Below are 57,671 nucleotides of genomic sequence, written 5' to 3' on the forward strand. Positions count from 1 at the left end.
TGTAAGATTTCCATCACATCTTGAGGAAATTGATCTTCTGTTTCTTTACGTCCACGACGTAATGCACGCATAGTGAGCGGATCTGTTCCAGGTGCACGCCCCAATCCAAGTTCAAAACGATTTGGGTAAAGCGTCGCTAATGTTCCAAACTGTTCCGCCACAACCAATGGTGCATGATTGGGAAGCATGATGCCACCTGAGCCTAAACGAATATGCTGAGTATTCGCTGCGATGAAACCTAATAGCACTGCGGTTGCAGAACTGGCGATACCATCCATGTTGTGGTGTTCTGCTAACCAAAATCGTTCATAGCCTAAATTTTCAGCATGTTGTGCGAGTTCAAGTGCATGGCGCAGTGAGAACTCAATACTTTGATCGTCTCGAACGGGCGCTAACTCTAAAATGGAAAACTTAATATCTTGCAATGATTTCATCATCGATTCTCATAACTATATATCGACATAATACGATATATACTTGAGTCTGTATATCTATTTTATTCGATATAATGTTTCGAACCTATACAACAAAAAAAGCACCCGAAGGTGCTAAAGAGGTAACGCATATGCTTTTATTAACGGTTCTTGTACCAACCGCGATGTAGTCCATTGTCGTGACGAGCGTTTTTACGTGAATTATAATGACGACGATCATCATAGCGACGGTTGTCATAAGCGCGACGATTATCATAACGACGATTATCGGCATCACGATCTTGTCCGACTTTATTGCCTAAGGCTGCACCACCAGCCGCACCGACTGCTGCGCCAATATATCCACCATTGGTACCACCCATGTTATTACCAACAGTATAGCCACCGACACCACCTAAACCGCCACCAATTGCAGCTTCAGTACGATTACGTTTATTGCTAGATGCTGCGGCTCCACCAGCGCCACCGATTGCAGACCCAATCATTGCACCAGTATGCCCACCGAGCTCTTTACCAACTGCTGTACCAACCACACTGCCTAAAGCCGATGTTGCAGCAACACGTGTTGTATTATTTGCATGAGCAACAGACATCATTGAAGCGCTTGCTAATAGAAGGCTACATAACCAAATATTCGATTTCATGGTGAAACTCCTTGTCCTTTATTTGTGGGACAATATTCTTGATAACTTGAGATAAATGTAACAAGACTTTCGAGTAGAAATATGGAGTGCAACCTCTAGATTGATAGAGTTTAACGAGGGTTTTGTAGGGGTTGTATTACATATGGAGAAATTGTGAATAAAATATAAAGATAAAGAATGATGAGAAAGCAAACAACAGCAGCAGACACAATCAAGTACAATAGGCTGAGTTTTGATTTAGGGTTTGGTTATGCTGTTGGAAAAAATATTGCAATCTCAAGGTTTTGGTTCACGTAAGTATTGCCAACAGTTAATTAAAAATGGTGCTGTATGCATTGAAAACCAAGTATGTGATAATCCAAAACAGAACTTTAATCTTGACCAGCTGCATTTTCAGGTTTTTGGTGAAGACTATTTATATCGAGAACATGTTTATCTTGCATTAAACAAACCGCAAGGTTATGAGTGTTCACATCAAGCAACCCATCATAAAAGTGTATTTAGTTTATTGCCTGAGATACTTATTCATCGTGGTATTCAGTGTGTAGGACGTTTAGATCAAGATACAACGGGTCTTTTATTGTTGACAGATGATGGTCAGTATCTACAGTCGCTTACTCATCCACGTAAACATGTACCTAAGGTCTATCATGTGACTACGGCAGATCCAGTAACAACTGAACAAAAACACCAATTAGAGTTGGGCGTGGAACTACGTAATGAAAAAGGTATTTATGCGGCAACTGATGTTCAGTTAATCTCAGAAAATCAGCTTTCAATGACCATTCATCAAGGCGTCTATCATCAAGTCAAACGCATGTTGGCAGCCGTGGGTAATAAAGTTGAATCTTTACATAGGCATCAAATCGGATTGCTCGAACTTCCTCAGCTCGACGAAAGCGAGTATATCTATTTAACACCTTCGCAAAAGCAGTTGAGTCAGAATATTCAATTGGATGAGTAATTATTTTAAAAAGCAGTGAAAGGTTTTAAATTCATCATCATGGATAAATCCCATTTTTTCATAGAGCTGATGGGATTGGTAATTATTCTTTTGCGTTTCAAGGCTAATGCGTTGTGCATTTTCATGACGAGCAAACAGGATAGCGGTATCGATCAATTGTTTTGCAGAACCTTGTTTCCGATAAGTCGGGGTAACGTAGACATCATCTAATACATAGTAGGTTTCACAAGCAACGGATGAAAAGGCGAGATAAAGTAAAACGAAGCCGGTAAAAATTTCATCTTTTACATGAATAAAAATGACACTGTCTTTGTTGTCAAATCGATGATTTAAAAATTGAAAAGACTGCACAACATTGGATGAAGCACCGTAGAACTGACGATATTCATCAAATAAGACTGCCAATTGATGCAGGTCTTCTTTGGTTGCTCGCTTTACAATCATCCTTAATTCATCCTATAGCTTATCGTTTTATTTGGACTGTCAGGATAGCGAAAAAAATTCAGCTTAAAAATTAAAAACTTGTGTATAAATGCGACATTGTTAAGTTTTGTCACTTTCACCTAAAAGCGCATTCAGCTCTTCAAATAAATCCTCGTGATCATCTTCAATATTCACATCTGATGGATTTTCTGTTGTTGCAGTCGCTTTTGATTTCCGCAGTTTGAGCAATTGTTCCATATTGATATTTTGGTTTTCAATTGCAAAGGGAATAGATTTGGTAAGCACCACCTGTTTAAAGAAAAGGCGGACTGCTTGAGCAGGGGAGATACCAAGCTGTTTAAAAACGGCAAAGGCTTGTTTCTTTTCCTGTGAATCAAGTCGAACCTGATAAACTTCTGTTTTTCGCATGAAGAATAAGACCAAATATTTTTAGTTATGGTCATGTATTTTAAACGATCACAATGTAATTTCAATATTTTTGCAGTGAAAAAATAGAATTTTTGTCATTACGTTGTGTTTACAGTGTTAGTTCATAGTTAGAACTAAAGCTCATTTGTATATCCAAAATGGGATCTATGAAGTGAATTGCTTTTGCAAGTAATTGTAAAGGATGACTAAAGTCTTCATCTACTTTGTGCACAATGGCTGGATAAAATGAATCATTTAGGATTGGAATACCGAGATAATTGAGATGTACACGCAACTGATGTTGTTTACCAGTTTTGGGTTTGAGTAAATATTTTGCGTATTGTTGCTGATATTCTAATAATTCAATCAGTGTCTCGCTGTTACTGGGTTTGTCAGCATTGACTTGCATGGTGTAAAAAGGATCACTTTTTTCTAAATGCAACTGCAAGGTCTGTGGGAATTTGAGTTCAGGACGATAAGCAGCGATGGCGTGATAGGTTTTTTGAACCTTTCGTTCAGCGAACAATTGTTGATAAATACCACGTGATTCTGCTCGTTTACAGAATAAAACCACACCTGCTGTTTCTCGGTCAAGCCGATGGATTGGGGTTAAATCGAAATAGCCAGTCCGTTTTTTTAACCGAACCAATAAGGTTTCCTGAACGTATTGACCCGTTGGGCTCATCGTTAAAAAATGCGGTTTGTCGACGACGAGCAAGTCTTCATTTTCAAACAGAATTTCGTGTTGAAAGGGCACGTGGATTTCATACGCCAAAAAACGATAATAAAAAATGTGAGTGTTAGGTGTATACAAACTGTCTATTTTTAAAATAGAACCATCGGCTGCATAGATGAGTTCGTCTTTAAATCGTTGCTGCCATTCTGATGCTTGAATATGTGGAAAATGCTGACACAAATACTCAAAAATAGTAGGTGTAGAAATATCATTGGGTAAAAAAACTTTACTGGCACTCACGCCATTGATGAGTGGTGGTGTGAATTCAATGAGGGGTTTCATGCAACAATACTAACCTAGAGTGAACGCTGTAAAATAAGCCAGTTTAAAAGCTGTTTATTAGGCTTTAAAGCAGCGCAATGTTATCATAGCCACCATCCCAATTTTGTTTTATTTGCCATGTCATATTCAGTGAAATTTACCTTAAATCATGAACAAGACACTCAACATTTTGCACAAGTGCTTTCTCAACATGTGCATTCAGGCGTTATTTATTTAATTGGGGATCTTGGTGCAGGCAAAACTACATTTACACGCTATTTTCTACAACATTTAGGGCATCAGGGTTCGGTCAAAAGTCCAACGTATACGTTGGTAGAACCGTATACGATTCAGGGGAAAGAAATTTTCCATTTTGATCTATATCGCTTAGATGATCCTTATGAATTGGAGCTGATGGGAATCCGTGATTATTTGGAAATAGAGGATGCATTATTCTTATTTGAATGGCCATCTAAAGGCGGTGATGAAATTCCCAAAGCGGATGTTGTTGTTGATATCCAAAAATCGAACGATGAATTAACCCGATTTGTAACTTTAACCGTTAACTCCGAATTGTTATCCCAAACTTTGCAGGAACAATTGAATGGTGCATGATTCAACCCGTCGTATTCATACACTCAATGCCGCTTTAGCCAACCAGATTGCTGCGGGTGAGGTGATTGAACGCCCATCCTCAGTGGTGAAAGAGTTATTAGAAAACTCGATTGATGCGGGTTCAACTGAGCTGATTATTCGTATTGCTCAAGGTGGTTCGACCCTGATCGAAATCATTGATAATGGCAACGGCATTCACGCTGAAGATTTACCATTGGCGGTGATGCGTCATGCCACCAGTAAAATTCAAACAGCTGAAGATTTACATGCCATTGTAAGCTTAGGTTTTCGGGGGGAGGCATTAGCTTCTATTGCTGCGGTTTCAAGGTTGACATTGACCAGTAGCCAAGATGAAGACGGGGTTGGTTATCAAGTTGAAGTCAATGGTACGGCTTTTGATCACCAACAAGTACAAGCTGTCGCAGCACAAAAAGGCACACATATTCGCGTGCAGGATTTATTTTTTAATGTGCCTGCTCGCCGTAAATTTTTAAAAAAACCAAGCACAGAATTTGGCCACATTGAAGAAATTGTACGCCGTTTGGCTTTAACCCATTTCGATATTCGTTTTGTACTGGAGCATAACGATCATATCCGTTTGAATTTACCGATTGCGGATAGTGGCGAGCTGCGTTACCAACGGGTACAACAATTACTAGGTCAACAATTTATTCAAAATGCCTATTGGATTGATGCCGAAAGTATCAATATGCGATTGTCGGGTTGGTTAGGTCATCCTTCAGATGCCAGAGCACAGGCCGATATGCAATATGTTTATGTGAATGGTCGTATTGTTAAAGACAAAACCATTTCCCATGCGTTGCGTATGGCCTATGAAGGGATTTTGCATGGACATCAACATTCTTCTTATTTGTTGTTTCTAGAAGTAGATCCTGAAAATATTGATGTCAATGTCCATCCGACTAAGCATGAAATCCGTTTTTTGAATCAGCGTGAAGTACATGAGTTCGTACGTCACTATGCCAAAGCAACTTTATCTCAGTTTCAAACCGCCAGTGCAGATTTAGCACAAGCGATGAAAGTGGATGAACTGGTAACTGAGAATGCCCAATACCAGCCGCAGCCTAAGTATCAAGAACAGTTTCCTTTGCATCGCGTAAATGATGCGATTGAGCCACAGTCGCATGCTCAAAATCAAACTGATGTATCGACAGATTTACTTACTGAGTTTAATCAAAGTCGACCTCAGGCAGTGCAATACAATTCATCTCATTCGCAACAACCAAGATATAATGGCTCTACGCAACTGAATAATGCATTAAAGAGCTATTTATCGCCGTTACGTGATGATGCGGAACTGGATTCGGAACAACAAATACCATCTCGAGTAGATGAATTTCCACTGGGTATTGCGATTGCACAACTGCACGGCATTTATGTTTTGGCACAAAATACCGAAGGCTTAATCATTGTTGATATGCATGCAGCCCATGAACGAATTTTATTACAGCAGATGAAAGCCGCATGGGATAAACCTGAATTTTGGACATCACAACAATTACTGATCCCTAAAATAGTTTCGATTACCCGAATGCAAGCAACACGTATTGACGAGTTGCAATCACAATTGCAACGTTTGGGCTTGGAGGTCGATCAGTATGGTGATGAACAAGTCATTGTTCGTGGCGTACCTGCGATTTTACACAAAGCAAATTTTGAAAAACTTATTCCTGAACTACTCAATGATCTTGACCCAAATGACGAAGCGAGAGGGTTGTTGCAAAAGCGTGATGAGTTATTGGCAGGTATGGCGTGTCATGGGGCAGTGCGAGCGCATCGGCAACTGAGTTTGTCAGAGATGAATGCGTTGTTACGTCAAATGGAACAAACTGAATTTGCCAGCCAATGTAATCATGGTCGCCCAACCTGGCGCGCTTTTCCATTGCACCAATTAGATAAATTATTTGCTCGAGGAGAGTAGTTTTACATGTCAAATCAATTGCCCGTGATTAATTTAATGGGGCCTACCGCAAGTGGTAAAACAGCATTGGCATGTGAGCTATATGAGCGTGGTAATTTTGAGTTAATTTCTGTTGATTCCGCTTTGGTGTATAAAGATATGGATATTGGCACTGCGAAACCGACCAAGGAAGAACAAGCGCAATATCCACATCATTTGATTGATATTATTACACCGTTAGAGGTGTATTCGGCGGCTCAATTTGTTGAAGATGTTTGTCCTTTAATTGATGATATGCATGCGCGTGGCAAAACACCGATTTTAGTCGGTGGAACCATGCTGTATTTCAAAGCTTTGCTTGAAGGTCTTGCAGACAATCTGCCAAATGCAGATCAGGCAATACGTGATGCGATTGTTGCAAAAGCCGAGGCGGAAGGCTGGCAGGCAGTTTACGATGAGCTGGTAGCAGTTGATCCTGTTGCAGGTGAAAAATTTAAAGTATCTGATAAACAAAGAATTATTCGAGCATTAGAGGTCTATCGGATTACAGGTGAGCCCATTACAAAATTACAAGCGCAGCAGCCTAAAAATCAACCCTATCGTTACATATTTCATAACTACGCACTGATGCCTGATCGGTTAGAATTACATCAACGCATAGAGCAAAGATTGAGCAAAATGTGGAGCATTGGTTTTTTAAATGAAGTAGAGGAATTAATTAGAAAATACGATTTAAATGATAATTTACCCTCCATGCGGTCTGTGGGTTATCGCCAAGCTTTAGATTTTTTATTAAAAAGTGACCTAAGTCTCAAAAATAAAGTAGAAATGGAGAACAAAGCGTTATTCGCGACACGGCAACTCGCCAAACGTCAATACACTTGGTTACGTTCTTTGCAAGAAATACACGATTTTAAAACTTACGTGACGATAAAGCAGGCGAAAGAAGACTTGCGAAACTTCTTGGGATAAAGCAAAATTCGCAGGCTGTCTTTTTATAATTTTTAGTTGAAAAATAAAGATAGTTTTTTTGCGCTGATTTAAAAATTTTTGGAGTTAAAAATGTCTAAAGGTCAAACTTTACAAGATCCGTTCTTAAATTCTCTCCGTAAAGAACGTATTCCAGTTTCTATTTTCCTTGTGAACGGTATTAAATTGCAGGGTCATATTGAGTCTTTTGATCAATATGTTGTTTTATTAAAGAATACTGTAAGCCAAATGGTTTATAAGCACGCGATTTCTACAGTCGTTCCTGCACGTAATCCACGTCCAGCTGGCGCTCAAGCTACTGGCGGCTTCCCAGCACAAGCTGGCACTACTGGCGGTTTCGGTGGTGGTCAAGGCGGTGCTGCAGGTGGCTTCGGCGGTCAAGGCGGCGGCTTCGGCGGTCAAGGCGGTTTTGGTGGTCAAGGCGGCGGCTTTGGTGGTCAAGGTGGCTTCGGTAGTCAAGGCGGTTTTGGTGGTCAAGGCGGCGGTTTTGGTGGTCAAGGCGGCGGCTTTGGTGGTCAAGGTGGCTTCGGCGGTCAAGGTGGTTTTGACAGCGAAACTAAATTTGAAGATGGTCAAGAAGACGAAAATAATCGTTAATTGATGGATGATCTTTAAAAAAATGCCAGTCTTAAAATAGACTGGCATTTTTATTTGTGCTTTAAGGGTCTGTTGACATTTCAGCCATGCATTGCGTTATAGGCTAAAACAACGCAAACAAGGCATGAAACGTAGGCAATGGCTACTCCCTTGTCAAGTTTCATAACGGAGTTTGAGGAAGTTTTAGCCATAACCCTTCGGGACAGGGATATTTTTTGCCGCTACTGTGTTATGTCTTGCGCATTTAGAATGATTAAATTTTGCAAAACATGCCTTGTATCGACTAAAAATCTTGCGCCAAAAATGGCTCATGTCGCAAGCATCTGTGAAATGTCTACAGCCCCTTATATAAGTTCAAGAATTGCTATGGAAATCATTTTTGCTGCGGCATGTTGTAGCGTTATCGTTTCAATTTTGCTGAAATTTCTAAAAACTAAAGGTTTTGATGTTTTACAAATGATTGCATGGAACTATTTCAGTGCAAGCATTCTATGTTTCTATTGGTTTAAAACCGATATTACCCATATCTCATGGGCGCATACACCTTGGTGGTTAATTTTAATCCTTGCTGTGTTATTGCCTAGTATTTTCTTGTGTTTAGCAAAGTCATTACAATACGCTGGGATTTTAAAGACAGAAATAGCTCAACGGCTAGCAGTAATACTTTCTTTGTTAGCCGCCTATTTTATTTTTGCGGAACAGTTTAGCCAATTAAAATTAATCGGTGTTGTTTTAGGTGTGATTGCGATATTGGCGATTATTTTTGGTCAAGCAACTGAAAACACCAATAAAAGTTTAAATCTAAAATCGGCACTATTTTTATTTTTTGTATGGGCGGGCTACGCTGCGATTGATGTATTGCTCAAATATAGTAGCAGTCTGGGTTTACAGTTTGCTGTCACGTTAAATTTAACTTTTATTGGCGCATTTATTCTGTCGATCGCTTATCTTGCAGTGACTCAGCCACATTGGCAGCCAAAGAATATTTTCTTAGGTTTAGTTCTGGGTGGACTTAATTTTGCCAATATTGCTTTATATGTTAAAGCACATATGATTTTTAAAGATACACCAGCCATAGTATTTGCAGGGATGAATATTCTTGTGGTGGTGCTCGGGGTATTGAGTGGTGTGGTCTTATTTAAAGAACGATTAAAAGTCTATACTTGGGTGGGACTGATCTGTGGAATTGTTGCGGTACTGTGTTTAGCCAAAGCGATGATGTAGAAATTGTATATTGTAAAAGCAGGTCTTTTAAATTTTGATTCAAAGAATTTTAATAAAAGATAAGACTTCTTTCTTGAACCACTTGTATCCCTTTCCATGAGAGATGCAAAGTGGGTGTACATAATGATGAAAGCGGTCTATGGGGGTGATACATAGGCATGCATGTAATTATTACTGAAGATAACTGAGTTTAAAGTTGTATTCTAAGTAAAATATACAATGCGAATGATGAGGAGATCGTATATATGACTGGTAAAAGACTAAGCAAAGATGACCGTAGACAGCAGCTTTTACATGTCGCTCGATCGATTATTCGTGAACAGGGTGTTGAAGCGCTAACATTGGGTTACTTAGCGGAACAGGCTGGGATTAGCAAACCAATTGCGTATCGGCATTTTAAAGATAAAGAAGGTTTATTAATCGCCATCTATAAAGAATTTAGTGACAAACAAAAACAGGATTTATCCAGCGCATTAGTACAGCATGCAAATAGCTTAGACCAAACCATTCATATTTTTTGTAGCGCGTGTTTGAAATTTCATATTGCAATGGGTCCTGAGGTGGGTTTGGTTGTTGCTGCACTTTCTGGCACTGATATTCTGCAAACTTATTTACAACAATGCCAACAAGAGTTTATCGATATTTTTAAAGAGAGTGTTCATCCCTTTATTCAACTCGAAGCTCAAGATGGTGAAGCAATCATTATCGCAATAACAGGACTGATGGAAGCAGTTTGTGTGGCGGCAAGTAATAATGTAATCGACGCTTCGGCTGCACAAAAGGTGATGGAAAATTCTATTCTTCTTATACTCCATGATTTTTTAAACAAAGTGAATGTTTGACAGAGACTATTGATCACATAAGTTACTAATGGTAACTTATGTATTATAATATCTCTGGAATAATATTTATGTCGATTTTAGAACAAAACAAAAATGCATTGGTTGTCATTGCTCACCCGGACATGAAGTCTTTATCGCATCAAATCTCACACCATATCGCGAGGCATTTGACTCAGCAGGGAATGAATGTCGAAATTGCTGACTTGTATAAAGAGGACTTTAAACCAGCTATCACCATTCCTGATCTCAAGGCCTATCGTGGTCAGCAAACATTGGGCAATGATATTTTGTTGGAACAAGCACGTTTTGACCGTGCCGATATCGTTTATTTTGTTTTCCCTATCTATTGGTGGTCTATTCCTGCTGTTTTAAAAGGTTGGTTTGAACGTGTATTTACCCACGGTTGGGCTTTTAAAGTAGATGATCAGGCTGTGTTGACTGGCGAGCTTAAAAAGATACCTATAAAACTGATTGCAACGGGTACGGGAGATCAGGCTGGATATGATAAGCATGGCTATACTCAAGCAATACGCACACAGGTTGTAGAAGGAATTTTTGGTTTTTGTGGCATAGAAGATGTGCAAACATCGATTCTCTATAATTCTGATTTTATTCAGGCTGAAGATCTACAGACATTTTTAAAAGAACTTGATACGACGGTTTTAGATATAAATCAGCAAAGTGTGAGTTGTTAGATAAATACTTTTAGATAGATCAAGTAAAAAGCGGCTTTAACAAGTACGTACTTGATCTATCTATCGCTAATGTTGAGAATTAAACGAGCGCGGTTTTCCGCTACAAATTCGAAAATTATAAACGAGTAAAAATAACTTCCTCTGGAAGTCGTGATTTTGGCAAAACCGCATTGAAATCTTGTTCACTACGATAACCCAAAGCGACGATGACAGAGGCTTTTAAACCTTTTTCGGTTAAACCAAATTCTTGATCAATGGTATTCCGATCAAAACCTTCCATCGGTGTCGCATCAATCCCTTCAAGCCCCGCAGCAAAAAGGAGTTGCCCCAGTGCTAAGTAAGTTTGATTTTCCATCCACGCAGAAAGATTTTTCAATTCGTTGCGATAAAACTCAACGTAACCTTGACGTGTATCTCGTTGACCTTGTTTAGCTGCCTCATCTTTAAAGCGACCACTGGCGGCATCTTGTTGAAGTAGTTGTTCTAAGTATTCAGGTGTGATGTCGGTACGGGTACAAAAGACCAAAGTATGTGAAGAGTTTAATACTTTAGCTGCATTATAAATGTAATTGCCTGTCAGACCTGCTGCAATACGTTGTTTGGCTTCGTCTGTCTCTGCGACAAGGAAATGCCAAGGTTGAATATTTACAGAAGATGGGCTAAAGCGTAAAACTTCTAAGAGTTTTTCGAATTGTTGCTTTGGGATTTTTTTATTTGCATCGTAAGCTTTAGTTGCATAACGTGTTTTTGCAGTAAGTAGTGTATCCATGTTTTTGAATCCAATTAAAACTCGCTTTATTCTACTGGATATATATTTCCCTGAAAGTAGCTAAATGTGATTTCTATATAGATTTAAGTCGTATAGGAGTGAGCCGTAGCAGTGATTTTTCAAGTGAATAAGCGTAAGTGTAAAATAAGGGCAATGATTGATGATTTAAATATCAACTGGTCCTAATATGACCACTGTTTAAAATCGAATTGATCATTTTCTTGCTCATTGATTTCTAAAATCCAAGCCGAATTTGCGCGCCAGTCACCCAATACGATACGTCGTTTATTGCCTAGTTGATGGATGTTAGGACGGTGTGTATGCCCATGGACTAAAAGATCGACGTATGTAATCACATTTTCTACAGCTTGTGCATTTACATCCATGATGTCATAGCTTTTCAGTTGTTTGGTTTCACTGCTTTTTTTGCGGAACCCATTGGCGAGTTTTTGTCTAAAACTTAATGGTGTGCGCTTTAAAAAACCGAGTAAAACTGGATTACGAATTATTTTACGGAAACGTTGGTATGCAACATCATCGGTACATAGGGCATCGCCATGTTCGAGGCGAATTTTTTTGTGGTTGATTTCTAGGCTATAGACATCAGGTAATAAAATTCCGTCGAATTGATCTAAGAATTTTTGACCTAAGGCAAAATCACGATTACCCACTTGGAAGTAAACTTGGTTGCCAGCAGAAGTAAATGTTTGTAATGCACTGATAATTTCATTTAACCACGGTGCAGTATAGTCATCACCGATCCATGCGTTAAACCAATCGCCTAAAATGTAGAGTTGGGTATTTTTATTTTTATATTCGTTCAGTAAGTCTAAAAACCCTCGAACGAGTCGAGGGTGATCAGGTGACAAATGTAAATCTGAGATAAATAGGTAAGTCACACTTTTATCCTTTTAATCTCCCTAAATCCCTCTTTAAAAAGAGGGATTTTCCTCCCTTTATAAAGGGACTTGCGTAGCAATGCTACTCAGGAGGGATTATTATTCAGAGATAATTTTAGCAGATTCGATCACAACATTCTCTAAAGGAACGTCTGCATGATAACCACGGTTACCTGTACGTACGCCTTTGATTGCATCTACAACGTCCATACCTTCAACAACTTTACCAAATACGGCATAACCCCAACCTTGAGCTGTTTTGCCTGTGTGGTTTAAGAAAGAGTTATTTTTAACGTTGATGAAGAATTGAGCAGAAGCAGAGTGCGGTGCTTGAGTACGTGCCATTGCAACAGTACCTTCATCGTTACTTAAGCCGGTGTCAGCTTCGTTTTCGATTGAATCACGCGTTGCTTTTTCTTTAAAGTTTTCGTCCATGCCGCCGCCTTGGATCATAAAACCTTCAATCACACGGTGGAAAATTACGCCATCATAGAAACCGTCACGTACATATTCTAAGAAATTTGCAACCGTTTTTGGTGCTTTTTCAGCATTAAGCTCAAGAACAATACGGCCTTTATTGGTGTTTAATTCGACTTGAGGAAAACTCATTACATTAATCTCCTAAACATGGGCAAATTGACCATGGGTTTTTGGTTGAGAGAAGCATAAGCAAACTGTAAACTACAAGGCAAGTAAAAAACGTTAAAATCTTTGAGAAAAAGTAAAGATTGCGTTTTTATTCCCTATTTTTTAACTGTAAGAAGTGATTTACACACTATGAAGCCAAATGATGTTGTTTCAGAACTGCCAAAGACCCCGACACCGAATACTCATGCCTCTGTCGATGCAGCGCAGCAAGAACAACAGGCCGGCTTAGATTTTGTACGCCAAGTAATTAGTGATGATTTAAGCGATGGACGTACCCAAAAAGTTGTTACTCGTTTTCCACCTGAGCCAAATGGTTATTTGCATATTGGTCACGTAAAAGCGATTTGTTTAAACTTTGGTATCGCCGAAGAGTTTGACGGTTTATGTAATTTGCGTTTTGACGATACCAACCCTGACGCTGAAGAACAAGAATATGTGGATGGCATTGCCAATGATGTGAAATGGTTAGGCTTTAACTGGAATGGCGAGCCACGCTATGCTTCGAGTTATTTTGACCAGCTCTATGCATGGGCAGTGCAATTGATTGAACAGGGTGATGCGTATGTTGATTTGCAAACACCTGAAGAAATTAAATTAAATCGCGGTAACTTTGTAGAGCCCGGGAAAAACTCGCCGTATCGTGATGCGACTATTGAAGAGAACTTAGCGCGTTTTGAGCAAATGCGTAATGGTGAAATCCAAGAGGGTGGTGCTGTGTTGCGTGCCAAAATTGATATGGCAAGCCCAAATGTCCATATGCGTGATCCGATTCTTTATCGTGTGTTGCATTCAGAGCATCACCAAACGGGTGATAAATGGAAAATGTATCCAATGTATGACTATGCGCATCCATTGTCTGATGCGATTGAAGGCATTACCCATTCACTTTGTACATTAGAGTTTCAAGATCACCGTCCATTTTATGATTGGATCGTTGCAAAGGTTCATTCTCAAGCTGTACCACGCCAATATGAATCATCACGTTTAAATATTGATTACACCATCACCTCTAAACGTAAGCTGCGTAAGCTCGTTGAAGGTGGTCATGTCAATGGTTGGGATGATCCACGTATGCCAACCGTAGTCGGTATGCGTCGTCGTGGTTTTACCGCTGAGGGTTTACGCGATTTCTGCAAACGAGTAGGCGTGTCAAAAACCGATGGTATCGTTGATGTTGCAATGCTTGAATTTTGTATTCGCCAATCTTTGGAAAATACGGCTGCGCGCGGTATGGCGGTATTGAATCCATTAAAAGTGACATTGACCAATTTGCCTGAAGAATTGGACTTAACCCATGCACGTCATCCAAACGTCGATATGGGTGAACGTATCATTCCTCTAACACGTGAAATTTATATTGATCGTAAAGATTTTGAAGAAGTGCCGCCGAAAGGCTTTAAGCGTTTAATTCCTGAAAGTGAAGTGCGTTTACGTCATGCCTATGTGATTAAATGTGATGAAGTGATTAAAGATACCAACGGTGAGGTGATCGAACTGAAATGTTCAATTGATCCAAATACCTTAGGTAAAAATCCTGAAGGGCGCAAAGTCAAAGGGGTAGTGCATTGGGTATCAGCGAGTAAAGGCGTTCCAGCGGAAGTGCGTATTTATGATCGCTTATTCACAGAGTCGGATCCTGAAACAGGCGATGATTTCTTGGCAAATCTGAATACAAACTCACTGCAAATCGTGCAAGCGGTGGTTGAACCTGCTTTAGCGCAAGCGAAACCTGAAGATCGATTCCAATTTGAACGTGAAGGTTATTTTGTTGCTGATCAATATGATCATGATATCGAAAAACCAGTGTTTAACCGTATTCTTGATTTAAAAGATAGTTTTAAAGTTGAGAAAAAGTAAAAGCCGAGTGGGTTTTCTTCTATTTAAATGATATTTGAAAACCTGAAATAAAAAAGCCTCTGATAACAGAGGCTTTTTTTAATCTCAACGAATTATTGTTGAGCTTTTTCTTTCACATCAGCAGCTGTAGATTCAATAGCACCTGCAGCATTTGCAGCAGCTTCACGTGCAGCAGCTTCGGTATCCGCAGCAGCTTCAGCGGTAGCAGTTGCGGTGTGATCAGCAGCAGCATCGATTTGATCACCAGCAGTGTCAATAGCTGTTGCAACATCATGGCCCGCTTGGTCAGCAGCATGCTCTAAGTGTTCGCCAGTTGTAGCCCCTGTTTCAGGTGCTTTATCTTTATTACAGCCTACAAGAGCAACAGTAGCAGCGAGACCTAAAGCAACAAGTAATTTATTCATTTTCATATTTCCTTTTCATTGTGGCATCCAAAAACAATGGATAGCAAAAATATAAACACAAAGCGGATAGAGAATAAAGTTGAATATTTGTTGATAACTTGTAAAAACACGCACTTACATTTGAAAATGTAAATGCGTGCACATGTTTTTAAGCTGTGTTAATTACCCGAACGAATCATATAATCAAAGGCAGAGAGTGATGCTTTGGCGCCTTCACCCGTCGCAATGATGATTTGTTTGTAAGGCACAGTGGTACAGTCACCCGCAGCAAACACACCTTTGACATTGGTTTCATTACGATCATTTACCATGATCTCACCACGATTGCTGAGTTCAACTGCACTGTCTTTTAGGAAATCGGTGTTGGGTAATAAACCAATTTGAACAAAGATCCCTGCAAGCTCAACCACATGTTCTTCATCAGTGGCACGATCTTTATACTTCAAGCCAGTGACTTGAGAACCATCACCCAACACTTCAGTACTTAATGCATTCAGAATCACGGTGGTATTTGGCAAACTATTTAATTTGTTCTGCAACACTTGATCGGCACGAAGTTTGGTATCAAATTCCACCAACGTGACATGCTCAACGATGCCAGCAAGGTCAATTGCAGCTTCCACACCAGAGTTACCGCCACCAATCACTGCAACACGCTTACCTTTGAAGAGTGGACCGTCACAGTGCGGACAATACGCCACACCACGAGTACGGTATTCTGCTTCACCCGGTACATTCATTTCTCTCCAACGCGCACCTGTAGAAAGAATGATGGTTTTTGATTCAAGCTTGGCACCATTTTCAAGTTCAACTTCAACCAAGCCAGTTGCTGTTTGATCTGCACCGATGATTTTGCTGACACGTTGCAAGTTCATGATATCGACATCATATTCACGCACATGCGCTTCCATCTCGGCAGCAAACTTAGGACCGACAGTTTTTTGTACAGAGGTAAAGTTCTCGATATCCATGGTATCCATCACCTGACCGCCAAAGCGCTCTGCCACGATACCGGTATTGATCCCTTTACGAGCCGCATAGATCGCTGCGGTTGCCCCAGCAGGACCTCCACCGATCACCAAGACATCAAAGGCATCTTTGGCATTGATCGCTGCTGCATCTATCTCAGCTGAGTTTGTGTCTAACTTGGCAAGGATTTCTTCCAAAGTCATACGACCTTGACCAATGTGTTGATCATCTTGGAATACCATTGGTACAGCCAAGATTTTGCGTTGTTCCACTTCGTCTTGGAAGAATGCACCATCAATCATGGTGGTGGTGGTATTTGGATTGTTGATCGCAATCAAGTTCAATGCTTGAACCACATCTGGACAGTTATGACAGCTCAATGAAATAAACACATCAAAGTTTGCCGCGAGATTTAAGCCTTTAATTTGAGTTAAAACTTCATCAGAGACTTTAGGCGCATAACCAGACACTTGTAACAATGCCAAGATCAAAGAGGTAAACTCATGTCCCATCGGCAAGCCAGCAAAGAACACACGTGGCTGTTCACCTACTTTCGCTACCCCAAAACTTGGACGACGAGTATTTGAACCATCAAAACGCGCGGTCACCTGATCAGATAACTCAGCAATTTCAGTGACAAGTTCTTTGATTTTTGCAGCTTTGTCGGAATCATCTAAAGCAGCAACCAACTCGATCGGACTTTCTAAACGTTCTAAATAAGCTTTTAATTGAGTTTTAATATTTTGATCTAACATCGATGTCTCCAAATTCTCAACAATTCAAGTCGGCTAAATTCATTCAATGAGGCTATAGTACGCAAAAGCACTAAATAGGTAAAACAGTATGTTTTTATTGGTTTGATCGGTTTTTTGGATTGATGGTGTGACTGTTGTATTTTTGATCATTGATATCTTTAAAAGTTTGATCAGCATTGATCTTGTTATATAACTGCAATCATTTCATGGCATAACTAAAAAGGTAAGCGAGATGGCGTTACAACGTGGTATCTATCAACATTATAAAGGGCAGCTTTATCAGGTGTTTAACGTGGCTCGACATAGTGAAACAGAAGAAGAATTGGTGGTTTATCAATGCTTATATGGTGATTACTCGATGTGGGTGCGTCCACTCACCATGTTTACTGAAACTGTTCAGCTTGAAGGGCAAGTTATTCCAAGATTTAAGCTGATACAAGCGACCTAAACGCGATATTTTTCTAGTTTGAGCATCATGGAGAATCAGATATGACCAACACTGTTTTCTTGCAACGTATTGCTGATTTATACGATGAATTTAAACAACATGATGCTCGACAGTCTGATCGTCTAAGGCGTTATCGCAATATTGAAGCAGAATCAGCTAAATTACTGGCGATGCTCGTACGTACACAGCAATCAAAACGCATTCTCGAGATTGGAACGTCCACAGGATATTCCACCTTATGGTTGGCAGAAGCAGCCAAAACTGTTCAAGGGAGAGTGCTCACTTTAGAAATCAATGCATTTCGGAGTGCGCAAGCTAAAAAATATGCAGAAGATTTTGAGTTAGAAGGGTTTATTGATTTTTGGGTGGGCGATGCCGCTGACTATTTGAAACAAGCAATTGAACCCTTCGATCTTATCCTATTAGATGCTGAACGTGGCAGCTACGTGAGTTATTGGGAGGATTTGAAACGCTTATTAAAATCCTCTGGCAGCACATTGATTATCGATAATGTTATTTCACATCCGGCAGAAGTTAAACCAATGCTAGATCTCATTAAACAAGATGAACACTATATGAGTAGTATTTTACCGGTGGGAGCTGGTTTATGTATGGTGGTTGTTAAATAGCGAATCTTTGCTCTGATGCTCTAAACGGTAGGCTTGTGGACTACACCCTTGTATTTTATTAAAAGCGCGGGTGAAGTTGGCGGGGGTTGAGTACCCTAATTCATAGGCAATATGGGTAATGGTAAACTTAGAGTTTTCTAATAGATCAATGGCTCGTTCGGTACTAATCTTTTGCTTTAGTTGGTGGAATTCGACACCGTACTTTTGCAGATAACGTTGCAATGTTTTGGTCGAAATATTTAAGACTTTTGCACATTCATTTAATGTCGGGATTTGATTGGCTTGACGAAGCATCATACTAACCCATTCGACAATTTCTCCCTGATGATAAATTCTTTGAATTTGCTCCTGACAACGTTGTTCGACCACTTTTAAACTATGGGCATCGGCTAAAGGCAAGGGAAGTGAGAGCTGCTGTTGATCCATAATCACGCGAACGCCTGTAATCCAATGATCGTTAAAATGAAAATTAGCTTTGATTAAATGGATATACTGTTCTTTATATTTTGGTTCGGGTACACTGAGATAAACCTGATATCGTTGTAATTGGTTCCCAGCTAATTCTAATAAACTGTAATAAAAAGCCACTGCAATCGCTTCGATATGGAAGGCAAGACATTGTTTATTCATTTGTAATATCGGTTCAAATAATAACTCAACTTTTTGCTGATCGTGTTGAAACTGAATCGTGAGTTTAAAGCTTGGCATAATCAGTCTGAAGTATTGAGCGATCAGTCGTAAAGCATGTTCAAGATGTGGGCTGGTCATGAGGGCATAACCCACCAGACTATGTGAGCTTAGCTTGATATTTTTGCCTAATTGGAATGCGAGGTCTTCGGTGTTGGGGAGGTTCAAACCCATTTCAATAAATTGTTCAATCTGTTGAATCGTAAGGAGTTCAGTCGTAGAAAGTTGATCACGCAGTAATGTTAATGAGTTGTTATCATATTGATTTGTTTGGATTAAAATATCAATCAATCGTATATAGTAACGCGAAGGAATAACTGGAATTTGTTGGTTTTGCACAATTAATAGTCCATGTAGTCTTAAAATGATAATACCAAGTCTTAAAATGATAATAAAGACTCACTTTAAAAGAACACAATTGATGGAAGCAAGAAGAGTAATTGATTGAGGAGTTTCTAATGAATATGCATACTCAACTAGATGTAGCGCATGCAACAACACGGTTCAAAGATAAAAAACGTCATTGGTGGTTATTAGGTTTGGCTGTACCTGCAATTGCCATGAGTGGCTTAGCTGGTTATCAATTTGGTCCTAAAAAAACGAAAAAGTTTTTTGCTTCATTTGGTCCTTTATTTTTGCATGGTGTCATTCCAAGTTTGGATAAATTGATTGGTGAAGACACTGAAAATCCACCGATTGATGCAATCGCAGGTCTGGAAGCTGATCCATATTATGCGCGTATTGTTAAACTGTATATTCCCTTGCAATATGCTGTAAATATCTACGGCACGTATCTCGCAAGTCGAAGCAATACGCCTGTCGCTGATCAAGTTTTATTGGGAACATTAATCGGCATGGTGAATGGTGTCGCGATTAATACTGCACATGAGCTGAGTCATAAAAGTGGCAAGCTAGAACATTATTTATCGCATTTGGCATTGGCACCCTCAGGATATAATCATTTCCGTATAGAACATCCTTATGGTCACCATCGTCGTGTTGCTACCCCAGAAGATCCCGCTTCATCACAATTTGGCGAAACTTTTTGGAAATTTTTACCACGTACTGTCATTGGTAGTTTTAAGTCTGCGATTGAAATCGAAAAGAGCCGTTTAGCTCGTAAAAAATTACCATTTCTATGTAAAGAAAATGAGCTTTTACATGGTTGGGCAATGTCAGCCATTTATCATGCAGCGATGTTTAGCAAATTTGGTGTACGTTCAATACCGTTTCAAGTGACTCAGGCGGCGTATGCAGTAACCCTATTTGAATCAGTGAATTATATCGAACATTATGGTTTGAAACGGGAAAAGCAAGCCAATGGAAAATATGAAAGAACATTGCCTGAGCATAGTTGGAACAATAATAATGTGGTGACCAATTTGTTTTTGTACCAATTACAACGACATTCGGACCATCACGCCAATCCAGCGAGAAGTTTTCAAACCTTACGTCATTTTGAAGATGCACCTCAATTACCCGCGGGTTATGGTGCAATGATTCTCCCTGCATTTGTTCCTGCATGGTGGTCAAAAATTATGGATGATCGAGTCATGCAGCACTACAACGGTGATTTAGCTAAAATCAACATGCATCCGAGTGCCAAAGAAAAAATGTTTGAGAAATATGCAGAGCAAGCAGATGGTGCGTGATTAGGGACTATAGATATCCTCATTTTAGCAACAGAAATCAGCCCAAATCGGGCTGATTTTTTATGAGGAAGCTGAAATAGAGAGTCGTTTAAAATGTAGGTCAAATTCAAGATACTTGTGTACAAATGCAGCTTTGTCGGTAGAGCGGAGTAAGTTGTCGTAAATAAATTTTGGTACAGGATGGTACAGTTCACCTGAACCATTGTTATAAAATATTTTTAAATAACGTGAAGAAACGTCATATTTCCAAGAAGTTACAATAACAGTTTTTTCCATACATTTGCCCCCATATCAATAGTAGACCCATGTCCATATAAAAAACGCTTTACTTCATCATTTGACAGTACTCCAAGTCTCAGAAGCTGACAATTAATAAATGAACTTTGCGATGAAGATATAAGTATAAGAATTGTAAAAAATTTGCAATTAAAACGAAGCACAGGCTAGCAGGAATTTATAAATATTTTAGACAAAAAGAAACCACCCAAAAAAGGGTGGTTTCTGACGTATTAGTTGAATCTAATGAATTAGATTTTACCAACTAAGTCGATAGATGGAGCGAGGGTAGCTTCACCTTCTTTCCATTTCGCTGGGCAAACTTCACCTGGGTGGCTAGCTACGAATTGAGCAGCTTTAAGTTTACGTAAAGTTTCTGATACATCACGAGCAATTGAGTTGTCATGAATTTCAGCAGTTTTGATTACGCCTTCAGGGTTAATGATGAACGTACCACGAAGTGCTAAACCAGCTTCTTCAATATGAACATCAAAAGCGCGTGTTAATTGATGAGTAGGATCACCAATTAATGGGAATTGAGCTTTACCAACAGCAGGAGAAGTTTCATGCCATACTTTGTGAGAGAAATGAGTATCAGTCGTTACGATATAAACTTCCGCACCAGCTTTTTTGAATTCTTCATAGTTGTCAGCAGCATCTTCAACTTCTGTTGGACAGTTGAATGTAAATGCAGCTGGCATGAAAATAAGAACAGACCATTTACCTTTAAGATCTGCTTCAGTTACTTGAATGAATTCACCGTTACGGAATGCATCAGCTTTAAATGGTTTAACTTCAGTATTAATCAAGCTCATCATTGTCTCCATGATTGCGGTATATCTTTAAACTACGAAAGTGTTTACGAGATATAGAATAGTTAATTTTTCATTATTGGGGAAATAGTATTTTTACATGATTAGAATCGGAAAAATGAATTGATCGATTTAAATCCACATTTTCACCCAATCTATCCTGATTTGACTTCAAGTTGATGACGTCAAGATGACAGGAGATTTTAAAATTAATGCGTTAGACAACATGCAGTCTATATCATTAAAATTCAAGGGTAGAATGGAAAAATATATAAAAAATGTTTAATTTCTGGACTATAATTTAATTTGTGAGCTTTTTGCTCGAGTAGATAGTGAATTAACACCAACAATGACTGATCATTTAAGAACAAGATTCGAAAACTTAGAACTGAATATGGGTTTGGGGAAAATTAGCGCTTTTATTTCAATGTCCTTAGGTCTGCTAAGTATATTCGGCGCTTTGTGTTTTTTATTTCCCACAGTATTAACGACACCAGAACTTCGCCCATTTTATGTGCAATATTATGATGTCTTTTATTTTAGTTTAATATTGGCTATTGTTCTGAGTGTCGGTTTTGGCGCATATAGCTCAATCATTCGTCAAAATCGATATGGGTTTTACGGATTATGTTTTGCTTTAGTTGCAGCAGTTCTCGGCTGTGGCTTGATCAAAGCACCGATACTTCCAAGTCTTCCTTTCTATGCTGGGATTGATTATTTCGTTCTGACGCTTGTGATTTTGGCTGTTATTTTTATTCCGCTTGAGGGTTTTTTTGCCAAAAATCCTGAGCAAAAAATTCTTAGGGTTGGCTGGGTGACAGATATGAAATATTTCATGTTTAGTCATATCGGTATTCAGTTATTCACCTTTTTAACAGTCATGCCAATTCAATATTGGATCACTCATTTACCAAATAATCCAATTGTGCCTTATGTACAGGCGCAACCGATTTGGTTACAGTTCATCGAGTTGCTTATTGTTGTGGATTTTGTGGTGTATTGGCTGCATCGAGCGATGCATGAAGTGAATTTCCTTTGGCGTTTTCATGCCATTCATCATTCTACTGAATATATGGATTGGCTGGCATCTTCACGTTTGCATGCTGTTGAAGTGTTAATGACACGTTTTTTAGCAACTTTACCTATTTTTCTTTTGGGTTTTCACACTTCAGCCGTGTTTGCGTACCTGATCTTTATTTCCTTTCACGCCATATTTATTCATTCTAATGTACGTTTTCGCTTTCCTTATTTGCGTTGGATTATTGCCACTCCTGAGTTTCATCATTGGCATCATTCTTCTGAAAAGCCTGCAATTGATAAAAATTATGCCGCATTTATCCCTGTGTATGATGTCGTTTTTAAAAGCGTGTATATGCCAAATCATTTGGCGAGTGTGTATGGCACGGTAGGCTATAAAATTCCAAATAGTTTTGTGAAGCAGTTTACTTGGCCTTTTAAAAAATACGTAAAGCGTTTTCTTCAGCGTTTTGATTCGTCATCTAAATCTTGAAGATATTGATCAATATGCATCAATTTCCCAACGGGATTGGTGTAGTTGCTTTGCATAGCAACACTTTAAAGCGTAAAATAGCCGATTATTTTATTTTCAGGAAAGCTGTTCAGTGCAGAGTCATTTAAATGTAGATCAATGGGTTATGGCACGTGACCGCCACCGTTTAAATCGACTGCGCAGAGATAAAAAAACCGAAACAGCAGAAATTGAAAAACTATTTGCACAATCGAATCATAAAGTTAAACAGCGATTGGCGCGTCTCCCAAAGATCAAGCTTAACCAAGACCTACCTGTTACGCGCTATGCAGATCGTTTGATTGAAGCGATTCAAAAGCATCAAGTGATCATTGTGGCGGGGGAAACTGGCTCAGGTAAAACTACACAGCTTCCTCAAATTGCAATGCTGGCAGGTCGTGGTTTGACAGGCATGATCGGGCATACTCAGCCACGTCGTTTGGCGGCGCGAAGTGTATCGCAACGTATCGCGGAAGAAGTGGGCGAAAAACTCGGTGAATCCATTGGTTTTAAAATTCGATTTAATGAACAAGGGTCACAAGACTCTATTGTTCGTTTAATGACGGATGGTATTCTGCTTGCTGAACTGACCAATGACCGATTCTTATCAAAATATGACACGATTATTATAGATGAAGCACATGAGCGTTCGCTCAATATTGATTTTATCATGGGCTATTTAAAGCAGCTTTTGCCGAAGCGCCCAGATTTAAAAGTGATCGTGACCTCAGCCACGCTTGATGTAAATCGTTTTAGTCAGTATTTTTACAATGCACCCGTATTTGAAGTTGAAGGGCGGAGTTTCCCCGTTGAACTTCGTTACCGCCCAATTTCTGAACTGAACATTGTCGGTAGTGATGATGACGAGTTTGATGATTTTGAGGAAAATTTACCGCGTGCAGTCGTACAAGCGGTAGAGGAATGTTTTGCTGATGCGGATAGCAAAGGTCATCCAGAACATGCTGATATTTTAATTTTTGCCAGCACTGAGCAAGAGATTCGGGAATTACAAGAAACCCTACAAAAACATGGCCCTCGTCATACTGAAGTGTTGCCTTTATATGCACGTCTAGCGATTGCAGAACAACAAAAGATTTTTAGTCCGAGTGGAAAAGGGCGACGGATTATTATTGCCACTAACGTTGCTGAAACGGCACTTACTGTACCGAATATACGTTATGTGATTGATAGTGGTTTTGCGCGTCTTTCACGCTATAACTATCGTTCACGAGTACAACGGTTACCGATAGAGGCGATTTCACAAGCTGCGGCGAACCAACGTAAAGGACGTTGTGGTCGTATCGCTGCGGGTGTGTGTATTCGTCTTTATAGCGAAGATGACTTCCTTAGCCGCCCAGAGTTTACTGAACCAGAAATTAAGCGAACCAATCTTGCCTCTGTAATTTTACAAATGCAAAGTTTGGGATTGGGCGATTTGGAAGATTTCGATTTTATCGAGCCACCTGATTTCCGTTTAGTCAATGATGGACGTAAGTTGTTGGTTGAGTTGGGCGCTTATAATGAGCACACTCAATCCGCTCATAAGAAGAAAGGTGGATTAACCAAAATCGGTCAAATGATGGCGCGGATGCCGATTGATCCTCGTTTGGCGCGTATGATTATTGGTGGTGCGCATTTTGGTGTGCTGAAAGAAATTTTGGTGATTGTGAGTGCTTTGGCTGTTCAAGACCCACGAGAACGTCCTGCCGATAAACAAATGCAGGCGGATCAAAAGCATGCTTTATTTAAAGAAACCGATTCTGACTTTTTATTCTATTTAAAGCTATGGGATACCTTACAAATCAGCCCAGAGACACAATCAGAAAGTAAGCGTCGTCAATTTGCGCGAAATCACTTTTTAAGTTGGTTGCGTTTACGCGAATGGAAACAAACTTATCAACAATTGGTTGAATTGGCTGAAGGTTTGAAACTTAGCTTTAATGAAAAACCAGCCAATTATGAGAATTTACACCGTGCTTTGTTAACAGGTTTACTTTCCTTTATCGCCAACAAAACGGATGAACGAAATACCTTTATGGCGGTGCGCCAACAAAAAGCGAAGGTGTTTCCAGCCAGCACTTTACATAAGACCAATACCGCTTGGGTGATGGCATTTGAGATGGTGGAAACGTCTCAAGTCTATTTGAGGACGTTGGCGAAAATTGATCCTGAATGGATTTTATTGGCTGCTGGCGATTTATTGAAACATCACTATTTTGAACCGCACTGGTCGAAAAAAGCGGGTATCGTCAATGCCTATGATCAGATTTCATTGTTTGGTTTGATTATTGAACCTAAGCGGCTGATCAATTTTGAAAAAGTGGATCAAGCTGCTGCACATGAAATCTTTTTACGAGATGCTTTAACGACAGGGCATTTGGGGATTACTCCACCATTTCTAAAGCACAACTTATTAAAGCTTGAAGAAGTTGAGCGCGTTGAAGACAAATTACGTCGTCGTGACTTGGTGGTCGATGAAGAAACGATTTACCAGTTTTATGCCAATAAAGTTCCGACCGAAATCGCCAGCCGTCGTAGTTTTGAAGATTGGCGAGCAACGGTAGAGCCTGAACATCCACGTTATTTATTTGTTGATGATGACGCGTTGTGGATGAATGATCGCCCAACCACGCAGCAGTTTCCTGATTATTTGCATAATGGACAATTACGCTTGGCGGCCAGCTATCGTTTTGACCCAAGTCATGATGAAGATGGCGCGACTGTGAAGATTCCAGTGCAAGCCTTAGCACAAGTTGATGAAAATCAATGGTCATGGGGCATTCCAGGTTGGCGACAAAATTTAATTGAGGCGCTGTTAAAAGCATTGCCAAAAGATAAACGTCGAAATATTGTTCCTATTCCAGATACAGCACGAAAGTTGATACAAGGGATCGATGCAGTTCATTTGCGTGAACATTTATTTAGTTATTTGGCTTTTGCCTTACGCGGTGAGCAAATCACTGAAAAAGATTTTTCTTTTGAACGAATTGATCAATACCTTATTCCTTTTATTAAAGTTCTCGATGAAAAAGGTAAATTAATCGCGCAAGGTCGTGACTTGGATGAGTTAAAAGCGCGTTGTCGTGTAGAAACGCATCGCGCTGTAAAGCAACATGAGGGTGAGTTTAAAACTTTTCCTGAGCATTTTGTTTTTGAAGCTTCACAAAAAGTGACGGGTGTATTGGTGAAACAATATCAAGCACTCGTACCAAGTAAAGCATTTGCTGATTTAGATGCAAAAGATGAATCTGGTGTTGTGATTCAGACGTTTAATGATCAAGAAGAAGCAATTAAACAGCATAGAGAAGGGATAATTCGCCTTGTTCACATGCAACTTGGTGATTTGATTCGTCAATTGAAGAAGCAAATTTCTAAACCATTGGCATTGGCTTATTCACCATTAGGTGATAAAGCAAAGTTGGAACAAATGTTGGTTTACGCGACTTTACAAGTTTCGATTCAAACGCTTCCTATTGATGCTGCTGAGTTTGAAAGCTTATTGGCGAATACCAAAAAGCATTTTTTATCTTTGGGTCAGCAGACATTGACTGATTTGACTGAAATATTTACGCAATGGCAGCAAGTTCGCCGTGAATTGCTTGTCCTCGATCAAACCATTTTCACTCGCAGCGTAGATGACATCGAAGATCAACTAGATCTTATGTCCCTCGCAAACTTTGTTTATAGTCGTCCCGCTGATCTTTGGCAGGAATACCCGCGTTATTTAAAAGCTTTGCTATTGCGTTTAGATAGATTGCCCAATAATCTACAAAGAGACCTTGCGGCAATTGATGAAGTCGATCCTTGGATGGACAAGCTATTTAAATTTAAAAATGATCCTAAAATCAAAGAATTGTACTTGATGATGGAGGAGTTGCGAATTTCCTTGTTTTCTCAACCGATGAAAACAAAGATGCCAATTTCACCAAATAGATTACAAAAACTATGGGATCGATTATCAATCGGTTAAACTGAGCAATAATGAAAGCTAGAACCATTCTTTACAGGAGTTTTACATGGGCATTCGTATAACAGGTACAGGGTTATTTCACCCGACCGAATCTATTTCCAATGCAGAATTGGTGGAAAGTTTAAATGCTTATGTAGAACAATATAACCAAGAACATGCTGACAAAATTGCAGCAGGTGAATTAGAGCCATTACGTGGTTCAAGCCCTGAGTTTATTGAAAAAGCATCAGGCATTCAGCGCCGTTATGTGGTTGAGAAGTCTGGTATTCTTGATCCAAAGCGTTTACGTCCTCATTTACAAGAACGTAGCAATGATGAGCTTTCACTTCAGGCGGAGTGGGGTGTGATCGCAGCCAAACAAGCGATGGAAAATGCAGGTGTTACTGCAGAAGACATCGATGTTGTGATTTTAGCTTGTTCAAATATGCAACGTGCTTATCCAGCAGTGGCGATTGAGATTCAATCTGCACTTGGCATTCATGGCTATGCTTACGATATGAATGTAGCTTGTTCTGCTGCCACATTTGGTTTAAAGCAAGCTTATGATGCGGTGAAGTGTGGTGCTCGCCGTGTTTTACTGCTCAATGTTGAGATTACATCAGGTCATTTAGACTATCGTACCCGTGATGCACACTTTATTTTTGGTGATGTTGCGACAGCATCGATTATCGAAGAAACTGAAACAAAATCAGGTTATGAAATTTTAGATATTCATTTGTTCACGCAATTCTCAAACAATATTCGTAATAACTTTGGTTTCTTGAACCGTAGTGAAGATGCGGTGGTGGATGATAAATTATTCCGTCAAGATGGACGTAAGGTCTTTAAAGAAGTTTGCCCGCTTGTTGCAAAAATCATTACTGCACAATTGGAAAAACTTGAATTGACAGCTGAGCAGGTTAAGCGTTTCTGGTTACACCAAGCCAATGCCAATATGAATGAACTGATTTTAAAATTAGTTGTAGGTAAAGAGGCTGATTTAGAGCGTGCGCCAATCATTTTAGATGAGTTTGCAAATACCTCATCAGCGGGTGTGATCATTGCGATGCATCGTACAGGTGAACAGGTCAATGATGGTGAATACGCTGTGATCTCTTCATTCGGTGCAGGTTATTCAGTCGGTTCGATCATTGTGCAAAAGCATATTGCATAAGTTTTGAAAATTTAAAAAAAACACCGCATCTGAATATGCGGTGTTTTTTTATTTAAGCAATGATATTTACTTCAACATAATGGCGAGGTCTATCAGTTGTGGGGTGGTGCTGCTACCAATTGTCGAAGCCGCCAGATTTGGTGTACCGTCTACATTAACAGCGAGTCTAGCTCTTGGTGTCATAATCGTTGTATCACTGTTTAAATCGATGCGATATAGAACGGATGGGCCGGTCATTCCAGACACGGTTGCTAAAGCAAAACCATTGTCTCCACCAGCAATGTCAAAACCATTATCCATCCCTAGATTGATTCCTAATGCACCAATCGAATTGAGTACACCATCATTTGGTGGACTTTGTTTCACTAAAAGTTGGTTGCCTTGATCTAAGTTAAATAGTTCTGTACCTATCATTGGGATAGGCGTTTGGAAACTGTTGGTATAGGCTGCTGCGCTGACGACTGCATCATTGATACCATTTAAGTCACCATCAGTAATGGTGTCGCCTGTATCAACATTGATCCTTAAACTTTGTCCTGTATTACTAATGACACGTAAACGGTCAGCAGCAGGGTTAAAGTCAACAGCAAAGCTTGTACCAAGTAGCGTTGTGAAAGGATTATCATCAGCCATCGCAGCTTTCAGTGAGGATTGAAGTGTTGCTATACCTGTTTGAGTATTAATGGTATATAGATTTGATTGGTCACTGAGTCCATATAGCATGCCAGATTTATCAGTCGTGGTTTTAAATCGAAAATCGATTCCAACAATTTTTTCTGCAACTTTTAAACCAGTAATATTGGTCTGTTTGACTGAATTTGGTGTGTTCGCCATAAAATGAATCAGTTGATTATTGGCACTCAAACCAAATGCATGTGCACCACTATCGGCAGCACTTGCAAGTGCTAAGCCTCGAATACCTGAAGTCTGAAATACATTTGGTAAGTTTTTGCTTTCAACAACGGCAGCATTTTCTGAGCCGACGGCAGTAACATTGAGGTGGTGGAGTTGATATGTGCCTGCAACTTTCAGGGCGGCATAGCCAACGTTATTAATCGGGTCAATATCAAAACCACCGCCGCCTTCAACATCAACACCTGATGCAAGCATTGCTGAATTGCCTAATGTGCCCGCATTTGCATTTTGTAAATAGATACGATCCGTATTCTGGTCAATACTAAATAATCGTGTTGAAGCTGTACCAGCAAACGCATTGGTATATGCAGCAGCAATAATGGCGACTGATTCACCCCCTAAACTAATGTTGCCATCTGTGATCGTCGCCCCCGTATCAACATTAATTCGCAGATTTTGTCCATCATTGCCGATGACTCGCAAGCGATCCGCTGCTGGATTAAAGTTTACAGTCATCAGGTCAGGATTGCCTGTGATTTTGTCAAATGGTGCATTGCCGTCTGTAGTATCCGCTGGGTCAGCAACTAACTTACTTACCCAAGTCGCACGCCCAGTTTGAGGGTTTAGCGTATATATATTGCCCATAGTACCGACGGCATATAATTTTCCATCTTTTGGACGGTGGTCTATGCCAATCAGTTGTTCACCAGATTGTAGATTTGTGATTTTTAAATTAGAAACCAACATTTCAGGTTGATCACGATTGATTGAACCTATCATTCCATTGCTTGTCAGAATCAGCACATCGCCCGTTTTCGTGGGAGAGGGATTGGAATTATTATTTGAGTCATTATTGCAACCCAAAAGGAATAAGCTGCCTAAGACTGCGGTAGTCAGTGATAATATTCTTGTATTCATTTTTTAAATCCTGATTAATATTTTTGTTCATACAAAGCCTTAAGAAATATTCCTTATTACTTATAAAACTTGGGGCTTCTGTGATTGAGGGACTTACTGTAAATAAAGATTGAGCGCTTTATTTTTAGCTGTTAATTTAAAAAAATTTATTAACTAGAATCAGCATATAAGTGCTGATATTGAAAGTAAATCAATGTTTTTAAGTGGTTTTTTTGTAGTTGGGTTTTGAGTTGTAATTATTCACGCGGAATTCACGGCTGATCAGAAATTTTAATTGTTAGGATGTGGTGATTTGTGTGAGTTAGTGTTCTTAGGTATGAAAAAAAGAGAGAATCAGGGGATTCTCTCTTTTGCTTGGAAACGATTATGCTTCTACTGTTTGGACTGCGATTTTTTTAGCAGGATCGGCTTTACGTCGAACAGCAGGAACTGGTTCACCACGATATTGGCGGTCAGCGAAATAGCTAGAACGCACCATTGGCGCAGACCAAATATTTCTAAAACCTAATTTACGTCCATGCTCAGCATAACGCTCGAATTCTTCAGGTGTGACAAAACGATCAATTGGCGCATGTTGTTTAGATGGCTGTAAATACTGACCAATCGTGATGTAATCTACGTCATGTGCTCTAAGGTCATCCAAAAGGGCAATCACTTCTTCTTCAGTTTCACCAATGCCGACCATCAAACCACATTTGGTTGGAATATCTGGACAATATTCTTTAAACATTTTTAACAGATTTAAAGAATGTTGGTAGTCAGAGCCCGGACGCATGGCTTTATATAAGCGTGGTACGGTTTCAATGTTGTGGTTGAAAACATCAGGCGGGCATTCGGTCATGATGCGAAGTGCAATATCGAGGCGTCCACGGAAGTCTGGAACTAAAATTTCCAACAAGGTATTTGGGCTAAGCGCGCGAGCTTCTCTGATACAGTCAACAAAATGTTGAGCACCGCCATCAAGTAAATCATCACGGTCCACTGAGGTGATTACGGCATATTTTAAGCCGAGATTCGAGATCGTTTCTGCCATGTGGCGTGGTTCATCCGCATCAAGTGCATTTGGACGACCGTGTGCAACGTCACAGAAAGGACAGCGACGTGTACAAATATCGCCCATGATCATAAAGGTTGCGGTACCACCACCAAAGCATTCTGGTAGGTTAGGGCAAGCAGCTTCTTCACAGACAGTATGCAGTTTTTGCGAACGCAAGGTTGTTTTGATACGTTGAACCTCTTCTGGTGCGGCCATCTTGACGCGAATCCAGTCTGGTTTACGAGGTACTTCAACCGTAGGAATCACTTTTACAGGAATTCTTGCGACTTTTTCGGCGCCACGAAGTTTTAAGCCCTGTTCAGCTTTACGGTGTTCAGACATATCTTTTCTACAACCTTTAACTTGAGATATCTAGACATTATAGTCAAATTTACGAGTGTATAGGACGAAATAGGTATTCATTTTAAAAATGTGTATATATAAAATATATGGTTGAGAAATACATCAATTCAACGCATATTGGTTATCATGTATATAGTAATAAACGTTTAACAGTCAAGGAGCTTTGAATGCCACGTAAGAAAGAGGTCGTTGGTGGGAATATTGTAAAATATGATGCAGTCATTCTCGGTTCTGGCCCAGCTGGTGAAGGCGCGGCAATGAAGCTGGCAAAAGCAGGTAAACGTGTTGCAATAGTGGATGTTCGTGATCAACTCGGCGGTAACTGTGCGCATGTCGGTACCATTCCAAGTAAAGCGTTACGTCAAACAGTTTCAAGTATTATCCGTTATCAACGTGACCCAATGTTTCAAAAAGTAGGTGAGTGGAAACAATTCACCATGAAACAGGTGCTACGTAACGCGCACAAAGTGATTCAGCAACAAGTCGATACGCATACCCGTTTTTATGATCGCAATAAAATCGAAACTTTTCATGGCCGTGCCTATATCCACGATAAAAATACCGTCTTGATTTTCAGTCATGATGGGATTAAGGACACGATTATTTGCAAACAAATCGTGATTGCTACGGGTAGTCGTCCTTATCAACCCCAAGGATTAGATTTTAATCATCCTCGCGTATTTGATTCAGACAAGATTTTAGATTTAGATTATACGATTCAAAAAATTATCATCTATGGTGCGGGTGTTATTGGATGTGAATATGCGTCTATTTTCATTGGATTAGACCATAAAGTTGATCTAATCAATACTCAGCAAAAGTTATTGAGTTATTTAGATGATGAGATTGCTGATGCCTTGTCTTATCATTTGCGTGAACAAGGCGTTTTGATTCGTCATAATGAACAAATTGATCGTTTAGAAACGTTTGATGATCACGTGGTATTGCATTTACTTAGCGGTAAGAAAATCAAAGCTGATGCGATCTTATGGTGTAATGGTCGTTCAGGCAATACCGATGGTCTAGGTTTGGAAAATGTTGGTTTAGTGCCAAATAGCCGCGGTCAGTTGATGGTTAATGATCAATATCAAACCGAAGTAGACAATATTTTTGCTGCGGGTGATGTTATTGGTTGGCCATCGCTAGCATCTGCTGCCTATGACCAAGGTCGTTGCGCGGGTGCGAATATGGTCGGTGAGAAAAATGTCAAACCAATTAAAGATGTGCCAACTGGAATTTATACCATTCCAGAAATTTCTTCGATTGGAAAAACCGAGCAAGAGCTAACGGAAGAAAAAATCCCATACGAAGTAGGACAGGCTTCTTTCCGTCATTTGGCACGCGCCCAAATCACAGGTGATACGGTCGGCGAATTAAAGATTTTATTCCATCGAGATACTTTAGAAGTGCTGGGTATTCACTGCTTTGGTAACAACGCGGCTGAGATTATTCACATTGGGCAGGTGGTCATGCATAGTCCAAACAATACCTTGAAGTATTTTGTAGAAACGACATTTAACTATCCGACGATGGCAGAAGCATATCGTGTTGCTGCCTTGAATGGGATGAATCGTCTATTCTAACTGTGCTAGACATTGTATGATCTAAATGCCAATCAAATTGATTGGCATTTTGCTATTTTGTATTTGATAAAAGGGTTGCTATGAAAACTCAGAAAAATAATGTACTGGTCTTGATCGTTATTGCCTTGCTGATCTTTGCTTATGTTGGTTTAGAGCTTAAGCAAAAGAGCACACAGCTCGAGACATCTTCATCTGTTGAGCAGCGTGTTGATGATCAAGCCAAGATCATGCAAGCCTATCAACAACAACGAAGTAAGCTTCAGGTGCGCTCACAAGGAACAGTGAAAGCGATTTTGCCTGATGACAATGATGGCTCAAGACATCAAAGGATGATTTTAGAGTTGGACAATGGCTTGACGGTTTTGATTGCCCATAATATTGATTTGGCACCCCGAATAGAGGGATTGCAAAAAGGTGAAACGGTAGAGTTTTATGGGGTGTATGAATATAACAATAAAGGTGGGGTGATCCATTGGACACACCATGACCCAAGAAGAAAACATATTGATGGATGGTTGAAATATAAAGGAAGAATGTATCAGTAACGATCTTCCTTTATGGGTTGCTGTAAAGATATGCGCCAAATCAGCTTGTAAGCGCCAATTTTTGACGAGATTTCCATTTAGGTAGGACTTTAGCTAAATAAGCGTCCATACACCATACAGGGCCAATCAGGAGGAATTGTAAGTCTTTAAAGAAAGACGGTTTTTTACCTTCCACTTTATGTCCGTAAAATTGACCAATCCAAGCGATGACAAATATGCCGATATAGAAACCGATGCCCACAGGTAAGATAATAATCAGCCATGCCATTACAGCGAGTAAAGCAGCCATTGCGACCGCAAGCACGATATCTAGACGCGCATAGAAAACTAAAGTCAAAACCAGTAATAGCGCGGTTAATAAGGCACTAAAGTGCGCAAGAATACCAATAATCGAAAAAAGAATTGCTGGAACACATACCCAATGGATTTTTTTATTGGTTTGGTTTTGATGACTTTCACTATATTCATCGAACCATTCGTCTATTGATTTCACAGCGCTCTCCTTGCGATCTTGGTTATTTTTTAATTATCTCAATATACCGAAGAAAGTTAGAAGGGTCAAAATATCTGCGGGGTGGTATGGTGTGTTGCCGTGCAAAAATGATAAAAGCCACACTAGGCGGCTTTTATTGATTGTATGACTGACTGTAACTTAAGAGTTAGGCCCGTCTACACGTTCGATGCTCACTTTACCAAGACCTGCATTTGTAAGTCCGATTTGCTTCGCTGCACCATAAGATAAATCAAGTACACGGTTACCATGGAAAGGACCACGATCGTTTACCTTTACCACAACACTTTTACCATTATCACGATTGGTTACACGGATATAGCAGTTTAGCGGAAGGCTACGGTGAGCAGCGGTCATGGCATTCATATCGAATGTTTCACCACTTGCTGTTTTACGACCATGAAATTGACGACCATACCAAGATGCAACGCCAGTTTGGCTAAACTTACGAACTGTGTTCGAAGCAACCGCATTAAGCTTTTCAATCACTGAAGGCTCTTCTTCAGGAATGTCAATTTTTGCTGCAATCGTTTGGCGACGTACTTGGTCACCCGAACGCTCAGTGATTGAAAGACTATTTACGTTAGAAAGACGCGAATTAAAATTTTGAGAATCTTTACTTAGAACACGAGCGGCTAAGTTAGATCCATCAACATCATTACTCAATGATGAAGATTGTACCATTTCTGCATGTAACGGGCTTAAACTTAAGCCGGCTGTCAGCGCTAGAATATATTTTAGCGAAAACTGCATTGTATAAACTCCTAGAGAACATGCTTTTCTACTTCAATCAAACAGTCTGAAATATAGTGCACATGTCTAATTATTCACTTTTGCAATTTGCAATTTGGGGGCAGTTGTAACCACTTAAAGAGTTTGAACAGCCCGAACACTTGGGATGGATAATATTCATCGGCTATGAAGTGTGTCTAGTCATTAAAGATAAATAGCGACAAAAAGAACAAAAACACACAGTTTTTGATTAAAAAATGAACAATATTGTAACCAAATATGAAAATAGCTCAAAAATCATACTTTTTTAATAATAAAATTATTGACTTTTTAGTTTTGTTGAAAAAGCTAGTCTATCGACTAGCTACTTCAGTGCCTAATAACCATACAGCAGTCGCATACATACGGCTTCTGTTGTAGGTGGTAATGACTTGGAAATTTGGATAAGTGATGTAATAGATCGGACCAGAACGATCTTGTAATTCAATGACATTTACAAGGTCTAAATCATCAATTTTTACCAAAGGGTTAACAGGTGATATACCCAATCGTTTGAGTTCACCGTAAGGTCTAGGTAAGGTCAAATCTTTCGCAATCACGCTTTCTGGATCATTGCCTAAATAACGAGCAGGGAAGCCAATTGGTCGATCTCGTTCCCAACCATGTTTAGCTAAATAGTTCGCAATTGATCCAATTGCATCAACAGCCGAATTTCTAAGATCAATATGACCATTACCATCGTAATCTACACCGAGTTTTTGAATATTACTCGGCATGAACTGTGGATAGCCAATTGCACCTGCATAAGAACCAACAATACTATTGGTTGGATAGCCTTCTTTATATGTCCATGCAATTAGTGCTGCCAGTTCATCGCTAAAGTAATCTGCACGACGAGGGTAGCCAAATGCAAGTGTTGCTAAGGCATCGCGGGAGACGAAAGAGCCTTTATTTGCGCCGTAGCCTGTTTCTACCCCTAAAACACCGAGGATAACTGCTTTAGGTACACCAAATTGCTGTTCTGCGCGGTTTAGAGTATCTTCGTATTGATTTTTAAAACGGATACCGCGTTGAATCGTACCTTCAACCAAAAACATTGAACGATAATCATACCAAGGTTTACTTTCACCTGGGCGCGTCATAATGTTTAGAATGTTAGGAATATTACGCGCACCACTCATGGCAGTATCGATTTGCTCACCGCTCAAATTATATGTTGTCATCGCTTTTTGTTTAAAAGCCATATAATTTGGATGGGTGTAAAATTCGTTCGCGTATGCCCAATTACAGCTTAAAAATAAACTGGCACTTAAGCTAAGAAATTTAACTGTTTTATTTAAAGTTTTATGCAACATATGTTTATAAAATTCCTCGTTATCGATGCGTATGGATGGACATAACCAGTCCAAAAGTAGACATCAGCGTTATAATTGCAGTTCCGCCATAACTCATGAACGGTAACGGCACACCTACTACGGGTAAAATACCACTGACCATGCCAGCATTTACAAATACATAAACAAAAAATGACAAACCAAATGCGCCAGCGATCAAACGGCCATAATTATGGAAGCTTTGTAACCCAATTTGGAATGTTCTAAAAATAATCGCGAAATATAAAAGAATAAGCAGTATCACGCCAATCAAACCAAACTCTTCTGAATATGCAGCAATAATAAAGTCGGTGTGACCCTCAGGAAGAAAATGTAGATGAGCTTGCGTGCCTTCTAAGAAGCCTTTTCCAGAGAAGCCACCTGAACCAATTGCCGTTTTGGATTGGATAATATTCCAACCTGTACCTAAGGCATCCGCTTCAGGATTTAAAAGTGTGAGTACACGTTGACGTTGGTAACCATGCAATAAAAATGTCCATGCGATCGGAATAATAATGGCGACTGCACCAGCGGCAGCAGCGATCAGCTTCCAAGATAAACCACTTAAAAAGAGTACAAAGATACCACTTGCAATAACCAGTAATGAAGTGCCTAAGTCGGGTTGTTCTGCAATCAATAAAAAAGGAATAAGAATCAGAACTAATGACAGTATGACTTGAGAAAAACTTGGGGGCAGTGCTTTGCGTGACAAGAACCACGCAATCATCATCGGCATGCCGACTTTCATAAACTCGCTGGGTTGCACACTACCAAAGCCCGGAATATCAATCCATCGCTGCGCACCCATACGCACTTCACCAAAAACCATAACCGCAATCAGTGACAACACGCCAAAAATGTAAAAGTAGGGCGAAAATGCCTGATAGACTTTTGGAGGGATTTGAGCCAAGCCCAACATGACGCCAAAACCGATGCCAAAACTTATTGCTTGTCTCGTAACTAAGCCAACATTCTGAGCGGAAGCACTATATAAAATAGTCAATCCAAGTATGGCATTTAAGATCAAGAACAGACAAAGCCATGGGTCGATGTGTAATTGTTGCCAACGAGAAAGCTGCGTGGCTGTACTTAATCCATCGCGAGGTGCTTGACGTAAAAATTTATATTGTGAGCTTGGGGACATGTGATTCTAAATCAGGTAAAGCTAAGCTTCGAGAATGCTAACATAAACGTGAGCAAGACCAAAGCAACGCTTTGGTTGAAGCGCAAGAGACAATCAAAATTTAGAAAATGTGACATTTATAAGTTTTAGCTTACGATAAAAAAACGGCCATTTTGCAATGACCGTTTTTTATCAGCAAAAGCTTATTTTTGTACTAACAATTGATCAAAGTGTTTAGCGAATACTGCAAGCTCAGCTTGGCTTAGACTTGGAATTAATTTCTTAATTACAATATGAACCGCAGTCTCTACACCGCTGGTTGCAACGCTTGCAGCACCACGTTTAAGCATCCCTAAACCTAGCGTCTTATTGTACTCAGTCATAAAATGATGAATCAACGCATCAGCAAACGATTTAAACTGTTTGGTGAGCGCATCACGTTGTTCCTTGCCATTACCAGCTTCGACTTCCGCAAAACTCTTTTTCATATCAGCAACAAGACTATCAGGCAGTACAGTACCAATACGTTGTTTACCTTCGTTGTCGATAAACAAACTTTTTTCCATAAAGTTCAATGACTCTAATACTTGGTCATTTGATGTTTTACCGAGTAGTTGTTTCATCAAAGACGAAACAATGCTACGAATTTTTTGAGCAAGTTCTTCAGTGGTATCTCGTTTGTCACTTGGTGGAAACTGTTGAACCAAATGAACCAACATGGTGTCAATTAACTCATCAGTAAGCTGTAGAGATATTTTGTCACGTAAAGGGTATTGTGGTTCTTTACTGTCACGATTGGCTTGTGCAAGTTGAATATCCTGACTCAAGCTTGCTGAAGGAAGAATACCGAAATAACTGGTCATTGAAGAACGTCCTCTATATCAAATTTATTCGTTTTATTGTCGTGCCAAGCGAATTGGCTCGGGCATCCATGACAAATCTGAAACTCGACATGGATTAATATCCAATCCTCCACGACGAGTATAAGTTGCATAGACCATCAACTTTTCTGGTTTAAGCAATTGCCAAATATCCGCAAATATTTGTTCTACGCACTGCTCATGAAAACCATTATGCTGACGGTACGAGATAATATAAGCTAATATGCTGCGATAACAAGGTCTTTTGCCTTTAAAACGGATAAAAACAGTCCCCCAATCTGGCTGTCCAGTCACAGGACAATTACTTCTAAGAAGATGTGAGTAAAGCTCAATTTCTACATTATCTTGTGTCGTCATATTGTGCTGCAACAAAGTTGCATCGGGGTGCTCAGACAAACGCTCAGGGATAAGGTCATCAATACAAATACCCGTGGGTTGAGTAATCTTCAGATCATCCACTTGAAATAATTCAAGTTTAATCGTTGCGCCAGCAGCTTTTGATAAATCTCGCTCAACAGTCTCAATAAATACCTGTTTAGAGGCAAATTGAGTGAAGTTCAAACTATTAAAATAAAGCTTGAGTGATTTTGATTCGATCAGATTTGGCGAGCTTGCAGGCAAGGTAAGACGGCCAATCGCAACTTGGGGTAATCCATGAGGATTTAACCAAGAAATTTCAAAAATATGCCACCAGTCTTTGCCCTGAGTAATCCCATCAATATGTGCATATTGTTGGCGAGATTCAGCGCGAGCGATTGGAAATAAAACGTCTGGCTGATATTGAGTTGGATATTGGGTGTCTTTACCCAACAAAGAATGTTCTACACTCATTCACGCATTCCTGAACCACGAGCTAATAAATGATATGCAATTGCATAAAGGACAACACAGCATAAGGTCACAACGATTAATGAAAGTGAAACATTCACGTCACTATGCCCTAAAATGCCAAAACGGAAAGCATTGACCATATATACAATTGGGTTAATTAAAGATAAGTTTTGCCAAAAAGGACTTAATGCACTAATGGCATAGAACACGCCGCCTAAGTAGGTCAGCGGTGTCAATACAAAGGTCGGGATAATTGAAATATCATCAAATGACTTGGCATATACAGCGTTGATTAAACCACCAAGTGAAAACAATAACGAAGTAATGATGACCGTATAAATAGTCACAAAGAAATTATGAATTTCTAGATGCGTAAAGAACAAGCTCATGATCGTCACAATTAAGCCAACCAATACACCACGAGAAACGCCGCCAATCACATAACCCCACAGGATCAGATGTAGAGGTACAGGACTCATAATCAGTTCTTCAATGCTTTTTTGAAATTTGGCACTGAAGAAACTTGAGGATACATTGGCATAGCTGTTGGTGATGACTGCCATCATGATTAGACCCGGGATAATGAACTGCATATAGCTAAAGCCGCCCATTTCACCAATACGTGAGCCGACTAAGTTGCCAAAAATCACAAAGTACAAACTCATGGTGATCGCAGGGGGCAATAAGGTTTGTGGCCAGATCCGCATAAAACGGCGAATTTCTTTAACAACTAAAGTCCAAAGCGCGGTTTGTAATTGACTAAAGTTCATTGATCCGCTCCTGCAAGATTCTTCTCAACCATTTTTACGAATAATTCTTCTAAGCGGTTCGATTTATTTCGCATACTACTGACGTGGATATTTTGTGACTGTAACAATAAGAATAAATCATTCATGTTATGTGCTTTATCCATCGTTACTTCTAAAGTCACAGGATCAATTAAATTAAAGGTGAAACCGATAATATTAAAATCAATCGAATTGATCGGTTCTACGAGATCACAAATGAACGATTCTTCATTCATTTGATTTAGGAAACCTTTCATCGAGGTATCTTCTTTTATTACGCCACGGTCGATGATCGCTATACGACGGCATAGCATTTCAGCTTCTTCAAGATAGTGGGTCGTCAGAATGATTGACGTTCCATTTTCATTCATTTCAGTCAGGAAATCCCACATCGAGCGACGTAATTCAATATCGACACCCGCCGTTGGTTCATCCAGAATCAGCAACTTAGGTTCATGCATCATGGCACGTGCAATCATCAGGCGGCGTTTCATACCCCCAGAGAGCATACGAGATTGAATGTTTCGTTTGTCCCATAAGCCAAGTTTTTCTAAATATAATTCGGCACGTTGTTCCGCCAGTTTTTTGGGAATACCGTAATAACCTGCTTGGGTCACTAAAATATCAAAGGTTTTTTCAAACTGACCAAAATTGAATTCTTGAGGAACAACACCTAGACATTGCTTGGCATGTGAAGGGTGGGTATCTAAGTTATGCCCAAAAATCTCAACTGAACCCGATGTTTTTTTGGTTAAAGAGCTAATGATACTAATCGTCGTCGATTTACCTGCACCATTAGGTCCTAATAATGCATAAAATTCACCTTCAGGCACGGTCAAATTAATACCTTTTAACGCCTGAAAACCATTACGATAAGTTTTGGACAAATCGCTCAACACCAAAGCATCAGTCATGAACGTCTCACGTTGTTAAATAGAATGAGTATTCTGAGCGATATGGAAAAATAAACCAAGTGGGAAAGTGATTTATCATGTTCTATATATAGAACAGAAACTAAAAAATTCACCGCAATTAAATCTTGATTTTTGGCGTAACAACAATTGACATGATGAGCTTTTAGTCATCTGAAGACGCGGACGACCACAGCCAAAAATTATCAGGGTTTGGCAATAAGATTAATTTGTTTTCATGGGTAAAACTGAGCTTTGTGTTGAAGTGCCCCTAATGATCTTAAATATACTTTAGAGAAATAAAGGTTTTGTTCAAATGGTATATTCTTGTAAATAATATTTTATGAATAATTATAGATGATGGTAAGCTTTTCCATAGTTCTATTGAGAAATGAGTAAATCTAATGAATAAGCTGATTTTGTTGATTGTAAGTTTTGTGGTTGCTGGACATGTATATAGTGCTGAGGATTTGTATAGTAAAACAGAGTCTATTTTAATTAAAAAAGATAATGAGCAATTGGGTGAACTAGAAAGCAGTCAACAATATGATTTCTTTGGATCATCAATGCAACGAGAGCAAGACCGCATAAAGCAACAAGAAAAAGAAGTAGGCAAAATATATGATGAAAAAGCAATAACTGCCAATATGAGTCCTCATGATAAATCTCAGTATCTTCTAAGGAACAATGATCTAAACACACTGAATAAATTTGAAATTAATCAGCAAATTAAGTCCAATCAAGAAGGTAGAAATAAAGGTATTATTACTGAAAGGGATTACCAAAAAAGACTTGTAGAGTTAAATTCCAAAAAAAAGTAGGCGTAAAAACAAAGGTTAGTTAACTAACTCCAATCAAATATCTGAAATAGAGTTGGATTGAATATGAGATTTTTAAAGTTTTGAAATAAATACATCGAACCGCCCAAGTGGCGGTTTTTTAATGGGGTCAAAAATGGAACGTATCAAATGCGCACAACTTTAAAAGAATTCGTTGTATGAAGAGTAATGTGAAGTTATGAAAAGTAATTATGGTGCGCTCAGCGGGACTCGAACCCACGCCACAGGCTTCGGAGACCTGTACTCTATCCAGTTGAGCTATGAGCGCATTTGTGCCACATCATAGGCAAAAAATACTTATAGGTAAATATATACCTTTAAACAAAGATGCTTCTTGATTATTAAAACAACGATTTCAGTCTTATTTAGAAATACTCATCCAGATATGTTCTATAAATGCTGCACCGAGTAATTAATCAATTTCAATGTTTGATTCAACTGACTTGGTGCAATGCGAGATTCCTGTAGAGACGTAATCCATTGCATCTGACAAAGTTTGAGTTGAGCTATTGTTTTACTTTGTTGTATCTGCTGAATCAATGGTTTTGCCATTAAACCGCAATAGGTGGTTAGTGTTTGAATCATGATTTGCTGAACTTCAATAAAAGAAAGTTTTTCTAATGCAATTACTTCAGTTTCAATCTTTTCATTTTTCGTCGGTGTTGCTGTCCCTACGCTTTGTGTTGGCATAGATTGCGTTAAATTATTTGCTTTATGATTTTCTATGTATAAATCTTCTTGGACTCTCGTTTTTGTAGTCGATGAAGTTTGCTCAGCTAACAAGCCCATGTCGATTAATTGTTGAACAAGCTCAGTTGGGGCAATTTTTTTCTTATAATCATGATCAAGCATTTGGAAATCTTCATGATCAATCAGCAGTAATAAACGACGTTGACGAGCATTCAAAGCAATATTACGTTGTTGTAAGGCTGTTTGTCCCAGCTCAGTTTTAAAAAAATGTGACATCTGTTCGTCTTGCCCCCAGTCAAAAATTTGATAGGGGCTAAGATACGATGCAATAATGACATTTATGTTAATAATTTATTAAATATCATTGGGTTGATATTTTATTTAATGATTTTGGTCTCTAAAGCCTTACGAAGATAAATATCTAAATCATCTTGGCGTAGTAACCATTGAATATAGTCGGCTGGTAAGTCTTGGATGGCTGTACCTTTATGTTTACCAAAAGTGATCGTTTTAGGAATACGTGCTTCTTCTGAGGCAAGATAAAGTTGTTCAATATTTTGAATATCCAACTGATGAATAATATGCATCAAAATATTGGCTGTTAAGATGATATCAGCATCAGCACGATGCGCACCTTTTAACATTTCTCGCGCTTTATCGCTGCCTTTTGCGATTAAATAAATTAAAGCTGAAATATTGTGCGCTTCAGCATCTTCCCATACTCGACGTGCGAGCGCTAATGTACAAATCGGTTTTAATTTTGAAGTATCCACGCCACATTTGGCGATGGCTGTTACATCATAATCAACATTATGACCAATAATATAAGTGGTTTGTTCTGGCAGTTGGAAGGTGTTGTAAAACGGTTGATCGATTAGATCTGATTCTAAAATATGATGCACCGCCATTGCGGCAAAGGAAATGGGTTGACCGACTTGATAGAGCTGATCAAAGATTTTCTTTTTATCTAAGCTTAATTTTCCATTTTCTATGTCGATGGGTGCATAAGCGATTTCAATCGGCAAACCATTTAGTGTATGTGTTTCAGTATCTAAGATAATGGCTTGCATGATGTTAAACCTACGACGAATTTAGAATTTTATTATCTTACAAGAAATTCTATAAAAGCGGGTCGAATGATCGATTGTATTGCTTGATATTTTAAAAAATTGAGAGTGCGTTGCATAAAGAAAAGTCAAAAAATAGAATGAATGATAAAAAAGTACTTGAAACAATTTTGTAATAGGCGTAATTCTTATTGCTGTAATTGCCTTAGAGTAATCATTCCTAAGGATAAAATCATAAAAAATAGTTAAGGAAAAACGAAATGCACATGAAGTTATTAACGGTTGCGATGCTGAGTACGAGCTTATTACTTACAGCTTGCGGCGGCGGTGACGATAATGGGACGACGATATTTGTTCCAAAACCTGAAATTCCTGAAAATAATATAAAAGATCCTGTTGCAGGTATCCCTGAACCTTATACGAAGTCAGACTTTAGTGTCGTTGCTTCTGAAAGTTTAATTCTGACGTATAAGATGTTGGGCGTGAATGGTAAAGAAACATTAGCAACCAGTTTGTTGTTTGTACCTGGTGGACCAATGCCAGCAACAGGCTGGAAGATTGTTGCTTGGGCACACGGCACGACTGGGGTTGCTGATCAATGTGCGCCGAGTCGAAATGCAACAAATGACTATATAAAGGGTATGATCAGTCAATTACTTGCCGCTGGTTATGTCGTTGTTGCACCTGACTATGAAGGGCTGGGTGAGCCAAGTGGTCGAGAACTACATCCATTTTTAAATGTGAAAAGCGAGGCATATTCAATCACTGATGCAGTCGTTGCTGCCCGTGCTTATTTATCGGGGCAAGGTAAGCTTACTTCACGTCAATGGATGACAGTCGGGCATTCTCAGGGAGGTCATGCCGCTTTGGGAGCAGCACAATACGCGAGTCGTGCCAAACTTGATTATAAAGGAACGATTGCGGTTGCACCTGCATCGAACCTTGCAGCGATCCTAGCTTTAGGGGAGCAATCTGTTGAAAATGCACCTGTAAATCAACAAATTCCAGTGTATGCACAACTGGACACCTTTACAGCACTCATTACCGCGGGTTTGCGCAATCAAGAACCTACTTTTGGTTATTCAAATATTTTTAAATCGCCAACTGATCTAATTGCGAGTAGAGCAGAACAAGATTGTGGAGATGTACTAGGAGATAAGTTTGGTGCTGCTATGCAGGAGCATTTAAAAAGCAATGTTGATTTAACAAACTATCCACGAACTCAAATGAATTTTATGACTATTCCTTTGGTTAAATCGTTCTTAGAAAAGGATTCTCAACCAGCTCAAGTAAAACTAAATCAACCTGTGATTATTTATCAGGGCGGGAAGGATGCGACCGTTCCGAAAGCAGCCACCGATTTATTGGTATTGACCGCAAACAATAAGGGTTCAAGCATTCAATATTTCACTAACGCTGAATGGGATCACGGCACAGCTTATGCTCTTAATATCAATAATATTGTGAATGATGTTAAAGCGACTATGCCAGCTAATAATTAACTCATTGGGAATAATTTACTAATAAATTATTCCCGAATTTTTACTTTTAAGTAAGAAATATCTGAACACATTGTTCCAGTCAGCTTATGCTTGTAGATTTCTGATTTAAAATCAATTTTTTCAATGTCGTTGAAACCGAATGTTTTATAAATTTGCATACTTTCATGAACTGCTTGTTTATATAGTAGTCCAGCCGAAAAATATGCGATTAAGGCTAAAGATAAACTTATGAGAACAGCTAATGCTGATTCTATAAAAAATTCTTCGTGAGATTCCCATTTAACTAAAAAGAAAATATTTATTAAAAAACCTAATATAAAGAATGATAGCCCAATTGTTTTCTGTCTTTTCTTTAAACCTTCTATAGTGAAGCCATGTTGAGGAAGTGAATAAAACAAATTTTGTTCTGGATGGTAGATTGCATATGCAAGGCTTATGTCAGTAAAGCTATTGGGATCGATAACGACGTAGAGTTCATCGCCTTCTTGAAAAAAAATATGTTGAGCAATCCCCATAACTGTATGGTGAGCAATTTTAAAACGATATATTTTATAAGTTTTATTTATCCTATAAGCTAAAACGCGAGCATCAACATCAAACAACTTTGCTATAAGTGTTTGTGCTAAAGCAGCTTGCTCTTGTTCTATCTGAGTTTCATATTTTCGATTTCTAACACAGTAAAAATCATATATTTTTAAATGCTGAATTTTTCCGTTGATGCGAATCATTTTATCTAGACAATTAATTATAAAGCTCAATGATAAGTTTAAGGAAAAATCTTAATTAATCAAAAGTGAAATTTTTATCAACATGAGCGATTTTTATTGAGAATTAAGCAAACTTCATTCTTCTTACTTATAAACTTCATGCTATAATTCGCACCAATCTTTAGCACGGCTTAAAAGCCCTAATTTATAGGACCCTCCGCTAATGTTTGCCAATATTTCTATTGCTGAATTTGATCCAGAAATTGCTCAAGCGATTGCTTCTGAAGGCGTACGCCAAGAAGCTCATATTGAGTTAATTGCATCTGAAAACTATTGCTCTCAAGCTGTGATGGAAGCACAGGGATCAAAACTTACTAACAAATATGCAGAAGGCTATCCTGGCAAACGCTATTATGGCGGTTGTGAATATGTGGACGTGATCGAACAACTTGCAATTGATCGTGCAAAAGAATTGTTCGGTGCTGATTATGCAAACGTTCAACCACATGCTGGTTCTCAAGCGAACTCTGCCGTTTACTTAGCGCTTCTAAATCCTGGCGATACAGTATTGGGTATGAGCTTGGCGCATGGCGGTCACTTGACGCATGGTGCTAAAGTTAGCTTTTCTGGTAAAACCTATAATGCGATTCAGTATGGTTTAAATACTGAAACTGGCGAAATCGACTATGAAGAAGTCGAGCGTTTAGCGCTAGAGCACAAACCACGTATGATCGTGGCGGGTTTCTCTGCATATAGCCAAATCGTTGATTGGCAGCGTTTCCGTGACATCGCTGACAAAGTCGGTGCTTACCTATTTGTTGATATGGCGCATGTTGCTGGTTTAGTTGCTGCGGGTGTTTATCCAAACCCAGTGCAAATTGCTGACGTAACAACCACAACAACGCATAAAACCCTCCGTGGTCCGCGTTCTGGTTTAATACTTGCGAAAGCAAATGAAGAAATTGAGAAAAAACTTCAATCTGCTGTTTTCCCAGGTAACCAAGGTGGTCCTTTGATGCATGCGATTGCTGCTAAAGCAATTTGTTTCAAAGAAGCGATGTCAGAAGAGTTTAAAACTTACCAACAACAAGTTGTTAAGAATGCTCAAGCGATGGCTGAAGTCTTCATTTCACGTGGTTATGATGTTGTTTCTGGCGGTACAGAAAACCATTTATTCTTGTTGTCATTGATTAAACAAGAAGATGTAACTGGTAAAGATGCAGATGCTTGGTTAGGTGCTGCTCATATCACAGTAAACAAAAATGCTGTGCCGAATGATCCACGCTCTCCATTCGTTACTTCTGGTATTCGTATTGGTACGCCTGCGGTAACGACACGTGGTTTCGGTGAAGCTGAAGTGCGTGAACTTGCTGGTTGGATCGCTGACATTATTGATAGCAAAGGTGATGAGAAAGTCATCGCTGATGTTAAAGCTAAAGTTGAAACTGTTTGTGCAAAATTCCCAGTATATGCAAACTAATTTGTATATCTAAAAAAGCGCCGTAAGGCGCTTTTTTATTGTCTAATCAAATTGATGATAGATGGTTTTTACATGCAATCAGATTTTTTATCTACTCATGTAGGATTAATTTCTAGTAGCGAATAAAAAAGCACCCGAAGGTGCTTTATTTGAATCAATGACGTTGATGTTTTTTCTTTTTCTTCCATTTTTTCTTTTGGTTTTGGCGACTGTCATAATAACGATCTTGACCAACTTGACGACCTAATGCTGCACCACCAGCGGCACCAGCAGCAGCGCCGATATAACCACCTGTAGTTCCGCCGACATTTTTACCAACAGCATAACCACCAACACCACCTAAACCACCACCAATGGCAGCTTCTGTACGGGTACGTTTGTTACTAGCAGCAGCAGCGCCACCCGCACCACCTACAGCAGAGCCAATCAAAGCGCCATTGTGGCCGCCAACTTCTTTACCTATAGCCGTACCTACCACACTACCTAGCGCTGATGTTGCAGCGACACGAGTGGCATTATCAGCATGAGCAACAGTGACCAAAGAAGATGTTGCGAAAATCGCACTACATAACCAAACGTTTAATTTCATTTTTGACTCCATGTCCTGAGTAAATTGGACATCATTTCTAATGGGTGCAAATGTAACAAGAGTTGAGTGAGAAATTGTGGAGAGGTCAGTCTGAAGTATTGCGGTTTAGTGTCTGGATTGTAGCGTTTTGTTGCGCAACAAAAGTTATTATCTAAAAAATCATGATAAAACAATTGGTTGTGATTTTGTGGTGAAAGAAGTTTTATGATCTAAAACTTCTTTATATTTATTTAAGGGTCTGCTGACATTTCACAGACCTTAGTCTTGATCATTTTGTTGTGATGAAGATTCTTCGCGCTGTGGTTGACGCGTATCAAGTCCTGTTTGTAGACGTAAATAGTTCAAATCACGAATATTCTTTTGTGTTGCCACCACACCAAACAAGCTGAGTAGAAATGACATGATGTAAAAACCTTTTTCACTCATGGTGATATCAGCATTCCATAAACTAATCAGTAACAGCACAATACATACAGCCATAGATGCCCAGCATAAAGCATAGTAGATCGCTGTCACTGGAATCTCTTCTAATTGGTCTCGAACTGTTTTTTGTAATGACGCGGCAGAAAATAAGCCATAAAGTAAAATCACAAAGTAATAACCTTTTTCATGCAGTGGCATGTCGGCATTCCATAATCCGATAATGAAACCAACGGCTCCTGTGAGTAATGCGACCCAACTTGCCGCAATAAACGCAGAGGTAGGGCGGTTAATAAAATTATTCATCGTTTTATCCTATTGTTTTATCTTTGTATTTACTCTTTTAGACTTTTTTTATATATGAGATCGGCAATTAGAACAAGTCATGAAAACCAAAGCAGAACAATTTGTGATGAAATGATGATGGAATCGTAAGTTACGGGGCTTCTCTATGTCTTTTAATCAGTAGAATCTGTAAACTATGCGCAATTTTTTGATTTTGCTTATGCCTTATCAACTTGATAAGCGCTGAGCCTTTAGATTTTGAGATATTTCGCCCATGAAAGCATCACTCCGTTTAAGACTAGATCAACTTTGTGATCGTCATGAAGAGCTGACTGCATTGCTTGCTGATGTAGAAGTGATATCAGACAATAAACGTTTCCGTAAACTGTCTCGTGAACATAGTGATTTATCAGAAATTACCGAAGTTTGGGGTAAATATCGTCAAGCTGAAGAAGATATTGAAACCGCAGAAATGATGAAGTCTGATCCAGATTTCAAAGACATGGCAGAAGAAGAGATTAAAGCCAATAAGGCGCTTTTGGCTGAATTAGAAGAACAACTCAATGTTCTGATGATTCCTAAAGATCCAAATGACGCCAATTCAGCATATCTAGAGGTTCGTGCTGGTACAGGTGGGGATGAAGCCGCGATCTTCTCGGGTGATTTGTTCCGTATGTATAGTAAATTTGCTGAAACACAAGGCTGGCGTATTGAAGTGCTTTCAGAAAATGAAGGTGAGCATGGCGGCTATAAAGAAGTGATCTGCCGTATTGATGGTGATGGCGTATATGGTCGTTTGAAGTTTGAAAGTGGTGCGCATCGTGTACAACGTGTTCCTGCAACCGAATCTCAAGGTCGTGTACACACTTCAGCGTGTACGGTTGCCATTCTGCCAGAAGTCGATGTCGATACCACAGTTGAAATCAATGCCTCAGATTTACGTATTGATACATACCGTGCATCAGGCGCAGGTGGTCAGCATATTAATAAAACTGACTCCGCTGTGCGTATTACCCATATTCCGTCGGGTGTCGTGGTTGAGTGCCAAGAAGAGCGCTCTCAACATAAGAACAAAGCCAAAGCGATGGCGCTACTGGTATCTCGATTGGAAAATGCAAAACGCCAAGCTCAAGAAACAGCAACCTCTGAAATGCGTCGTGATTTAGTTGGATCGGGTGATCGTTCAGAACGTATCCGTACCTATAACTATTCACAAGGTCGTATGACAGATCACCGTATCAATCTAACTTTATATAAGTTGGATGCGATTATGGAGGGTGATTTGACAGAATTACTAGATAGTTTACATCGCGAATATCAAGCAGATCAGTTAGCTATGCTGGCGCAGGAAAATGGCGGCTAATGAATATTGCTCAAGCTTTAGAGATGAATGGCGAAATTGATAGCTATGAACGTCAAGAAGCAGCATGGCTACTTGAACATCTTTTAGGTGTCAGTTCTTTAGAATTAAAACTAAGGCTTGAACAAGAATTGACTGAAATTCAAGAGCAAACTTACCTCGCGGGGCTTGCTCGAATTTCACAGGGTGAACCACTCGCGTATGTCATCGGTTCACAACCATTTTGGACTTTAGATTTAAAAGTGACATATGACACTTTAGTTCCTCGTCCAGATACTGAAATACTCGTTGAAACTGTGTTGAACTTAGAGCTTGCTCGGGATATTAACATGGTTGATTTGGGCACAGGAACAGGGGCAATTGCTTTAGCCCTCGCGAGTGAACGGCCACAATGGTCAGTGACAGCAACCGATATTTATCAACCGACATTAGATGTTGCTAAAGAAAATGCGGTTCGACATGGCTTAACTCAAGTTAAATTTGCTTGTGGGGCTTGGTTCGATGCTCTAGACGCGCAAAAGTTTGATTTAATTGTATCAAATCCGCCTTATATCGATCCTGATGATGTGCATATGCAAAAGCTCAAGTCAGAACCTGAACGTGCATTAGTTGCAGATCAGCATGGGCTAGCGGATATTGAGATCATCATTTCTCAAGGGAAAAGCTGGCTCAAGGCTAAAGGATGGATTGTCCTTGAACATGGTTATGATCAAGGACAAGCAGTACGTGAAATCTTTGAACAGTTCGGTTTTAGCGAAATCGAAACGATCAAAGATTATGGTGGTAATGATCGAGTCAGCTTAGGACAAAAGCTGTCTTAATCTTCAATATATTGCTGAACGGCTTTAGCTAAACCTTGCTCGCCTTGTTGTTCTAAACCAGCAACAACGCCTAAAGCATCAATTTTCTCACGATTTTGACTAAGCTTGAATTTACCGGTAATTTTTTCAATTTGGATCTCAATTCCAATAATCCCTTTCAACTCTTCGGCAATATATTCGCTTGGTGCATCTGACATTTTCCAAGGTTTGGCTTGTTTGGCCTCATGCGTACGGGTGAGTTTTGCCAGAATTCCTCGCAAAGACTTTTCATCATGTAAAAAGTTAATCTTTCCTTTGATATGCACAACTTGATAATTCCATGTCGGTACATGTTGATGATGTTGCTGCTTGGTTGGATACCAGTTAGGCGAGATATAACCTTGTTCACCCTGGAAAATAACGAGGACGTCTGTGTTGTTCTCAATTTGTGTATGTAGAGGGTTGCCCTTGGCGATATGCGCGATTAAAACAGCAGTATCACTTTCTTTGTCGAGTAATAACTTAAACGGCAAATGATTGGCTTCTACACCTTCAGCACTATGACTAATCAACGTTGCAAAAGGATAGTCTTGAATGAGTGCGTATAACTTCTCAAGATCTTTTTCCACAAAAATTTCAGGTAAGAACATCATTAAACTCCATTTACTACTCTAAATGACCGAGAAAATTTTGTTTACTCGGAGATGATTTCCTATAACTACCGGGACTTACGCCACTCCATTTTTTAAATGCGCGGTGAAAGGCACTGGGGTCATGGAAATTAAGATCATCGCTGATGCTTTGAATTGAATCATTAGTTTTACTTAATCTTTCAATCGCAATATCACAACGAATATCATTTTTAAGCTGTTGATAACTGACACCTTCTTGTTTTAAGCGGCGTTGAATCGTTGCAGTCGACATATTCAATTGTTGTGCAAAATCTTTCAGCTCAGCCCACTGAGAAGGTGCTTGTACGAGCAGTTGACGACGGATTTGCAAACTTAAAGAATTTTCATTCTTAAAACGTACAATCAGATTATAAGGTGTATGTTTTAGAAAATCCTTTAAGGCATTTTTATCTTTCTTAATTTTATGTTTGAGATAATGAGCATCAAATTCAATTCTGTTTTGTTCAGCATTAAATTGAATATTTTCACAAAAACGGACACGATAGTCCTGTATTTCTACAGGCTGATGACATTTGAATGTCATTTTGTGAAAGTTAATGCGTTGATCACTTAACCAACACATTAAACTATGCACTAACATTAAGTATGTGGAGTAAGTGAACATGCGTTTAGGTTGTTCACGATCATGTAATATTAAATACGCTTTATCGTCTTGTTGAATAAGTTCAGCTTGAATATCATCAAGCACTAGCGCTAAAAATCTCAGAATTTCTTTAATCGCTTGTTCTAATGTTTCGGTATTAAATGCCAGTTTGGCCAATAATTTATAACTTCCTCGGCGCATTGGATGCGTATCCATTCCTAAGAATTCGTCATTCATGCTTTCAGCAAGTTCTACCCATAATTGTGCACACTGTGTGACAGGAATACGGGCTTTCGTTGATGTTAATAACTCAGATGAAATGCCAGCGCGATTGGCAATCTGTACAATATTCAAACCACGACTTGCAGCGACGCTCACTGCTTCACGAATCAGTGCATTCGAAATTGTATCTTTAGTGGAATGAAGATCAAGACTTGGGTTTAGGCTCATATGCGACAGAAACAATAGGAGGATAAATCGGTTGAATGCTCAAAAGTTGCATCACATTTGTTACTTTTTGGAATTGTATCGGAAAAAAGTTGTCTTTACTCTCTGTTATAAAAATATATCACTTTAATTTGATAGGAAAAGTAAATGAAAATTCAAGGAAAGCACTTTGTTATTACAGGTGGTGGTTCAGGTCTAGGTGCTGCAACTGCTGAATATCTCGTTGAAAAGGGTGCTTCTGTTACCTTGGTGGATATGAATGCCGAAGTTGGAGAGCAACAAGCGCAGGCTTTGGGCGAAAAAGCGCAGTTTGTAAAACTAGATGTCACTGACGAACAAGCCGCAGAGCAGTTTTTTAAAGAGCTACTTGAAAAGTATGGCAGTTTGCACGGTTTAATTAACTGTGCAGGGATTGGGCCATCGGCAAAAGTAATCGGAAAAGAAGGGGTACATGATCTCGCTATGTTCTCAAAAGTTTTGCATATCAATGTCACAGGGACCTTTAATATGCTTCGCTTTGCAGCAGATGCGATGAGCAAAAATACCGTCGAGGACGGTGACGAAGATCGAGGTGTGATTGTGAATACAGCTTCGGTTGCGGCTTTTGATGGTCAAATTGGTCAAGCCGCTTATTCGGCATCTAAAGGGGCTGTGGTGGCGATGACCTTACCACTTGCGCGTGAATTGGCACGTCATGCGATTCGCGTGATGACTGTTGCACCAGGCATTATGGAAACGCCAATGCTCAAAGGCTTACCACAAAATGTCCAAGATGCGTTAGGGCAAATGGTGCCTTATCCATCACGTTTGGGTCGTCCTGAAGAATTTGCGCGCTTAGTGGTTCATATTGCTGAGAACTCATATCTCAATGGTGAAGTGATTCGCTTAGATGGCGCGATTCGTATGGCAGCGAAGTAACTGAATAGGTCTGAAAGGTGCAGTCAAATAGCACTGTACTTTTCAACTTTTTGATCGTTTTAATGTATCCGTTTGTAGCCTATTTTGACGCATGCATGATTTACTTATATATTGATAATGAAAACTATTATCAAATTGGATTTAAATAATGCGATATCTGAACAAAGGTTTATTGGCTTTGGTTGTGTGTTCGAGCTTGAGTATGTCTGCTTTTGCAGATTTCACACAAGCACCGTTACCCTACAAAAGTAATGCTTTAGAGCCTGCCATTGATCAGCAAACGATGGAAATTCACTATGGTAAACATCACAAAGCATATGTCGATAATTTAAATGCTCAGATCAAGACGTATCCTGAACTGGATAAATTAAGTGTAGAGCAGATCCAACAGCAGATTTCTAAATACAACGCAGCCGTTCGTAATAATGGTGGTGGGCATTTTAACCATGCTTTCTTTTGGGAAAGCTTAGCGCCAACCAATAAAACAGGGAAGGCAAATGCCAAGTTATTAAAGCAAATTAATCAAGATTTTGGTTCATTCAAAGCCTTTCAAGAACAATTTAATCAAGCAGCGACCAGTCGTTTTGGCTCAGGTTGGGCATGGTTAATTGTAAACCCACAAGGCAAATTAGAAGTTACTTCAACCCCAAACCAAGATAACCCATTGATGGATATTACTGAGAAGAAAGGTCAACCTTTGCTTGGTTTAGATGTTTGGGAACATGCGTATTATTTGAAATATCAAAACCGTAGAGCAGACTATACCAACGCTTTTTGGAGCGTCGTGAATTGGAATAAAGTCAATGAGCGCTATGCACAAGCGGTAAAATAATCTTTAAATTGTGATGAGTGCGATCAGAAGCGATGGCGTTAGCAACTCCATCGCTTTTTGCTTATTATTCAATATCCCAACGTTTGAAAGCGCGGTTAAAACTTGATATAGACGAATACCCCAGTTTTTTTGCGACGTCATCTTTGGTGATAAAAGGGTTCAGGAGCAATTTTTGAGCTTTTGACTTGCGAACATCATCATAAAGGATTTGGAAGCTTATATTTTTTTCTTGCAACATCCGTTGTAAGGTTCGCTTGGTAAGATTTAATTTTTTTGCAACTTGATCAATGCTTAACAAGCCTTCAATTTCATCATCAATTAATTGTTTGACGCGATATAGGATATCTTGTGTTGTCGCTAAATCATCTAATTCTTTTTGACAAAGAAGCTTAAATTTTTCGGAAGTGAGTGGGTCTGACATGCTCAAGGGCATTTCTAAAAGCTGAGTAGAGGTAATTAAGCAGGTACGAGGTTGCTCGAAGCGGATTTGTTCAAAAGTCGAGCTTAGTATCTCTTCAAAACGAGAAAAATATTCTGGATATTTACACTGTAAATCTATACTCGGTTTGAAGCTTGGAATGAAAAATCTGACCAAATATACAAAACCCGTCAAAAAGAAAACACAGCTAAACTCATATGCTTGTAAGTCAGCACGATCATCAAAATCAATCGCAGTACCGTCATAAATAATATGGTAATAGGCGCGTTCTTGCTCGATGTTAAAACTTAACTCAACAAATGAACATTGCAAACTGACAAATTGATTGATGGTTTCAATAGCATCCAGCGGATTTTTTGAGATTGCGACTGTAAAACCAAGCAAACCATGTGAGCTAATTTTTAATTGACGGCCTGCGAAGAAACCAAGACCATGTTCTTTGGTGAGTTCAATCGAGCGCGCAATCACTTTTTTAAATGAAGAAAGACTAATTTTATAATTCAGATCGTTTAGTTTTTCTATTTCAACACCAGTGCCCCAAAACAACTCTGCAACAGTGATATCCCACTGTGAGACGACTTCACTAATCAAGTGAGCATAAGAACTACTAATGAAATGCTGATGAAGATGGCGAGGAATACTCATAACGCTACTCAAATTCCTTTTGAAAGCTGATTTGATTTAATATGAAAATAATGTAGCACACGTAATTTCAAAATGTACACTCATCGGAATTTTGTAACTTAATAAAAAAATTGGCGCGTGATGTTATGATTTTGGCGCAGTTTGTTTTAGTCTAAAAATCACACAATATTTCTTGCGAGTATACTTTCGCAAGTCTTTTGTAGATTTGGAATGATTCCTTATACAAAGTTTAAAGACGATATTGTTGTTATAAAAATGAAAAATGCTTGGAGCAAAAACGTGAAAAAAAAATATCTAAACGCTATGACTTTGATGGCTGGCATGCTGGTGAGTAGCGGATCTGTTGTTCATGCTGGTTTATTCGATTTTCTATCACCAAAAGCATCATGGCAAAATTGTAATGTGAACTCCTGTTCCGTTGGCGGAAGTGCAAGGGTGACATCTGACTATGCAAAAACCAAATATCCTATTTTGTTAGCACATGGGATGGCTGGTTTTTCGGCTGTTGGCCCAATGCAATACTGGCACGGGATTACAGAAGACTTGGTTGGAAATGGTGCAAATGTCTTTGTGGCACAGCAAGCATCCTTTAACTCGTCAGAAGTTCGTGGTGAGCAGCTATTACTCCAAACCAAACAGGTTCTAGCGATTACAGGTGCCGATAAAGTGAACTTGATCGGACATAGCCATGGTACACATTCGATTCGATATGTGGCAGGTTTATTACCGAATAGAGTTGCATCTGTTACAGCAGTTGGAGGTCCAGTTAAAGGTTCAGATGTTGCTGATGCAGTATATGCCTTTACTCAATCTCCAGTTGGCCCTGCAGCAACTCCTGTGATTGCAGCGGCGGTGGATGCATTTGGTGCATTGATTGGTATCGGTTCTGGTAATTATTATGACCAAGATGCGTTGGCAGGGCTTAACTCACTAACGACGGCTGGATCTGCTGATTTTAATCAACGCTTCCCAGCAGGTGTACCAACAACAGCCTGCGGATCAGGTACGGAGCTTGCAAGTAATGGGGTGCGATACTATTCATGGAGTGGAACAAGTCCATTTACCAATGCTTTAGATCCGATGGATTATGCATTAACTGCGACATCATTAATAATACCGGGTGAAAGTGATGGTCTCGTTCCTCGTTGTTCAAGCCATTTGGGCACAGTAATACGTGATAACTATGCATTTAATCATTTAGATGAAGTCAATCAGGTCTTAGGGCTAGTGGGTTTTCTACAAAATCCTGTGACACCATTTCGTCTCCATGCTAACCGCTTGAAAAACCAAAACCTTTAAAAATATGATCAAGGGAGTAATGGATTTACTCCCTTGATTTAACACGGATTCAATAATTAATTAGAAAATAGAGTAACGGAATATGAGTGCCAAGTTTTTAAATAATAAGACAATAATTTTAGTAAGTGTTGCGTGTTTATTTATTATATTGGCTCTAATTTACTGGGCTTTTAAACCCTCAGTTCAAGATCAAAGTAGTCAAAATGATCTGCATACTCAAAGCTTGATGAAAAATAATATTCTGCCAAATGGTGAGAATGAAAGTAAGACAGGGAAAATGCCTACGCTTGCGCCGTCTTTACAGGGCACTCAAATTGATTGTCCGATTCAAGTTGATGCAAAAGGGAAGTTGATTTTAACTGTTGGTATTCGCAGTTGTTTTGATTATTTCTTTTCGAGTTTGGGAGAAAAGACCAAACCTGAGCTTATTTTAGATATTCGACAATACTTAAGCGCAACTTTACCTGAAATGGCTGCAAGTTATGCAAGCTATTTACTTGATCAATATGTGGCCTATACTCATAGCTTGAAGAACCTTAGAACCAGTACTCATTTTAAAAGCGATGAAATTGATAAGTTTCAAAATATCATTGATCAAATGGCGAAGTTACAACAACAGTTTTTTAATGAGGCTGAAATTCAAGCATTTTTTGGGAATGAAAGAAGTCTGAATCAGTTTAGTATTGATCAAATGCGCATTCACGCCAATAAGAGTTTAACCACGCAGCAAAAGGCAATGGAGTTGGCGAAGATGATTGATCATTTACCCGAGACGATGGCAGATGGTGTGAGAGTTTCAATGCAATTTTCTGAATTACAGCAATTAACCCAAGAGATTCAAGCGAAAGGTGGATCAGCGCAAGAGTTGCGGAATATGCGCGAAAGTTTATTGGGGCCAGAAGCTGCTGATCGTTTAGAAAAAGTTGATCATGAAGAAGCTGTCTGGCAAAAGCAGGTTAATCATTATCTTTCAGAGCGCCAGCGAATTTTGCAAAGTGACGTGGATGATGCAAACAAACAGAAATCAATTAACCAACTTCGTAACAGTACATTTGGTACTAAAGAAGATTTATTGAGAGCGCAGTCTTATGAAATTATGCATGATCAGAAGAAGTAAGGGGTGAAGCCGCCTAAGCGGCAGTGAACATCCCACGCTCTACCCATGTTTTATTTCTAGCTTTTCTAAGCTGCCTATGCGGCAGTGAACTAGACCCTGAAACTGGTCAGCCTACAGGACAATTTCTAAGCTGCCTATGCGGCAGTGAACAAATTGCTTTTCAGGATATTCACTGATTTTATTTTCTAAGCTGCCTATGCGGCAGTGAACTTTTTCCATATTTAGCAATATTGCTAACATAATTTCTAAGCTGCCTATGCGGCAGTGAACTTCGACATT

Annotated in this window: 57 protein-coding genes, 1 tRNA gene and 1 CRISPR repeat array (2 of these 59 only partly in view); of the genes, 26 read left to right on the forward strand and 32 right to left on the reverse strand. The window is 39.3% G+C overall.

What is annotated here, in order from left to right; all coding sequences use genetic code 11:
- Together F991_RS08725 and F991_RS08730 are read right to left on the reverse strand one after the other, a co-directional pair.
- On the reverse strand, positions 1-434 hold the start of the coding sequence (locus F991_RS08725; RefSeq protein WP_171063431.1) for an LLM class flavin-dependent oxidoreductase. It extends 568 nt beyond the left edge of the window; 434 of the gene's 1,002 nt are visible here — the first part of the coding sequence; its start codon is at positions 432-434; its stop codon lies off the left edge, out of view.
- Positions 435-574: 140 nt separating this feature from the next.
- Positions 575-1,078: a glycine zipper 2TM domain-containing protein gene (locus F991_RS08730; protein WP_004670642.1), complete on the reverse strand. Its 504-nt coding sequence runs from the start codon at positions 1,076-1,078 to the stop codon at positions 575-577.
- Between the two features lie 250 nt (positions 1,079-1,328).
- On the opposite strand from F991_RS08730, the gene F991_RS08735 reads away from it, so the two are divergent.
- On the forward strand, positions 1,329-2,042 hold the full coding sequence (locus F991_RS08735) for a pseudouridine synthase (protein ID WP_004670643.1): 714 nt from the start codon (positions 1,329-1,331) through the stop codon (positions 2,040-2,042).
- On the opposite strand, the gene F991_RS08740 is transcribed toward F991_RS08735, so the two are convergent.
- From F991_RS08740 to F991_RS08750, 3 genes are all read right to left on the reverse strand, one after another.
- Positions 2,043-2,486, reverse strand: a complete 444-nt coding sequence (locus F991_RS08740; RefSeq protein WP_004670644.1) for a GNAT family N-acetyltransferase — start codon at positions 2,484-2,486, stop codon at positions 2,043-2,045.
- Positions 2,487-2,585: 99 nt separating this feature from the next.
- Positions 2,586-2,894 carry a type II toxin-antitoxin system RelB/DinJ family antitoxin gene (locus F991_RS08745; RefSeq protein WP_004670645.1) on the reverse strand — a complete coding sequence of 103 codons (309 nt, stop codon included), beginning with the start codon at positions 2,892-2,894 and terminating at the stop codon, positions 2,586-2,588.
- Positions 2,895-3,003: 109 nt separating this feature from the next.
- Positions 3,004-3,912: a pseudouridine synthase gene (locus tag F991_RS08750; protein ID WP_004670646.1), complete on the reverse strand. Its 909-nt coding sequence runs from the start codon at positions 3,910-3,912 to the stop codon at positions 3,004-3,006.
- 117 nt (positions 3,913-4,029) lie between these two features.
- Between F991_RS08750 and tsaE the strand changes: the two genes are divergently transcribed.
- The 7 genes from tsaE (at position 4,030) to F991_RS08785 (ending at position 10,775) form a co-directional block, all read left to right on the forward strand.
- Positions 4,030-4,506: a tRNA (adenosine(37)-N6)-threonylcarbamoyltransferase complex ATPase subunit type 1 TsaE gene (tsaE, locus tag F991_RS08755; protein WP_004670647.1), complete on the forward strand. Its 477-nt coding sequence runs from the start codon at positions 4,030-4,032 to the stop codon at positions 4,504-4,506.
- Entirely contained in the window at positions 4,496-6,448 is a 1,953-nt protein-coding gene (gene mutL / locus F991_RS08760) for a DNA mismatch repair endonuclease MutL (RefSeq protein ID WP_004670648.1), read from the forward strand. The genes tsaE and mutL overlap by 11 nt, the downstream gene beginning before the upstream one ends.
- 6 nt (positions 6,449-6,454) lie before the next feature.
- A complete protein-coding gene (gene miaA / locus F991_RS08765) occupies positions 6,455-7,399 on the forward strand; it encodes a tRNA (adenosine(37)-N6)-dimethylallyltransferase MiaA (protein ID WP_004670649.1) in 945 nt (314 codons plus the stop codon).
- A gap of 90 nt (positions 7,400-7,489) precedes the next feature.
- A complete protein-coding gene (gene hfq / locus F991_RS08770; RefSeq protein ID WP_004670650.1) occupies positions 7,490-8,014 on the forward strand; it encodes an RNA chaperone Hfq in 525 nt (174 codons plus the stop codon).
- Positions 8,015-8,380: 366 nt separating this feature from the next.
- Positions 8,381-9,238: an EamA family transporter gene (locus tag F991_RS08775; protein WP_034595520.1), complete on the forward strand. Its 858-nt coding sequence runs from the start codon at positions 8,381-8,383 to the stop codon at positions 9,236-9,238.
- A 245-nt stretch (positions 9,239-9,483) separates the two neighbouring features.
- The gene (locus F991_RS08780) at positions 9,484-10,080 is read left to right on the forward strand and encodes a TetR/AcrR family transcriptional regulator (protein ID WP_004670652.1); all 597 of its coding nucleotides are present in this window, start codon (positions 9,484-9,486) and stop codon (positions 10,078-10,080) included.
- A gap of 68 nt (positions 10,081-10,148) precedes the next feature.
- Positions 10,149-10,775, forward strand: coding sequence for an NAD(P)H-dependent oxidoreductase (locus F991_RS08785; protein ID WP_004670653.1), 627 nt, complete (start codon positions 10,149-10,151; stop codon positions 10,773-10,775).
- Between the two features lie 115 nt (positions 10,776-10,890).
- On the opposite strand, the gene F991_RS08790 is transcribed toward F991_RS08785, so the two are convergent.
- The 3 genes from F991_RS08790 to F991_RS08800 form a co-directional block, all read right to left on the reverse strand.
- A complete protein-coding gene (locus F991_RS08790) occupies positions 10,891-11,544 on the reverse strand; it encodes an oxygen-insensitive NAD(P)H nitroreductase (RefSeq protein ID WP_004670654.1) in 654 nt (217 codons plus the stop codon).
- A gap of 182 nt (positions 11,545-11,726) precedes the next feature.
- A complete protein-coding gene (locus F991_RS08795; RefSeq protein ID WP_004670655.1) occupies positions 11,727-12,443 on the reverse strand; it encodes a UDP-2,3-diacylglucosamine diphosphatase in 717 nt (238 codons plus the stop codon).
- 99 nt (positions 12,444-12,542) lie between these two features.
- Positions 12,543-13,052, reverse strand: coding sequence for a peptidylprolyl isomerase (locus F991_RS08800; RefSeq protein ID WP_004670656.1), 510 nt, complete (start codon positions 13,050-13,052; stop codon positions 12,543-12,545).
- Positions 13,053-13,220: 168 nt separating this feature from the next.
- Between F991_RS08800 and F991_RS08805 the strand changes: the two genes are divergently transcribed.
- Positions 13,221-14,948, forward strand: a complete 1,728-nt coding sequence (locus F991_RS08805) for a glutamine--tRNA ligase/YqeY domain fusion protein (protein WP_004670657.1) — start codon at positions 13,221-13,223, stop codon at positions 14,946-14,948.
- 92 nt (positions 14,949-15,040) lie between these two features.
- Here F991_RS08805 and F991_RS08810 read toward each other — a convergent pair whose 3' ends face one another.
- Together F991_RS08810 and ahpF are read right to left on the reverse strand one after the other, a co-directional pair.
- A complete protein-coding gene (locus tag F991_RS08810; RefSeq protein WP_004670658.1) occupies positions 15,041-15,352 on the reverse strand; it encodes a hypothetical protein in 312 nt (103 codons plus the stop codon).
- 158 nt (positions 15,353-15,510) lie between these two features.
- Positions 15,511-17,076: an alkyl hydroperoxide reductase subunit F gene (ahpF, locus tag F991_RS08815; RefSeq protein WP_004670659.1), complete on the reverse strand. Its 1,566-nt coding sequence runs from the start codon at positions 17,074-17,076 to the stop codon at positions 15,511-15,513.
- Positions 17,077-17,308: 232 nt separating this feature from the next.
- On the opposite strand from ahpF, the gene F991_RS08820 reads away from it, so the two are divergent.
- Together F991_RS08820 and F991_RS08825 are read left to right on the forward strand one after the other, a co-directional pair.
- Positions 17,309-17,524, forward strand: coding sequence for a DUF1653 domain-containing protein (locus tag F991_RS08820; protein WP_004670660.1), 216 nt, complete (start codon positions 17,309-17,311; stop codon positions 17,522-17,524).
- Between the two features lie 41 nt (positions 17,525-17,565).
- Positions 17,566-18,153 (forward strand): O-methyltransferase, encoded by a 588-nt coding sequence (locus F991_RS08825; protein WP_004670661.1) that lies wholly within the window; start codon positions 17,566-17,568, stop codon positions 18,151-18,153.
- On the opposite strand, the gene F991_RS08830 is transcribed toward F991_RS08825, so the two are convergent.
- Entirely contained in the window at positions 18,130-19,179 is a 1,050-nt protein-coding gene (locus F991_RS08830; protein ID WP_004670662.1) for a helix-turn-helix domain-containing protein, read from the reverse strand. The two genes, F991_RS08825 and F991_RS08830, sit on opposite strands and share 24 nt — an antisense overlap.
- A gap of 119 nt (positions 19,180-19,298) precedes the next feature.
- Here F991_RS08830 and F991_RS08835 point away from each other — a divergent pair, with 119 nt between their 5' ends.
- Entirely contained in the window at positions 19,299-20,492 is a 1,194-nt protein-coding gene (locus F991_RS08835) for an alkane 1-monooxygenase (protein ID WP_004670663.1), read from the forward strand.
- 60 nt (positions 20,493-20,552) lie between these two features.
- Here F991_RS08835 and F991_RS08840 read toward each other — a convergent pair whose 3' ends face one another.
- Positions 20,553-20,768 carry a KTSC domain-containing protein gene (locus tag F991_RS08840; RefSeq protein ID WP_004670664.1) on the reverse strand — a complete coding sequence of 72 codons (216 nt, stop codon included), beginning with the start codon at positions 20,766-20,768 and terminating at the stop codon, positions 20,553-20,555.
- A 251-nt stretch (positions 20,769-21,019) separates the two neighbouring features.
- Positions 21,020-21,583 (reverse strand): alkyl hydroperoxide reductase subunit C, encoded by a 564-nt coding sequence (gene ahpC / locus F991_RS08845; RefSeq protein ID WP_004670665.1) that lies wholly within the window; start codon positions 21,581-21,583, stop codon positions 21,020-21,022.
- Positions 21,584-21,929: 346 nt separating this feature from the next.
- On the opposite strand from ahpC, the gene F991_RS08850 reads away from it, so the two are divergent.
- From F991_RS08850 to F991_RS08860, 3 genes are all read left to right on the forward strand, one after another.
- Positions 21,930-23,090, forward strand: a complete 1,161-nt coding sequence (locus F991_RS08850) for a sterol desaturase family protein (RefSeq protein ID WP_004670666.1) — start codon at positions 21,930-21,932, stop codon at positions 23,088-23,090.
- 112 nt (positions 23,091-23,202) lie between these two features.
- The gene (gene hrpA / locus F991_RS08855; RefSeq protein ID WP_004670667.1) at positions 23,203-27,078 is read left to right on the forward strand and encodes an ATP-dependent RNA helicase HrpA; all 3,876 of its coding nucleotides are present in this window, start codon (positions 23,203-23,205) and stop codon (positions 27,076-27,078) included.
- A gap of 46 nt (positions 27,079-27,124) precedes the next feature.
- On the forward strand, positions 27,125-28,231 hold the full coding sequence (locus tag F991_RS08860) for a beta-ketoacyl-ACP synthase III (RefSeq protein ID WP_004670668.1): 1,107 nt from the start codon (positions 27,125-27,127) through the stop codon (positions 28,229-28,231).
- 66 nt (positions 28,232-28,297) lie between these two features.
- On the opposite strand, the gene F991_RS08865 is transcribed toward F991_RS08860, so the two are convergent.
- Both F991_RS08865 and lipA read right to left on the reverse strand, forming a co-directional pair.
- Positions 28,298-30,004 carry a DUF4394 domain-containing protein gene (locus F991_RS08865; RefSeq protein ID WP_004670669.1) on the reverse strand — a complete coding sequence of 569 codons (1,707 nt, stop codon included), beginning with the start codon at positions 30,002-30,004 and terminating at the stop codon, positions 28,298-28,300.
- A gap of 364 nt (positions 30,005-30,368) precedes the next feature.
- Positions 30,369-31,382, reverse strand: a complete 1,014-nt coding sequence (gene lipA, locus F991_RS08870) for a lipoyl synthase (RefSeq protein WP_004670670.1) — start codon at positions 31,380-31,382, stop codon at positions 30,369-30,371.
- A gap of 188 nt (positions 31,383-31,570) precedes the next feature.
- Here lipA and sthA point away from each other — a divergent pair, with 188 nt between their 5' ends.
- Positions 31,571-32,986: a Si-specific NAD(P)(+) transhydrogenase gene (gene sthA, locus F991_RS08875; protein WP_004670671.1), complete on the forward strand. Its 1,416-nt coding sequence runs from the start codon at positions 31,571-31,573 to the stop codon at positions 32,984-32,986.
- Positions 32,987-33,066: 80 nt separating this feature from the next.
- Entirely contained in the window at positions 33,067-33,531 is a 465-nt protein-coding gene (locus F991_RS08880; RefSeq protein WP_004670672.1) for a DUF3465 domain-containing protein, read from the forward strand.
- Between the two features lie 40 nt (positions 33,532-33,571).
- On the opposite strand, the gene F991_RS08885 is transcribed toward F991_RS08880, so the two are convergent.
- From F991_RS08885 to F991_RS08920, 8 genes are all read right to left on the reverse strand, one after another.
- Positions 33,572-34,024, reverse strand: a complete 453-nt coding sequence (locus tag F991_RS08885) for an Mpo1 family 2-hydroxy fatty acid dioxygenase (RefSeq protein WP_004670673.1) — start codon at positions 34,022-34,024, stop codon at positions 33,572-33,574.
- Between the two features lie 159 nt (positions 34,025-34,183).
- Positions 34,184-34,795, reverse strand: a complete 612-nt coding sequence (locus F991_RS08890) for a septal ring lytic transglycosylase RlpA family protein (RefSeq protein WP_004670674.1) — start codon at positions 34,793-34,795, stop codon at positions 34,184-34,186.
- A 332-nt stretch (positions 34,796-35,127) separates the two neighbouring features.
- Positions 35,128-36,129 carry a lytic murein transglycosylase B gene (gene mltB / locus F991_RS08895; RefSeq protein WP_004670675.1) on the reverse strand — a complete coding sequence of 334 codons (1,002 nt, stop codon included), beginning with the start codon at positions 36,127-36,129 and terminating at the stop codon, positions 35,128-35,130.
- A gap of 19 nt (positions 36,130-36,148) precedes the next feature.
- The gene (gene rodA / locus F991_RS08900) at positions 36,149-37,291 is read right to left on the reverse strand and encodes a rod shape-determining protein RodA (protein WP_004670676.1); all 1,143 of its coding nucleotides are present in this window, start codon (positions 37,289-37,291) and stop codon (positions 36,149-36,151) included.
- 182 nt (positions 37,292-37,473) lie between these two features.
- Positions 37,474-38,133 (reverse strand): hypothetical protein, encoded by a 660-nt coding sequence (locus tag F991_RS08905; protein WP_004670677.1) that lies wholly within the window; start codon positions 38,131-38,133, stop codon positions 37,474-37,476.
- A 33-nt stretch (positions 38,134-38,166) separates the two neighbouring features.
- Positions 38,167-38,982 (reverse strand): NADPH-dependent 7-cyano-7-deazaguanine reductase QueF, encoded by an 816-nt coding sequence (gene queF / locus F991_RS08910; protein WP_004670678.1) that lies wholly within the window; start codon positions 38,980-38,982, stop codon positions 38,167-38,169.
- Positions 38,979-39,752 carry an ABC transporter permease gene (locus tag F991_RS08915; RefSeq protein ID WP_004670679.1) on the reverse strand — a complete coding sequence of 258 codons (774 nt, stop codon included), beginning with the start codon at positions 39,750-39,752 and terminating at the stop codon, positions 38,979-38,981. Before F991_RS08915 ends, queF begins: the two co-directional genes overlap by 4 nt.
- A complete protein-coding gene (locus tag F991_RS08920; RefSeq protein WP_004670680.1) occupies positions 39,749-40,684 on the reverse strand; it encodes an ABC transporter ATP-binding protein in 936 nt (311 codons plus the stop codon). The genes F991_RS08915 and F991_RS08920 overlap by 4 nt, the downstream gene beginning before the upstream one ends.
- A gap of 401 nt (positions 40,685-41,085) precedes the next feature.
- Here F991_RS08920 and F991_RS08925 point away from each other — a divergent pair, with 401 nt between their 5' ends.
- Positions 41,086-41,502 carry a hypothetical protein gene (locus tag F991_RS08925; protein ID WP_004670681.1) on the forward strand — a complete coding sequence of 139 codons (417 nt, stop codon included), beginning with the start codon at positions 41,086-41,088 and terminating at the stop codon, positions 41,500-41,502.
- Between the two features lie 210 nt (positions 41,503-41,712).
- Here F991_RS08925 and F991_RS08930 read toward each other — a convergent pair.
- The 3 genes from F991_RS08930 to F991_RS08940 form a co-directional block, all read right to left on the reverse strand.
- Positions 41,713-41,788: transfer RNA gene (locus tag F991_RS08930), tRNA-Arg, on the reverse strand.
- A 122-nt stretch (positions 41,789-41,910) separates the two neighbouring features.
- Positions 41,911-42,486 carry a hypothetical protein gene (locus tag F991_RS08935; protein WP_004670682.1) on the reverse strand — a complete coding sequence of 192 codons (576 nt, stop codon included), beginning with the start codon at positions 42,484-42,486 and terminating at the stop codon, positions 41,911-41,913.
- Positions 42,487-42,587: 101 nt separating this feature from the next.
- Positions 42,588-43,280 (reverse strand): putative quorum-sensing-regulated virulence factor, encoded by a 693-nt coding sequence (locus F991_RS08940; protein ID WP_004670683.1) that lies wholly within the window; start codon positions 43,278-43,280, stop codon positions 42,588-42,590.
- 257 nt (positions 43,281-43,537) lie between these two features.
- On the opposite strand from F991_RS08940, the gene F991_RS08945 reads away from it, so the two are divergent.
- Positions 43,538-44,779: an alpha/beta hydrolase gene (locus tag F991_RS08945; protein WP_004670684.1), complete on the forward strand. Its 1,242-nt coding sequence runs from the start codon at positions 43,538-43,540 to the stop codon at positions 44,777-44,779.
- Positions 44,780-44,805: 26 nt separating this feature from the next.
- Here F991_RS08945 and F991_RS08950 read toward each other — a convergent pair whose 3' ends face one another.
- A complete protein-coding gene (locus F991_RS08950) occupies positions 44,806-45,507 on the reverse strand; it encodes a hypothetical protein (RefSeq protein ID WP_004670685.1) in 702 nt (233 codons plus the stop codon).
- A gap of 202 nt (positions 45,508-45,709) precedes the next feature.
- Here F991_RS08950 and glyA point away from each other — a divergent pair, with 202 nt between their 5' ends.
- The gene (gene glyA / locus F991_RS08955; protein ID WP_004670686.1) at positions 45,710-46,966 is read left to right on the forward strand and encodes a serine hydroxymethyltransferase; all 1,257 of its coding nucleotides are present in this window, start codon (positions 45,710-45,712) and stop codon (positions 46,964-46,966) included.
- Positions 46,967-47,120: 154 nt separating this feature from the next.
- Here the strand turns inward: glyA and F991_RS08960 are convergent, their stop codons facing one another.
- Together F991_RS08960 and yiaA are read right to left on the reverse strand one after the other, a co-directional pair.
- A complete protein-coding gene (locus tag F991_RS08960) occupies positions 47,121-47,555 on the reverse strand; it encodes a glycine zipper domain-containing protein (RefSeq protein WP_004670687.1) in 435 nt (144 codons plus the stop codon).
- Positions 47,556-47,813: 258 nt separating this feature from the next.
- Positions 47,814-48,281, reverse strand: coding sequence for an inner membrane protein YiaA (yiaA, locus tag F991_RS08965; RefSeq protein ID WP_004670688.1), 468 nt, complete (start codon positions 48,279-48,281; stop codon positions 47,814-47,816).
- 253 nt (positions 48,282-48,534) lie between these two features.
- Here yiaA and prfA point away from each other — a divergent pair, with 253 nt between their 5' ends.
- Positions 48,535-49,623 (forward strand): peptide chain release factor 1, encoded by a 1,089-nt coding sequence (gene prfA, locus F991_RS08970; RefSeq protein ID WP_004670689.1) that lies wholly within the window; start codon positions 48,535-48,537, stop codon positions 49,621-49,623.
- The gene (prmC, locus tag F991_RS08975; RefSeq protein ID WP_004670690.1) at positions 49,623-50,441 is read left to right on the forward strand and encodes a peptide chain release factor N(5)-glutamine methyltransferase; all 819 of its coding nucleotides are present in this window, start codon (positions 49,623-49,625) and stop codon (positions 50,439-50,441) included. Before prfA ends, prmC begins: the two co-directional genes overlap by 1 nt.
- On the opposite strand, the gene F991_RS08980 is transcribed toward prmC, so the two are convergent.
- Together F991_RS08980 and F991_RS08985 are read right to left on the reverse strand one after the other, a co-directional pair.
- Positions 50,438-51,070, reverse strand: a complete 633-nt coding sequence (locus F991_RS08980) for an FMN-binding negative transcriptional regulator (protein WP_004670691.1) — start codon at positions 51,068-51,070, stop codon at positions 50,438-50,440. The genes prmC and F991_RS08980 overlap by 4 nt on opposite strands.
- 16 nt (positions 51,071-51,086) lie before the next feature.
- Positions 51,087-52,145, reverse strand: coding sequence for an AraC family transcriptional regulator (locus F991_RS08985; protein WP_004670692.1), 1,059 nt, complete (start codon positions 52,143-52,145; stop codon positions 51,087-51,089).
- A gap of 144 nt (positions 52,146-52,289) precedes the next feature.
- Here F991_RS08985 and F991_RS08990 point away from each other — a divergent pair, with 144 nt between their 5' ends.
- Complete coding sequence (locus F991_RS08990) at positions 52,290-53,060, forward strand: 3-hydroxyacyl-CoA dehydrogenase (protein WP_004670693.1); 771 nt, start codon at positions 52,290-52,292, stop codon at positions 53,058-53,060.
- A gap of 148 nt (positions 53,061-53,208) precedes the next feature.
- Entirely contained in the window at positions 53,209-53,892 is a 684-nt protein-coding gene (locus F991_RS08995; protein WP_004670694.1) for a superoxide dismutase, read from the forward strand.
- A gap of 64 nt (positions 53,893-53,956) precedes the next feature.
- Here the strand turns inward: F991_RS08995 and F991_RS09000 are convergent, their stop codons facing one another.
- Positions 53,957-54,976: an AraC family transcriptional regulator gene (locus F991_RS09000; protein ID WP_004670695.1), complete on the reverse strand. Its 1,020-nt coding sequence runs from the start codon at positions 54,974-54,976 to the stop codon at positions 53,957-53,959.
- A 279-nt stretch (positions 54,977-55,255) separates the two neighbouring features.
- Between F991_RS09000 and F991_RS09005 the strand changes: the two genes are divergently transcribed.
- A complete protein-coding gene (locus F991_RS09005; RefSeq protein ID WP_004670696.1) occupies positions 55,256-56,275 on the forward strand; it encodes a lipase family alpha/beta hydrolase in 1,020 nt (339 codons plus the stop codon).
- Between the two features lie 82 nt (positions 56,276-56,357).
- Positions 56,358-57,392 carry a lipase secretion chaperone gene (locus F991_RS09010; protein ID WP_004670697.1) on the forward strand — a complete coding sequence of 345 codons (1,035 nt, stop codon included), beginning with the start codon at positions 56,358-56,360 and terminating at the stop codon, positions 57,390-57,392.
- A 62-nt stretch (positions 57,393-57,454) separates the two neighbouring features.
- Positions 57,455-57,671: direct repeats of the CRISPR family, unit length 28 nt; unit sequence TTTCTAAGCTGCCTATGCGGCAGTGAAC; it runs 472 nt beyond the window's last position.

Origin of the sequence: Acinetobacter sp. CIP-A165, from assembly GCF_000367985.1 — a bacterium.
Classification (GTDB): domain Bacteria; phylum Pseudomonadota; class Gammaproteobacteria; order Pseudomonadales; family Moraxellaceae; genus Acinetobacter.

Excerpts from the sequence above, each read along its gene's own strand:
- F991_RS08730 (WP_004670642.1), bottom strand. The coding sequence starts at position 1,078 with ATGAAATCGAATATTTGGTTATGTAGCCTTCTATTAGCAAGCGCTTCA.
- F991_RS08735 (WP_004670643.1), top strand. The coding sequence starts at position 1,329 with ATGCTGTTGGAAAAAATATTGCAATCTCAAGGTTTTGGTTCACGTAAG.
- F991_RS08740 (WP_004670644.1), bottom strand. The coding sequence starts at position 2,486 with ATGATTGTAAAGCGAGCAACCAAAGAAGACCTGCATCAATTGGCAGTC.
- F991_RS08745 (WP_004670645.1), bottom strand. The coding sequence starts at position 2,894 with ATGCGAAAAACAGAAGTTTATCAGGTTCGACTTGATTCACAGGAAAAG.
- F991_RS08750 (WP_004670646.1), bottom strand. The coding sequence starts at position 3,912 with ATGAAACCCCTCATTGAATTCACACCACCACTCATCAATGGCGTGAGT.
- tsaE (WP_004670647.1), top strand. The coding sequence starts at position 4,030 with ATGTCATATTCAGTGAAATTTACCTTAAATCATGAACAAGACACTCAA.
- mutL (WP_004670648.1), top strand. The coding sequence starts at position 4,496 with ATGGTGCATGATTCAACCCGTCGTATTCATACACTCAATGCCGCTTTA.
- miaA (WP_004670649.1), top strand. The coding sequence starts at position 6,455 with ATGTCAAATCAATTGCCCGTGATTAATTTAATGGGGCCTACCGCAAGT.
- hfq (WP_004670650.1), top strand. The coding sequence starts at position 7,490 with ATGTCTAAAGGTCAAACTTTACAAGATCCGTTCTTAAATTCTCTCCGT.
- F991_RS08775 (WP_034595520.1), top strand. The coding sequence starts at position 8,381 with ATGGAAATCATTTTTGCTGCGGCATGTTGTAGCGTTATCGTTTCAATT.
- F991_RS08780 (WP_004670652.1), top strand. The coding sequence starts at position 9,484 with ATGACTGGTAAAAGACTAAGCAAAGATGACCGTAGACAGCAGCTTTTA.
- F991_RS08785 (WP_004670653.1), top strand. The coding sequence starts at position 10,149 with ATGTCGATTTTAGAACAAAACAAAAATGCATTGGTTGTCATTGCTCAC.
- F991_RS08790 (WP_004670654.1), bottom strand. The coding sequence starts at position 11,544 with ATGGATACACTACTTACTGCAAAAACACGTTATGCAACTAAAGCTTAC.
- F991_RS08800 (WP_004670656.1), bottom strand. The coding sequence starts at position 13,052 with ATGAGTTTTCCTCAAGTCGAATTAAACACCAATAAAGGCCGTATTGTT.
- F991_RS08805 (WP_004670657.1), top strand. The coding sequence starts at position 13,221 with ATGAAGCCAAATGATGTTGTTTCAGAACTGCCAAAGACCCCGACACCG.
- F991_RS08810 (WP_004670658.1), bottom strand. The coding sequence starts at position 15,352 with ATGAATAAATTACTTGTTGCTTTAGGTCTCGCTGCTACTGTTGCTCTT.
- ahpF (WP_004670659.1), bottom strand. The coding sequence starts at position 17,076 with ATGTTAGATCAAAATATTAAAACTCAATTAAAAGCTTATTTAGAACGT.
- F991_RS08820 (WP_004670660.1), top strand. The coding sequence starts at position 17,309 with ATGGCGTTACAACGTGGTATCTATCAACATTATAAAGGGCAGCTTTAT.
- F991_RS08825 (WP_004670661.1), top strand. The coding sequence starts at position 17,566 with ATGACCAACACTGTTTTCTTGCAACGTATTGCTGATTTATACGATGAA.
- F991_RS08835 (WP_004670663.1), top strand. The coding sequence starts at position 19,299 with ATGAATATGCATACTCAACTAGATGTAGCGCATGCAACAACACGGTTC.
- F991_RS08840 (WP_004670664.1), bottom strand. The coding sequence starts at position 20,768 with ATGGAAAAAACTGTTATTGTAACTTCTTGGAAATATGACGTTTCTTCA.
- ahpC (WP_004670665.1), bottom strand. The coding sequence starts at position 21,583 with ATGAGCTTGATTAATACTGAAGTTAAACCATTTAAAGCTGATGCATTC.
- F991_RS08850 (WP_004670666.1), top strand. The coding sequence starts at position 21,930 with ATGACTGATCATTTAAGAACAAGATTCGAAAACTTAGAACTGAATATG.
- F991_RS08860 (WP_004670668.1), top strand. The coding sequence starts at position 27,125 with ATGGGCATTCGTATAACAGGTACAGGGTTATTTCACCCGACCGAATCT.
- F991_RS08865 (WP_004670669.1), bottom strand. The coding sequence starts at position 30,004 with ATGAATACAAGAATATTATCACTGACTACCGCAGTCTTAGGCAGCTTA.
- lipA (WP_004670670.1), bottom strand. The coding sequence starts at position 31,382 with ATGTCTGAACACCGTAAAGCTGAACAGGGCTTAAAACTTCGTGGCGCC.
- sthA (WP_004670671.1), top strand. The coding sequence starts at position 31,571 with ATGCCACGTAAGAAAGAGGTCGTTGGTGGGAATATTGTAAAATATGAT.
- F991_RS08880 (WP_004670672.1), top strand. The coding sequence starts at position 33,067 with ATGAAAACTCAGAAAAATAATGTACTGGTCTTGATCGTTATTGCCTTG.
- F991_RS08890 (WP_004670674.1), bottom strand. The coding sequence starts at position 34,795 with ATGCAGTTTTCGCTAAAATATATTCTAGCGCTGACAGCCGGCTTAAGT.
- mltB (WP_004670675.1), bottom strand. The coding sequence starts at position 36,129 with ATGTTGCATAAAACTTTAAATAAAACAGTTAAATTTCTTAGCTTAAGT.
- rodA (WP_004670676.1), bottom strand. The coding sequence starts at position 37,291 with ATGTCCCCAAGCTCACAATATAAATTTTTACGTCAAGCACCTCGCGAT.
- F991_RS08905 (WP_004670677.1), bottom strand. The coding sequence starts at position 38,133 with ATGACCAGTTATTTCGGTATTCTTCCTTCAGCAAGCTTGAGTCAGGAT.
- queF (WP_004670678.1), bottom strand. The coding sequence starts at position 38,982 with ATGAGTGTAGAACATTCTTTGTTGGGTAAAGACACCCAATATCCAACT.
- F991_RS08915 (WP_004670679.1), bottom strand. The coding sequence starts at position 39,752 with ATGAACTTTAGTCAATTACAAACCGCGCTTTGGACTTTAGTTGTTAAA.
- F991_RS08920 (WP_004670680.1), bottom strand. The coding sequence starts at position 40,684 with ATGACTGATGCTTTGGTGTTGAGCGATTTGTCCAAAACTTATCGTAAT.
- F991_RS08925 (WP_004670681.1), top strand. The coding sequence starts at position 41,086 with ATGAATAAGCTGATTTTGTTGATTGTAAGTTTTGTGGTTGCTGGACAT.
- F991_RS08935 (WP_004670682.1), bottom strand. The coding sequence starts at position 42,486 with ATGTCACATTTTTTTAAAACTGAGCTGGGACAAACAGCCTTACAACAA.
- F991_RS08940 (WP_004670683.1), bottom strand. The coding sequence starts at position 43,280 with ATGCAAGCCATTATCTTAGATACTGAAACACATACACTAAATGGTTTG.
- F991_RS08945 (WP_004670684.1), top strand. The coding sequence starts at position 43,538 with ATGCACATGAAGTTATTAACGGTTGCGATGCTGAGTACGAGCTTATTA.
- F991_RS08950 (WP_004670685.1), bottom strand. The coding sequence starts at position 45,507 with ATGATTCGCATCAACGGAAAAATTCAGCATTTAAAAATATATGATTTT.
- glyA (WP_004670686.1), top strand. The coding sequence starts at position 45,710 with ATGTTTGCCAATATTTCTATTGCTGAATTTGATCCAGAAATTGCTCAA.
- F991_RS08960 (WP_004670687.1), bottom strand. The coding sequence starts at position 47,555 with ATGAAATTAAACGTTTGGTTATGTAGTGCGATTTTCGCAACATCTTCT.
- yiaA (WP_004670688.1), bottom strand. The coding sequence starts at position 48,281 with ATGAATAATTTTATTAACCGCCCTACCTCTGCGTTTATTGCGGCAAGT.
- prfA (WP_004670689.1), top strand. The coding sequence starts at position 48,535 with ATGAAAGCATCACTCCGTTTAAGACTAGATCAACTTTGTGATCGTCAT.
- prmC (WP_004670690.1), top strand. The coding sequence starts at position 49,623 with ATGAATATTGCTCAAGCTTTAGAGATGAATGGCGAAATTGATAGCTAT.
- F991_RS08980 (WP_004670691.1), bottom strand. The coding sequence starts at position 51,070 with ATGTTCTTACCTGAAATTTTTGTGGAAAAAGATCTTGAGAAGTTATAC.
- F991_RS08985 (WP_004670692.1), bottom strand. The coding sequence starts at position 52,145 with ATGAGCCTAAACCCAAGTCTTGATCTTCATTCCACTAAAGATACAATT.
- F991_RS08990 (WP_004670693.1), top strand. The coding sequence starts at position 52,290 with ATGAAAATTCAAGGAAAGCACTTTGTTATTACAGGTGGTGGTTCAGGT.
- F991_RS08995 (WP_004670694.1), top strand. The coding sequence starts at position 53,209 with ATGCGATATCTGAACAAAGGTTTATTGGCTTTGGTTGTGTGTTCGAGC.
- F991_RS09000 (WP_004670695.1), bottom strand. The coding sequence starts at position 54,976 with ATGAGTATTCCTCGCCATCTTCATCAGCATTTCATTAGTAGTTCTTAT.
- F991_RS09010 (WP_004670697.1), top strand. The coding sequence starts at position 56,358 with ATGAGTGCCAAGTTTTTAAATAATAAGACAATAATTTTAGTAAGTGTT.